The sequence below is a fragment of the Streptomyces sp. NPDC090077 genome, assembly GCF_044747545.1.
Taxonomy (GTDB): domain Bacteria; phylum Actinomycetota; class Actinomycetes; order Streptomycetales; family Streptomycetaceae; genus Streptomyces.
Window position 1 is genome coordinate 230,687 of the sequence record NZ_JBIVEG010000003.1, and the last position, 56,372, is coordinate 287,058.

Consider the following 56,372-nt stretch of genomic DNA (forward strand, 5'->3'; position numbering starts at 1 on the left):
CGGCACCCCCTTCTGGTGTGAGCATCCGTTCTGGATTCCAGAAGCTATGCGGGGGCCTTATTGGAGGGTTATCGCTCGCCGTGCGCCTCCCGGCCCGCGGTGATATCCGCAGGCCGCAGTGGTGGCGCCGGCTCACACGGGCAGGCCCGTGGGGTCCTTGACGCGCTTCATGATGATCTGGGAGTTGACCTCGGTGACCCCTTCGAGCGCCGTCAGCCGCTCGATCCACAGCCGCTCGTACGCACGCAGGTCCGCGACGGCGATGCGCAGCAGGCAGCCGGGGCTGCCGAACAGGCGGTAGGCCTCCACCACGTCGGGGATGTCCTGGAGCGCCGCCTCGAAGGCCTCGACGGCGTCCCGGTCCCGGCGCACCTCCACCGACACCAGCACTTCGAAGCCGCGGCCCACCGCCTCCGGGTCGATCACCGCGCGGTACCCCTGGATCACCCCGTCCTGCTCCAGCTGCCGCACCCGGCGCATGCAGGGGGAGGGGGTCAGGCCCACGCGCTGGGCGAGCTCCTGGTTGCTGAGCCGGCCGTCACGCTGGAGCTCGCGCAAGATTTCACGGTCGATCGCGTCCATCGCGCAATTATCACCCAGCCTTTGTTACGGCCGGGCCCGAACACGCAATCGCATTGCGCGTAGATCTCACTATCATTGCCCCCTCCAGAAAATCTGTACGAAGGAAAGGGTGACCATGGGCCGCATCGTCGTCATCAGCACCGGCGGGACGATAGCCAGCCGGTGGATGGGCTCGGGCTTCGCCGCTGAGGCGGACGGCCGCGAGGTCATGGCCACCGCACCGCTGCCCGAGGGCGTCAGCGTCGAGGTCGTCGACCTGTTCAGCGTGAACAGCCCCCGCCTCACCACCGCCCACCAGCTGACCCTGCTGCGCACCGTCCACGAGGTCCTCGCCGACCCCGGCGTCGACGGCATCGTCGTCACCCACGGCACCGACACCCTGGAGGAGTCGGCCTTCCTGGTCGACCTGCACCACCACGACCCGCGCAGCGTCGTCTTCACCGGCTCCCAGCTCCCCATGGGCTCCGCCGACGGCGACGGCCCCGGCAACCTCTACGACGCCCTCCTCACCGCCGCGACCACGCGCGGGCTGGGCGTCCTGATCACCTTCGCCGGCCGGGTGCACGCCGCCCGCGGCACCGTGAAGACCCAGGCCGTGGCCCTGGACGCGTTCGCGGACCCCTCGAAGGAACTCCTCGGCAAGATCGGCTTCGGCAAGGTCGCCGTACTCCGCCAGCCCGAGCGCCCGGCCCCGCTCGCCCTGCCCGCCATGCCGGAGCTCCCGCCGCGCGTCGACATGGTCATGCACCACTCCGACGCCGACCCGCTGCTGCTGAACGCCGCCGTCGAGGCCGGCGCCCAGGGCATCGTCCTCATCGGCACCGGCGCGGGCAACGCCACCCCCGAGATCGTCGAAGCCGTACGGGCCGCCGTCGCCCGGGGCGTCCTCGTCGCCCTGACCACCCGGGTCGCCGCCGGCCCGGTCACCGAGATCTACACGCACGGCGGCGCGGTCGACCTCGTCGCCGCCGGAGCCGTACCCACCGGCACCCTCCGCGCCGGCCAGGCCCGCATCGCCGTCCTCGCGGCCCTCCTGTCCGCCACCGACCCCGCCACCCGCACCCGGACGCTGCGCGCCGCCCTCGGCACGCCGGACCCGGTGCTGGTCGACGCGTAGTTTCCCGGCGGGCCGCGCCCCGGGCCCCATAGGATCCCCGCAACGGACAGGACGTCGCGGGGGGACGGACATGGAGCCCGGAATCATCGGCACACGGCTGGCGTCGGCGGCCATCGGCCCGCTCGTCAGGAAACTCTTCGTCAGCGAAGGCCCCGGCGCGGGCCTGGTCGACAAGCCGGTCCGCATCTCCGGGCACGTCTCCTTCACCGGCGAGAAGCGCACCCTGACCGACGCCGACCTGCGCACCCTGGCGGGCAAACTGGTCCGCCAGGCCCTGCGCACGGGCGAACGCCCCATCGCCGCCGACGAACAACAGGCCGTCACGGACGCCCTCGCCACCACGCTGCACGCCCTCGGCGACCTCACGATCACCGACGTGGACGCGGTCAGGCTCGGCGCGGCCGCCTTCGCCCGCGCGCTACGGGACGTCGCCGGCCGTCCGCAGCGCGAACTGACATCGGACGCCACCTACTTCTACGAGCGCCTGCTCGACTCCGCCTGCCTGCACATCCTGCACTTCTTCACGCAACGCTCGACCTTCGTCCCCCACGCCCTGGTGTCCCAGACCCGGGGCATCGCCGAGCTCACGGCCAAGGTCGACGAACTCATCCGCCGCGACCCCCTCCCGGGGGCGGAGGACGCCGCGTTCGAGGAGCAGTACCTCCCGTACGTGGCCCGCAGGCACGCGAAGCTCACCATCTACGGCATCGACCTGGGCAACACCCCGAACCGGTGGCCGCTGGACGCGGCGTACCTGAGTCTGGAGGCGGCCAGGCCGTGGAAGCCGGGGGAGCTGCCCGAGGGCTGGACCGTCGACGAGACGGACGACAGCGTCCGCGCCACTGGCGACAGCATCAAGGCCCTGGAGAACCTGAGGAAGTACCTGCACACCGTCGCCACGCAACCGGCCGACCAGGCCCTCGCCAACACTCCTCGGGTCCTGCTGCGCGGGGAGGCCGGTTCCGGCAAGACCACCCTCGTCCAGTGGCTGGCCGTCGCCGCCGCCCGGCAGGACCTCCCGCCGCAGATGGCGTACCTGGACGACCGCATCCCCTTCGTTCTGCCCCTGCGCACCCTGACCCGCCACGGCGAACGGCTCCCCGAGCCACGGGATTTCCTCACCGCCGCCGGCTGCCCGCTGGGCGGGAGCCAGCCCGACGGCTGGGCGCACCGGGTGCTCGCCACCGGCCGGGGCCTGGTCCTGATCGACGGCATCGACGAGGTCCCCGAACGCGAACGCGAACGCGCCCGCACCTGGCTGCGGGACCTCATGGACCTGTACGACGGCGACAACCGCTGGCTCGTCACCTCCCGCCCCTCCGCCGTCGGCATGGACTGGCTGGAGGAGGAAGGCTTCACCGAGATGACCCTCTCGGCCATGGGCCCCGCCGAGATCGCCACCTTCATCAGGCGCTGGCACGCCGCGGCCCGCCAGGGCACCGACAAGGACACTGAGCTGGAGGCGTACGAGAGCCAGCTACTCAGCGCCGTACGCCTCAAGCCCGACCTCGGCCGACTCGCCACGAACCCCCTGATGTGCGGCCTCATCTGCGCCCTCCACCGCGACCGGCGGGGCTACCTCCCCCACGGCCGCAAGGACCTCTACGAGGCGGCGCTGTCCATGCTGCTCAGCCGCCGCGACCGCGAACGGGACATGCGCCTCCCGGACCTCCGCGAGGAGCCGCAGCTCGACCTGCTCCAGCGCCTCGCGTACTGGCTGATCAAGAACGGCCGTACGGAGATGGACCGTTCACGGGCCGAGGACATCATCGCCCGGGCCCTGCCCGCCGTCCCGGAGGCGGCCGCCCTGGGCGAGGCCCCGGTGGTCTTCGAGCACTTCCTCCAGCGCAGCGGCCTGCTCCGCGAACCGGCCCCCGGCACGGTGGACTTCGTCCACCGCACCTTCCAGGACTTCCTCGGTGCACGAGCCGCCGTGGAAGACGGCGACTTCGGGCTGCTTACCGCCCACGCCGACGACGACCAGTGGGAGGACGTCATCCGGATGGCGGTCGCCCTAGCCCGCCCGGCCGAACGCGTGACGATCTTCCGCGACCTGCTCGCCCTGGGGGACGGCTCCTCCCACCGCCGCACCCAGGCACGGGTCTACCTCCTGGCGGCGGCCTGCCTGGAACAAGCGACCAGACTCGCGCCCGAGACGCGTGCGGAGGTAGAGGCCCGCACAGCGACACTCATTCCGCCGAGCGGGTACGAGGAAGCACGCGCCCTGGCAGAAGTCGGCCCGCTGATCCTGGACCTCCTCCCCGGACCTGAGGGGCTCGACGGCGACCCCGCGCACCACGTGGTGATCGCGGCCTCGCACGTTGCGTCGGAAGCTGCCGTCCCCTTCCTTGCGCGGTTTGCGAGGCACGCATCCGTTAATGTTCGCTCCCAGCTCGTTTGGGCCTGGTCACGCTTCGGCAGCGCTGCGTACGCAGACGCGGTCATTGCCGGCCTTGACCCGACGGATCTCATGTACACCGTGCAGTCCGACGAACAGCTCTCCGAACTGGAACGCCTGGGAGTGCGGCCCGACAGACTGGACGTCAGGAGCAATGTGTCCGGGGAAGCGCTGGCGGCGTTCATCGGCCGGTGCAGCCCTTCGGTCATTTTGCTCAACGGCGCCACATTGCATGACCTGGACTTCCTCAGAGGGCAGGCCGCTCTGGAATCTCTCTCCATCAGGGGCTGCCGAGAGCTGGCGAACTTCTCGGGTCTGAACGGGCTACCGCTCCGCCATCTGGTGATCGAAACCCCCAGAGCGGATCCGGACCTGCGTGCGATCTCAGGGCTGAGCAAGCTGGAATCGCTCCGGGTCGATGGTCCCGTCGCGATGACCTGGACGGCCGAGGAGCTGCCTGGAGACGCTCCGCTCGACGAACTGATCATCTCGGGTGAGCCCGGACCCACGTTCGCACTGCGGGGGCTCGGGGCGGTGCCTCATCTTCGGCGGCTGGTTCTCAACCCCCCATCCTTGCCGACTACGACAGCGGAGTGGCAGGAAATCCTTGCCTTGCCCGTGACTTCCCTCTCGGTGTCCGCTGCCTCGCTGACCACCCTCCCGGCAGATGCCGTGCTGGCGGCCGTCACCAATCTGATCCTCGAAGGCGGAGACGCAGAGGTTGATCAGGCGGCCATTCGGCGGCTTTCCGTGACCTTTCCGGGTCTGGAAGTGCTCTACTTCTTCCGTGACTTGATGACGGCGGGCGAGCTCGACATCGCGCCGCTGGTCGCGTTGCCGGCACTGCAGCAGGTCATTCTCGGGATGGACCCTCACAAGGTCCGGAACGCATTCCTGCTTCCACTGTCTGTGGAGTTGAGGTGAGGGGCAGGTGCCCCTCACCTCAGGCCGCCCCGATCAACTCCCCCCGAACGCTCCCAGGATCCGGTCCGCCGCCGACGTCGGCGTGACCGTGCCCGCCCGGACGGCCGCTTCCAGGGAAGGGGCCAGCTCCCGTACCGCCGGGTCGGAGCGGAGGCGTTCCAGGAGTTCGTCGCGGACCATCGACCAGGTCCACTCCACCTGCTGCGCAGCCCGCTTTGCCGCCAGCCGGCCGCCCGTCTCCAGGACCGTCCGGTGCTGCTCCAGGCGGTTCCAGACCTCGTCCAGGCCCGCCGACTCCCGCGCGCTGCACGTCAGCACCGGCGGGGTCCACGCCGCGTCCGCCGGGTGCATCAGGCGCAGCGCACCCGACAGCTCCCGGGCGGCGGCCTTCGCGTCGCGCTCGTGCGGGCCGTCCGCCTTGTTCACCGCGAGGACGTCCGCCAGTTCCAGGACACCCTTCTTGATGCCCTGGAGCTGGTCGCCCGTACGGGCCAGGGAGAGGAGGAGGAAGGAGTCGACCATGCCCGCGACCGTGGTCTCCGACTGGCCGACGCCCACCGTCTCGACGAGGACCACGTCGTAGCCCGCCGCCTCCATCACGATCATCGACTCGCGCGTGGCCTTCGCGACCCCGCCCAGCGTCCCCGCGGAGGGGGAGGGCCGGACGAAGGCCGCCGGGTCGACCGCGAGCCGCTCCATCCTCGTCTTGTCACCCAGGATGGAGCCGCCCGTACGGGTCGAGGACGGGTCCACCGCCAGGACGGCGACCCGGTGCCCCAGACCCGTCAGCATCGAGCCGAACGCGTCGATGAAGGTGGACTTGCCCACCCCCGGCACCCCACTGATGCCGATCCGGCGCGCCCTGCCCGTGTGCGGCAGGAGCTCCGTCAGCAGCCGCTGGGCCAGGGCGCGGTGGTCCGCCCGGGTGGACTCGACGAGGGTGATGGCGCGCGCGATGTGCGCGCGCTTCCCGTCGAGCACGCCCTTCGCGTACACGTCGATGTCGATCTTCGGGGGCATACCCGGCGCCGCCTACAGCTCGTGGCCCAGTTCCGCGGCCAGCCGCGTCACCAGGTCGTGGGCCGCGTCCGGAATGACCGTGCCCGGCGGGAACACCGCCGTCGCGCCCATCTCCAGCAGCGTCGGGACGTCGGCCGGCGGGATCACCCCGCCCACCACGATCATGATGTCCTCGCGCCCCTCCTCCGCCAGCTGCTCGCGCAGCGCCGGTACGAGGGTCAGGTGGCCGGCCGCCAGCGACGAGACGCCCACCACGTGGACGTCCGCCTCGACGGCCTGACGGGCCACCTCCGCCGGAGTCTGGAACAGCGGGCCGACGTCCACGTCGAAGCCCAGGTCGGCGAAGGCCGTCGCGATGACCTTCTGACCGCGGTCGTGGCCGTCCTGGCCCATCTTCGCGACCAGAATGCGCGGACGGCGGCCCTCCGCCTCCTCGAACCGGTCGACGAGCGCACGGGTGCGCTCCACGGACGGGGACTCGCCTGCTTCGGTGCGGTACACACCCGAGATCGTACGGATCTGGCTCGCGTGCCGCCCGTACACCTTCTCCAGTGCATCCGAGATCTCACCGACCGTGGCCTTGGCCCGCGCCGCGTCCACCGCCAGCGCCAGCAGGTTGCCCTCCAGGCCCTGGCCCGCGCCGCGCTCCGCCGCGTTCGTCAGCGCCCGCAGCGCGTCCTGCGTGCGCGCCTCGTCGCGCTCCTCGCGCAGCCGCCGCAGCTTGGCGATCTGCTGCGCGCGCACCGAGGAGTTGTCCACCACGAGGACGTCGATCTGCTCGTCGTTCTCCACCCGGTACTTGTTCACGCCGATCACCGGCTGCCGGCCCGAGTCGATCCGCGCCTGCGTACGGGCCGCGGCCTCCTCCACGCGCAGCTTCGGGATGCCCGCGTCGATGGCCTGCGCCATGCCGCCGGCCGCCTCGACCTCCTGGATGTGCTGCCAGGCCCGGCGCGCCAGGTCGTACGTCAGCTTCTCCACGTACGCGCTGCCGCCCCACGGGTCGATCGACCGGCAGGTCCCCGACTCCTGCTGGAGCAGCAGCTGGGTGTTGCGGGCGATCCGCGCCGAGAAGTCCGTCGGCAGCGCGAGGGCCTCGTCGAGGGCGTTGGTGTGCAGCGACTGGGTGTGGCCCTGGGTGGCCGCCATCGCCTCGATGCACGTGCGAGTGACGTTGTTGAAGACGTCCTGCGCCGTCAGCGACCAGCCCGAGGTCTGCGAATGCGTGCGCAGGGAAAGGGACTTCGCGTTCTTCGGGTCGAACTGCTTGACCAGCTTCGCCCACAGCAGGCGCGCCGCGCGCAGCTTCGCGACCTCCATGAAGAAGTTCATGCCGATCGCCCAGAAGAACGACAGGCGCGGCGCGAACGCGTCCACGTCCAGCCCGGCACCCCGGCCGGCCCGCAGGTACTCCACACCGTCCGCGAGGGTGTACGCCAGCTCCAGGTCGGCCGTGGCCCCCGCCTCCTGGATGTGGTACCCGGAGATCGAGATGGAGTTGTACCGCGGCATCTTCTGCGAGGTGAACGAGAAGATGTCCGAGATGATCCGCATCGAGGGCTTCGGCGGATAGATGTAGGTGTTGCGGACCATGAACTCCTTGAGGATGTCGTTCTGGATGGTCCCGGCCAGCTTGTCGGGGGAGACGCCCTGCTCCTCCGCCGCCACGATGTACAGCGCGAGGACCGGCAGCACCGCGCCGTTCATCGTCATCGACACCGACATCCGGTCCAGCGGGATCCCGTCGAACAGCTGCCGCATGTCGTAGATCGAGTCGATCGCCACGCCCGCCATGCCCACGTCGCCCGTCACGCGCGGGTGGTCACTGTCGTAGCCGCGGTGCGTCGGCAGGTCGAAGGCCACCGACAGGCCCTTCTGGCCCGACGCCAGATTGCGCCGGTAGAAGGCGTTCGACTCCTCGGCCGTGGAGAAGCCGGCGTACTGCCGGATCGTCCAGGGCTGGTTCACGTACATCGTCGGGTACGGGCCGCGCAGGTACGGGGCCACACCCGGGTAGGTCCGCAGGAAGTCCAGGCCCTCCAGGTCCCGGCCCGTGTACAGCGGCTGCACGCCGATGCCCTCGGGCGTCTCCCACAGCAGGTCGGCGGGGGTGGCGCCGGTGGACTCCTTCACCGCGGCACGCCACTGGTCCTCGGTGGCGCCCCGCGGGGCCGAGCCGAGGGCGAGCTCGGAGAAATCGGGGATGCTGCTCACTGCGCGACTCCCATCCGGTCGAGTACGGAGGACAGCACGGCGACCGCGTCGCAGCCGGCGAACACGTACGCGTCCACGGCGTCGGCACAGGTGCCGGGCTTGCCCGCGAGGAACACGGTCGTCGCACCGGCCCCGTGCAGGGCGTCGGCCACCGCCGCACCCTGCTCCTCGTACAGTGCGTCACCCGAACAGAGCACCGCGACGCCGTCCGCGCCGCTCGCCGCGTACGCCTCCGCGGCGTTCGCCGCGTCGACCGACACCGGGTCGTGCACGGGCTCGATGCCGCCCGCCTGGAAGAGGTTCGAGGCGAAGGTGGCCCGCGCGGTGTGCGCGGAGGCCGGGCCGAGGGCGGCCAGGAAGATCCGCGGCCGGCTGCCGGTGGCCTCCAGGTGCGCGTCGCTGCGGGCGCGCAGCGCCTCGTACGCCTCGTCGCGCCGCACCCGCAACAGACCGCCGGACGGGGCGGCCGGGGCCGCCTCGCGGACCAGGGGCTTCTCCGACAGCAGGGGGAACTCGCTGACCCCGGTCACCGGTTCGCGGCGGGTCGCCAGCTTCTTCGAGCGCGCCGCCCAGGTGGCCGCCAGCCGCTCCGCGACCAGACCGGAGCGCAGCGCGGCGGCCTGGCCGCCCGCACGCTCGACGGTCTGGAAGAACTCCCAGGCCGCGTGGGCGAGTTCGTCGGTGAGCTGCTCCACGTAGGAGGAGCCGCCGGCCGGGTCGATCACCCGGGCCAGGTGCGACTCCTCCAGGAGGATGGTGGAGGTGTTGCGGGCGATGCGCCGGGCGAAGGCGTCCGGCAGGCCCACTTCGGCGTCGAACGGGAGCACGGTGACGGAGTCCGCGCCGCCCACGCCGGCCGCCATGCAGGCGATGGTGGTCCGCAGCATGTTCACCCACGGGTCGCGGCGGGTCATCATCACCGGCGACGTGACGGCGTGCTGCCGCTGCGCCCCCGCCTCCGGGGTGCCGCAGGCCTCGGCGATCCGGGCCCACAGGCGCCGGGCCGCGCGCAGCTTGGCGATCGTCAGGAACTGGTCGGCGGTCGCCGCGTAGCGGAACTCCAGCTGCCCGAAGGCGGCTTCGGTGCCGAGACCGGCCTCGCCGTCGGTGAGGGCGCGCAGGTAGGCGACCCCGGTGGCCAGCGACAGGCCGAGCTCCTCGGCCGCCGAGCCGCCGGCCTCGTGGTACGGCAGGGCGTCGACGGTCAGCGCGCGCACGCCCGGCCAGGAGGCGGCCGCCTCGCGGGCGATCTCGACGGCGGGAGCGGTGTCCAGGGCCTCGCCGGTGCGGGCCTCGTGGCCCAGCGGGTCGATGCCGAGCGCGGCGCGGGCGGCCTCGGGGGCCACCTCGCGCTCCGCGTACAGGGCGAGCAACGCGCGTGCGGCGTCGGCGTATTCGGCGCCGGCGTCGAGGGTGACCGGGGCCAGGTCGAGGTAGACGTCCTGCAGGGCGCGGCCCAGGTCCCCGGCGGGGACGCCCAGCCGGCCGACGGTCAGCCAGAGGGAGGTGGTGCCGTTCTCCAGGTCGGCGAGGGCCGCCTCGTTGACCCGTACCGGATCACTGCCCGCGATGCGCTGGCGCACGTCCCAGCCCGAGGCGCTGCCGCCCTCGGGGGTGCCGCCCCGTACGAAGGGCGCGAACCCCGGGAAACCGGTGTCGGGGCCGTCCGCGTCGGGGCGCGCCGTGTACAGCGGGCGGGTGATGAGCCCGTCCTCGAGCTTGGTGGACAGTGCTGCTTCCGCTGCCTCGCCGGTGACTTCCTTGCCCGACTTGCGCAGGACGCCCTCGACGAGGCGTTGCCACTGCTCATGTGTCGCGTCAGGAAACTCGGCGGCCAGGGAGAGCCCGTCGTCAGGCAGGACCGTCATGGCTCGAATGCTAGGGGCGGCTACTCACCGGTTGCCATAACCACCGGATGTGATCTCCCCCTCTCAGATGAGCTGGGGGACCGGGGGTGGGGGCCGCCCGGGGGCGGGGCCGCCGGATCCCGGAACAGGGGGCCCAGTAGGACCGTCGCGGCGGCCTGCGGGAGGACGGCCGGGCCAGCGTGCGGGGCGACGATCCGCGCGGGGTCGTCGCACACGCGGGACCGCTCCAGGGCGGCGGCGCGGATCTCGTCCAGGTACTCGTCGTGCAGGACGCTGGAGAGCTCCGTGACGACCATGACCGCCGGGTTGAACACGTCGAGGAGGAGCGCCGCGGCCCGCCCTACGTCCCGGGCGCGCTCGCGCAGCAGCCGGTCCGCGCGCGGGTCGCCGGTCGCCGCGGCGTCGGCCAGGAGGGGGACCGAGGGGTCGGGGAGGATGCCCCGGCGCACGGCCTCGATGCCGAGCGCGGTGTCCGAGGCGGCCGCCTGGAGGCACCCCGTACGGCCGCACGCGCAGGCGGCGCCGGATCCGGGCACGGGGAGGTGGGCGACGTCGCCGGCGGCGGAGCCCGGGCCCTGGTGGACGGTGCCCTCGATGCCGAACGCGGCGTCGACGACGTTGCCGATGAACAGGTGGACGAGGCTGCGGCGGGCCGCCGGGTGCCCGAACAGGATTTCGGCGGCGGCGACCGCCCGGGCGTGGTTGTCGACCCGTACGGGGAGCCCGAGGGCGGCGCCGAGCTCGTCGGCGAGCGGGCGGTCGTGCCAGTCGAGCGCGGGATGGCGCACGACGGTCCCGGTGTCGGGGCGGACCCAGCCGCCGAGCGCCGCGCCGAGGCCGAGGAGGGGGCGGCCGGTGTCGGACTCGCGCAGGAAGGCGCGGAGTCCGGCGGCGATGTACGCGGGGTCGTTCCGCCCGGCGTGGTGGGGGAGGGCGCGGCGGGCCAGGGTCCGGCCGCGCAGGTCGACGATGCTGAAGGTGGAGGCGGGCACCCCGATGTGCAGCCCGGCGGCGACCGGCCCGCCGACCGCGCCGGTGTGCAGGTCCAGCGGCACCCGCGGCCGCCCGGACCCGCCGTGCGCCGGGGGCCCGGGCAGCTCGCGCAGCAGCCCGGCCCGCAGCAGCCCGGTGGCCTGCCGCGACACCGCGGCGGGACTGAGTCCGCACAGGGCGGAGATCCCGCTGCGGGCGACGGGCCCGTGGTCCAGCACGGTCCGCAACACGGCGGCGGCATTGGCGGCACCCCGGCTGTCGCCGGCTGTTCTCGTCATGCCCTGATGATGCCGGGGGAGCGGGGAGGTCTTCGTACGGGCCCGCCATCGCCCCCGCGAGGGGGTGGGGGCGGGTCGGCGGCTGCCCACCCGCCTCCCGGGGTGCGGGTGGGTGCGTACGTGGCACCGTGCGGCGGTGGGGTGACCTGCTGGCGGTGGTCGGCCCGGGCGGTGTCCGCCGTGGGCGGTTCGGGGTGCGGTGGGCGCGGGGCGTGGAGGCGGGGGAGTGCCGTCGGCCTTCGGGTGCGGGCGGGCTCTGGTTGTGGGGCGGGGTTGGGTGAGCGGTACCACCCTGGACCGGATCAGAGAAGGTTTGGGGGTTTCCCGGCAGTCCATCGTCCTTCCGTGTCGTGCCGGCCTGTCAAGGGCGCTCCCTTCGGTCGCGTCGCTTCGCGATGGCCTTCGGCCACCCTTGACAGACCGACCCGCCCCGGAAAGCCGAAAGACTGCCGGGAAGCCCCCAAAAGAACGGTCACGGGGAGAAGGAGCAGGGACGGGCCCGTCAGTGACGAGACGACGGGTCGGGGGCCGCCCTGCCGGGCATCGAGCCCCATGCCCAGGCCCCCGCGCCAGGGGCGCGGCCAGGACGCAGCAGATCGCTACGCGCTCCTCCTATCTCAGCGTCCAGCGACCGCCCTGGGCTGATACCTGCACCAAAAGTCGATCAGAGCAGGCCAGGGATCCGACAGGCGCGACAGATCGCTACGCGCTCCCCATTTCTCGGCGTCCGGCGGCCGTCCTGGGCTGGTCACAGCACACAGCAGGCCTGCACGCCGTCTTTTCTCGCCCGTCCCAGCCCCAGACGGCCGCCGGACGCCGAAACGGGAGAAGCGCGTAGCGATCTGACGCGCCCGCGCGCATCCTGGCCCGTTCTGATCGACTTTTGGTGCAGGTATCAGCCCCAGGCGGTCGCCGGACGCCAAGCAAGGAGGAGCGCGTAGCGATCTGTCGCGCCTGTCGGCTCCCTGGCCTGCTCTGATCGACTTTTCGTGCAGTTAGCCGCGCCCCTGGCCCCGGAAGGGGGATGTGGGGCCCGGATGACAGGCCGGCCAGGGCCCGGCCCGTCGTCTCGTCACTGACGGGCCCGTCCCTCTGTCGTCTGCCCGGTGACCGTTTCTTTGGGGGTTTCCCGGCAGTCTTTCGGCTTTCCGGTTCGTGCCGGTCGGTCAAGGGTCGCCGTAGGCGATCGCGTAGCGACGCGACGAAGGAGCGCCCTTGAGGGACCGGTGCGAACCGGAAGGACGATGGACTGACGGGAAGCCCCCTACCTTCCCTGAGGCCGCCCGGCCAGGACCCCGACCTCCCCGGCCCCGCCCGCCGTCGTCACTGCCCGCCGTCGTCACCGGCCTCCCCGGCCCCGACCCACCCCCCACCCCCGCCCCCGGGCGACATGGCGGGGGCGTTGCGGGGCCGTGAAATCCGGCCAGGGGTTTTCGGCCGTTCCGTGGGGGGAAGTTGCAGGTCAGGGGGCTTGTGGTGGGGGTTTGGCGGGGGGTGGGGCGGGGGTTGACCCCGTGCGGCGGCGCTGACAGGCTCCGAGCCATGACCGCGAACGCGTACCCCGCCCCGCGGCTCCACACCTCCGGCCCCTGTCATGCGCCGGGCCAGTGTCCGGGCCGCTGTCCGGCCCTTCCCGGGGCCTGAGACCCCGACCTTTCGGCCCCCGGCCCCCGGCCCCCGGCCGCCCCGCACCCCCGCCGCGTGATCGCCGCCGGGGCCCGGGGTGCAGCCCCGGCCGTTCCCGCCCCGTTGCTCCGTTCCGGCTCGTACCACCGGTCCCGGGACAGTGCCGCGCCCATTTCTTCCGCTGCGGAAATAAATACCGAGGAGTTCTGATGACCACTGTCACCGCCACCACCGTCACGAAGATCGGCGGCCGCATCGGCGCCGAGATCGGCGGCGTCCGCCTCGGCGGCGAGCTCGCCGCCGAGACCGTCGCCGAGGTCAGGTCCGCCCTGCTCGCCCACAAGGTCGTCTTCTTCCGCGACCAGGACCACCTCGACGAGGACTCCCACGAGGCCTTCGCCCGGCTGCTCGGGACGCCCGTCGCGCACCCCACCGTGCCCTCCGCGGACGGCCGGTACGCCCTCGGCATCGACTCCCACCACGGGGCCCGCGCCAACCAGTGGCACACCGACGTGACCTTCGTCCCGGCCTACCCCGCCTTCTCGATCCTGCGGGCCGTCACCATCCCCCCGTACGGCGGCAACACGCTCTGGGCCAACACCGCCACCGCCTACTCCCACCTGCCCGAGCCGCTGCGGGAGCTCGCCGACGGGCTGCGCGCCGTGCACTCCAACGAGTACGACTACGCGGCCCTGAAGCCGGACGCCCTCCCCGAGGCCCTCGCCCAGTACCGGGAGGTGTTCACCTCCACCAAGTTCCTCACCGAGCACCCGCTGGTCCGCGTCCACCCCGAGACCGGTGAGCGGACCCTGCTCCTCGGCAACTTCGTGCAGCGGATCCAGGGCCTGACCGGCCGGGACTCGCGCGCCCTGGTGGACCTCTTCCAGGCCCACATCGAGAGCCCCGAGAACACCGTGCGGTGGCAGTGGCGCGCCGGTGACGTCGCGATCTGGGACAACCGCGCCACTCAGCACTACGGCGTCGACGACTCCGACGACCACGAGCGCACCCTGCGCCGCGTCACCGTCGACGGCGACGTCCCCGTCGGGCCCGACGGGGAGCCCTCCCGGCTGATCAGCCCCGAGAGCGTTCCCGAGCCGTCCTTCGGCATCGCCTCCGGAGCCTCGGCCCCGACCGCCGTCTGACCGACCGCCCCAGAACGGAGTACGCCGTGCCGTCCAAGCTGCTCGCCCTCACCGGCAGCCCCTCCGCCCACTCCCGTACCGAGGTCGTCGCGGACCACGTGCTGCGGCGCCTGGCCCACGCCGGGTTCGAGACCGCGCACCTGTCCGTACGCACCCTCCCCGCCGCCGACCTGCTGTCCGCCCGGCGCGGCGAGCCGGAGATCCGCCGCGCCCTGGAGGCCGTCGCCGAAGCCGACGGCCTGGTGATCGCGACGCCGGTCTACAAGGCCTCGTACACCGGACTGCTCAAGGCCTTCCTCGACCTGCTCCCGCAGGACGGCCTGGCCGGCAAGACGATCCTGCCGCTGGCCACCGGCGGCAGCCTCGCCCACGTCCTGACCATCGACTACGCCCTGCGTCCGGTGCTCGCCGCCCTCGGGGCCCGGCACGTCACCGCCGGGCGGTTCGTCCTGGACTCCTCCGTCGAGCGCGGAGCGGGCCCGGACCGGCTGCGCCCCGAGGCGGAGCTCGACCTCTTCCAGGCCGTCGACGAGTTCGCCGACGCGCTCCCCGCCCTCACCACCGTCCCGTAACCCAAGGAACCGTCATGTCCGCAGCACCCACCACGGCCACCCGTTCCCGGCGCCAGTTCCTGACCCTGCTCGGCATCTCGGCGGCCGCGGTGAGCTGCGGGACGGCCACCGCCTCCGGAGGCGGCTCCGGCCGCTCCGGCGGCCAGGTCACCACGCTCAAGTACCAGGGCAGCGTGGGCGCCGTCACCCTCGCCGAGCTGGCCGCCGACCTCGGCTACCTGGGGAACCTGAAGCTGGAATGGGTCGGCAACACCATCAGCGGCCCGCAGGACATCCAGTCCGCCGCCACCGGCCAGATCCACTTCGGCGGCGCCTTCAACGGGGCGATCGTCAAGCTCGCCTCCAGCAAGGCCCCCATCACGTCCGTCATCTCCTACTACGGGGTCGACCAGGAGGCCTTCAGCGGCTACTACGTCCTGGAGGACAGTCCGATCCGCTCGGCCCGCGACCTGCTCGGCAAGAAGGTCGGCATGAACACCCTGGGCGCGCACTCCCAGGCCCTCCTGGACATCTACCTGAGCCGCAACGGGATATCGAAGGCGGATTCCGCCAAGGTCGAGGCCCTCGTCGTGCCGCCGGTGAACACCGAGCAGGTGCTGCGGCAGAAGCAGATCGAGGTCGGGGTGCTGGGCGGCGTACTGCGGGACAAGGCGCTCGCCGCCGGCGGGATCAGACCGCTGTTCAGCGACTTCGAGCTGCTCGGCAAGTTCAGCGCCGGCTCGTACGTGATGACGAAGCAGTTCGTGAAGGACAACCCGGACACCGTCCGCACCTTCGTCTCCGGGGTCGGCAAGGCCATCGAGTGGTCGCGCACCACCCCGCGCGAGGAGGTCATCGCCCGCCAGACCGAGATCGTCAAGAAGCGCGGCCGCAACGAGGACACCGCCACCCTCCAGTACTGGCGCTCCTACGGGGTCGCCGGGCAGTACGGGCGGATCGAGGACAAGGAGTTCCAGCTGTGGCTGGACTGGCTCGGCGAGCGGGGCGAGATCAAGCCCGGTCAGCTGAAGGCCGCCGACCTGTACACGAACGAGTTCAACGTCCAGGGGAAGGGCTGAACCGGCATGGCGAAGATCGTGTTCGAGTCCGTCACCAAGACCTTCCCGGTCAAGGGGGGAGGGGGCGAGTTCACCGCGCTCGACGGCATCGACCTGGAGATCGCGGCGGGTGAGTTCCTGGTCGTCGTCGGTCCCAGCGGCTGCGGCAAGTCCACCCTCCTGGACCTCCTCGGCGGCCTGACCCGGCCCACGTCCGGCCGCATCCTGCTCGACGGCGAGCCCGTCACCGGGCCGGGGCTGGACCGGGGCATCGTCTTCCAGCAGTACGCACTCCTGCCCTGGCGCACCGCGCTCGGCAACGTCGAGTTCGGCCTGGAGGCCACCGGCGTACCGCGCCGGCAGCGGGCGGCGAAGGCCCGCGAGTTCCTGGAACTGGTGGGGCTCGGCGGGTTCGAGGACCGGCACCCGCACGAGCTCTCCGGCGGGATGCGCCAGCGGGTCGCGATCGCCCGCTCGCTGGCGTACGACCCGGACGTGCTGCTGATGGACGAGCCCTTCGCCGCACTGGACGCGCAGACCCGCGAGTCCCTCCAGGACGAGCTGCGGCGCATCTGGCAGCGGACCGGCAAGACGGTCGTCTTCATCACGCACGGCATCGAGGAGGCCGTGTACCTCGGACAGCGGGTGGCGGTGATCACCTCCCGGCCGGGCCGGGTCAAGGAGGTGGTCCCGGTCTCGCTCGGGGACCGGCTCACCGGGGCCACCGGCGAGGACCTGCGCTCCAGCCCGGAGTTCGCCCGCTACCGCCACGAGATCTGGAGCCTGCTCCACGACGAGGTGGCCCGCGCCCAGCAACTGGAGAAGGAAGAGGCCGCCGCATGAGCACCGACGCACCCGCACCCGCCACCGCCACCGCCCTCGCCGGGTCCGAAGAGCGGGCGACGGTACCGCGCGGCCGGACCGGCACCCTCGATCCCGCCGGGCCGGCCCCGGTACGGGACGCGCCGCGGAAGGCGGCGGCCCCCGCCGCGCCGGCCGTCCGCCGGCCGGGCCGGGGGGTCCCCGTACTGCGGTGGCTGCGGGCCGGGCTGCTGCGGTCGGCGGCGATTCTCGCGCTGCTCGCGCTGTGGGAGACCGCACCCCGGCTCGGGCTGGTCGACGCCACCTTCCTGCCCCCGGTCAGCGAGGTGGCCCGGGCCTGGTGGGAGCTGCTCGGCGACGGCCAGCTCGGCGAGCACGTCGGGGCCAGCCTCACCCGGTCCTTCGGCGGCTTCGCCATCGCCGTCGCGGTGGCGGTCCCGCTCGGGCTCCTGATCGGCTGGTACCGGCCCGTCGCGGCGTTCCTCGGCCCGCTGCTGGAGCTGTTCCGCAACACGGCGGCCCTCGCGCTGCTCCCCGTCTTCGTCCTGCTCCTCGGCATCGGGGAGACCTCGAAGGTGTCGATCGTCGTCTACGCCTGCGTCTGGCCGATCCTGCTGAACACGATCAGCGCCGTCGGCAACGCCGATCCCACGCTGGTCCGGCTGGCCCGGTCGATGGACCTGTCCACGCCCAGGCTCTTCCAGAAGGTGATCCTGCCGGCCTCCGTCCCGGCCATCTTCACGGGCATCCGGCTGGCCGGGGCCGTGTCGATCCTGGTCCTGGTGGCCGCCGAGATGATCGGCGCCAAGGCGGGCCTCGGCTACCTGATCAACGCCTCGCAGTTCAACTTCGCCATTCCGCAGATGTACGCGGGGATCGTCACGATCTCGGCGATCGGCGTGGCCTTCAACCAGGTCCTCGTGGCGATCGAACGCCGCCTCAGCCTCTGGCGCGTCCCCGCCTGACCCCCGGGCCCCGCGCCCCTTCCCCGCCCGCCCGACCCAGGGAACCGACATGCCCGCACCCCGTACGCTCCACCTCAACGCCTTCCTGATGAACGCAGGCCACCACGACGCCGCCTGGCGGCACCCGGCCAGCAGCCCCGAGCGCGTCACCGACGTGCGCTACTTCCAGGAGCTGGCCCGCACCGCCGAGCGCGGACGGCTGGACTCGATCTTCTTCGCGGACGGCGTGGCCCTGTGGGGCAAGGCCCGGTACAACGCCCTCGGCGGCTTCGAGCCGCTCACCCTGCTCGCGGCGATCGCCGCCGTCACCGAGCACATCGGCCTGATCGCCACCGTCTCCACCACCTTCAACGAGCCCTACAACCTGGCCCGCAAGTTCGCCTCGCTCGACCACATCAGCGGCGGCCGCGCCGGCTGGAACATCGTCACCTCCGGCACCCTCGACGAGGCCCGCAACTTCAACCGCGAGGAGCACCTGGAGCACGGGCTCCGCTACGACCGGGCCCGCGAGTTCCTCGACGTCGCCACCAAGCTCTGGGACAGCTGGGAGGACGACGCGATCGTCCTCGACAAGGAGCGCGGCGTCTACGCCGACATCGACAAGCTCCACCCCGCCGCGCACCGGGGCGAGTACTTCGGTGTCGCGGGACCGCTCAACGTGCCCCGTTCCCCGCAGGGGTACCCGCTGCTCGTGCAGGCCGGTTCGTCCGAGTCCGGCAAGGAGTTCGCGGCCCAGTACGCGGAGGCGGTCTTCACCGCGCAGCAGACCCTCGCCGACGGCCAGACCTTCTACAAGGACCTCAAGTCCCGGCTCGCCCGGTACGGCCGCACCGAGGACGAGCTGCTCGTCCTGCCCGGGATCGCCCCCGTCATCGGCTCGACCGAGGCCGAGGCGAAGGCCCTGGAGCGGGAGCTCACCGAGCTCCAGGTCCCGGAGTACGGGCTCGCCCAGCTGTCCGGGATGCTGGGGACCGACCTGACCGGTGCCGATCTCGACGGCCCGCTGCCGGAGCTCCCCGAGGAGCGGGACATCAACGGCAACAAGAGCCGGTTCACGCTCGTCGCCGAGCTCGCCCGCCGCGACGGGCTCACCCTGCGGGAGCTGATCGCCCGCCTCGGAGCCGGCCGCGGCCACCGCGTCTTCGCCGGGACCCCCGAGCAGATCGCGGACCAGCTGGAGGAGTGGTTCACCCGGGGCGCCGCCGACGGCTTCAACATCATGGCGCCCGTCCTGCCCACCGGCCTGACCGACTTCGTCGACCAGGTCGTGCCGATCCTCCAGGACCGCGGCCTGTTCCGCACCGAGTACACGGGGCGCACCCTGCGCGAGAACTACGGGCTCGCCCGTCCGGTGAACCGGTACGCGCAGGCCCGCGCCTGAGGGGCCCCGACAGCCGGGCCCGCGGCCGCCGGAGTTCCGTACTCCGGCGGCCGCCGCACGCCCTCGGAGGGCGAGGGCCGGGGCGAGGACCCGTCAGAGGGTGAGGACGATCTTGCCGCGGGTGCGGCCCGCGGCGCTGAGCTCCCAGGCCTTCGCGGCCTCGGCGAGCGGCAGCGCGTGCTCGACGTTGACCGTGAGGCCGCCCGCGTCGGCGAGTTCCGCCAGGAACGTCAGGTCGGCGGTGTCCGGGCGCACCCACAGCTGGTGCGCGCCCTTGGCGGCGGCCTCGTAGTCGGCGATGGAGACCACCCGGCCGCGCTCCTTGACGAGCGACTGGAGGATCTCCACGGCGCCGTCGCCGAAGAAGTCCAGCCCGGCGTCGACGCCTTCGGGGGCGAGCGCGCGGATCCGGTCCGCGAGGCCGTCCCCGTACAGCACGGGCTCGGCGCCCAGCGAGCGCAGGTAGTCGTGGTTGTGCGCGCCGGCCGTGCCGATGACGCGCAGGCCGAGCGCGACGGCGATCTGCACGCCGAAGGAGCCGGTGCCGCCCGCCGCGGAGTGGATGACGACGGTCTCGCCGGCCTTGAGGCCCACGCGGGTGAGGGACTGGTACGCGGTGAGGCCGGCCAGCGGGATGCCCGCGGCCTGCTCGAAGCTCAGGGAGCGCGGCTTGCGGGCCAGCGTCCGGACGGGGGCCGAGACGAGTTCGGCGTAGGTGCCGAGCTCGACCCACTCCTTGCGGACGTACCCGTACACCTCGTCGCCGACGGCGAAGTCGAAGGTGTCGGGGCCGACGGCCTCGACGACTCCGGCCACGTCCCAGCCGGGTATGACGGGGTGGCGGACTTCGAGGATCGGGTCGAGGTATCCGGCGGCGAGCTTCCAGTCCACGGGGTTGACCCCGGCGGCCCTGACCCGGATCAGGACCTCCCCCGGCCCGACCTTGGGCTCGGGTGCCTCAACGAGCTCGAGCCGGGAGGGGGTTCCGTAGCTGCTGTACGTGATTGCCTTCATGTACGCCACAACGGATCAGGTCGGGGCGGGAATTCCGGGTGGGAAACCCGGTTCGAGCGGTTCTCAAGCGGGGAGCGAGTTGCGGTGGGAGCGCCGCCGGGCCGCGCTGAGCAGCGCCTGGATCTGGACGCCCGCCTGGTCGACGTCGTCGATGACGGAGGGGAAGGGCAGCCGTACGTCGCGGTGGCCGGTGCGCTCCTCCAGCCGCAGGGTGATCCCGTAGCGGTCCATGGCGAGCGGCAGCGCGCGGACGACGGCGGCTGAGGGCCGCGGCCGCACCAGCCGCAGCAGCAGGGTGACCAGCTCGGGGTGGTCGTCGAGGAGGTGGGTGAGCATGCCGGCCTCGTAAGGGGCCAGCGGGTCGGGCCAGGCCTCGTCCAGTTCGTCCAGCCCGATGTACGAGGTGCCGCGCGCGGTCTCCAGGACCGCCTGGCCGTACTCCACGCAGGTGGTGGTCCCGGGGGCGGAGGCCTCGTCGGCCCAGGGGGTGAGCAGGTGGCCGAGGACGGTGACGCGGGCGCGCACCCGGTCGCGTACGGGGGTCGGGGCGATGTCGGTGAACTCCAGCCGGATGGCGGGCAGTCCGTCGTTCAGCACCGCGGCGGGGTGCCCGGCCAGGGGGGCGGCGGGGTGCAGGTGCAGCCGGCCGAGCACGTCCCCGCCGTCCAGGTTGCGGACCTCGTGGCGCACGCCGTCGATGACGACCGTCATCGAGTGGGCGGCGGCGAGGACGGAGCGGACCAGTTCGGCCTCGGTGGGCCGGGCGGCGGGCGTGGCGGCGGGGGCACCGGGCAGGCGCATGCGGATCTCTCCCTCATCGGAGATTGACTTAGGTATGCCTAACCTAACCTATCTGTGGGTCGGGTAGTACCCCGCGCGCCAGCCGGCCGAGCGTCCCGGCGATCCGCGCGGGCTCGAAGCCCAGGGTGTGCCGCTGGAACTGGTAGACCTCCGGGGAGAGCGGGCTGAGCAGGGCGTCCACGCTGACGTCGGGATCGACGGCGCCGGCCTCCACGAGCAGGGCCCGCACGTGTGCGCGCCAGTGCCGGTACGTGCCCCCCGCGAACCGGGCCGGGCCCGGACCGATGCCCAGGGCCAGCGGCAGGTGCCGCTCCAGGTGCTCCAGGGCCGCCGCGTAGAAGGCGGCCAGCCGCTGCGCCGGCGGAGCGCCCGGCCCCAGCGGCGGCGGGCCGAACGCGAGGCGCGCCCGCAGGGCCCGCTCGTGCTCGTCCAGGAGCGCGGCGGCCACGGAGGCCGGATCCGGGAACCGGCGGTAGAGCGTGGCCCGGCCGACGCCCGCCGCCTTGGCTATGTGGTCCATCGTCACGCTGCGCGGATCCCGCTCGGTGAACAACTGCTCCGCGGCGGCGAGGATCTGCGCCCGGTTGCGGATCGCGTCCTCGCGCCGCAGCGGCCGCACGGTCCGCCCGCCGCTCCCCGCGGCGCCGTGCCGGGCGGGCCCCGGGCCCGCGATGTCGCTCAACGTGCGGACCTCGTCGCCATTGGTCATGGCGGCGACCCTACGTCCTTCGTGTCGGTGTTGGGCTGAACGGGTGAAACGCGAGAGGATGGGGGGATGCACATGAAGCGCACGGCCGAGGGGGCCCGGTGAGCAGGTACGACGTCACCGACGAGCAGTGGGAGGGACTCGCGCAGGTGGTGCCGCTGCGCAGTCGCAACGAATGGCCCTCCCGGGTGGACCACCGCACCATCCCCAAGGCCCCCGGACAGGCCGCGGCGGAACAGCGGCGCTTCGTGGTGATCCGGGTTCAGATCTTCGCCGACGCGCGGGAGGTGGCGGAGTACCTGATCGCGCAGATCCCCGTGCTGCTGGACCTCACCGGCGCCGACAGCGAAGTGGCCAAGCGGATCCTCGACTTCAGCAGCGGCGTGGTGTTCGGCCTGGGCAGCGGCATGCACCGGGTCGACCGCAACGTCTTCCTGCTGGCCCCCGTGGGGACCGAGGTGGAGGGGATCGCGGCGGCGGCCGTCCCCCGATCGTAGGAAGGTCGCGGCGGCGGAACGGTTCGGCGGGCACCCCGGCACCCGGGCGGGCCGTAGCGTCCGGCCATGGACGCCACCCTGGACGCGGTGGGGCGCGGCGGGCCCGCCGCCGCCCCGACCGGTACACCGCCGTGCGCAGCAGCCGCGGCTGACAGCCCGTTACGCGGACACCCCCGGGGCGAGCCCGGCCCCGCCGATGCCGGCCGCGCCTCCGGTACGCCGCCGCCCGCTGCCGGAGCCGCCGCTTCCGGCGGTGCGCCCGCCGATCCGGGCCCGACCCGGCCCACCGTCACCGAGCTGCGGCTCTCCGCCTTCGGGCCGCACCGGGCGGCCGCCTTCCCGCTGGGCCCCGTGACCCTCCTCACCGGCCCCAGCGGCAGCGGCAAGTCCCAGGCCCTGGACGCCTACCGGGCGCTGGCCGCCCTCGCCTCCGGGGCCACCCTGCGCGAGGCCTTCCCCGACCCGGGCGCCCGGGTGCCCGAACGGGCCCTGCCCGACGGCGGCGGGCGGCGCGGCTTCCGCCTCGGCTGCACGGTCGACGGCCCCTGCGGCCCCGTCCGCCTCGACCTCGCGGTCCAGGCCGAGCCCGTGCTGCGCATCGCCGGCGAACGGCTCTCCCAGGACGGCCGGATCCTGCTCACCACCGCCCTGCGCGACCCGCGCCGGCGCACCGTCGAGGCCGCCTGGTTCACCGGCGGCACCGTGGGGGTGACCCGGGCCCCGATGCCCGACGACCGCCTCGGCACCGGACTGCTGCCGCTGCGCGTCGCCGGGTCCACGGCGGGCCAGCGCCGGGTGCTGGCCGCCGCCGAACAGGTGGTGGTGGCCCTGCGCTCGGTGTTCGCCTGCGACCCGGAACCCGGCCGGATGCGGGCGCCCGTCCCGGCCGGCGAGGGCCGGCTGCGGACCGACTGCGGGAACCTGGCCGACGTGCTGCGCCGGACCCGCCACGAATGCGGCACCCGCCACGCGCTGCTGGCCCGGGCGGCGCGGGCAGGCTGCGCCGGGCCGGTGGCGGGGCTGGACGTACGGGCGGCCCCCGGCGGCCCCGGGCTGGTGGCCGCCGTGCTCGACCGCGGCCCCGGCCGTCCCGCGACCGGCCTGGACCGGCTCGGCGCCGGCGAACTGCGCTTCCTGGCGCTGGCCCTGGTCCTGCTCACCGGACCCGGGGTGCTGGAGGTGGACCCGGCCGCCGAACTGCTCTCCGCCCGCCAGGCCCTCACGGTGCTCGCCGACGGCCTCGACCGGGGGCTCGACCGGCGGCAGGCCGCCGAACTGCTGCGGCTCGCCGTGCTGTGCGGCGGGCGCGGGCACATCGGGCTGGTGGCGGCGGTCGGCGAGGACACCGCGGGAACCGGTCGGGGGGTCCCCGGCGTCTCAGTGGTAGACCTGTCCCCATGAACGACGCAGCACCCACGGGTGACGGGCCCGCTCTCCCGCAAGGCGAACGCCTGTACCAACTCCAGCGACGGCTGGCCGATTTCGCGGCCGCCCGGGACTGGGCCCCGTACCACACGCCCAAGAACCTGGCCGTGGCCCTGAGCGTGGAGGCCGCCGAACTGGTCGAGATCTTCCAGTGGCTGACTCCGGAACAGTCGGCCGCGGTCATGGAGAAGCCCGAAAGCGCACACAGAGTGGCCGACGAGGTGGCCGACGTGATGGCGTATCTGCTGCAGTTCTGTGAGGTTCTCGGGGTTGATGTGCTGGATGCGCTGGCCGCGAAGATCGAGAGGAACGAGCACCGCTTCCCGGTTGCCGGTACTTCGACACCAGATCGTCACTCTTCGGAGTGATGGCGTCGTCCACAACCATGTTTGTGTCCACAGATTTCCGAATACCCCTGGCTTTACTGGCTCGTTGCCTTCACTCTGGGTAGTGGAGAACGGCGGGATGTCGTGCGGACGGGGGACGGCATATGGATGCGGTACGGCTCATCGCGGCCGGCCGGCACGCGCTGGCGCGGAGCGGGGAGGCATGGGACATCGTGGGCGAGGCCTGGCAGGCACAGGCGCTCGCCCAGGGCATCGGGAGCTGGCTGGCGGTCACCGGACCGCCGGAGCTGAGGGCGGAGGCACGGGGGCTGGGCGAAGCCGGCGGGAGAGGCTGCGGGGTCATCGACCGCGCGGCCCTGCGGGGTGAGGGAAGACCGCCCGAACAGCCGCCGAGGGCGGCGCAGCTGGCCGGGACGGCCGACGTGCGGCAGGCGCTGCTCGGGCTCCAGGAGCTGCTCGGCGAGGTCGGCATAGCCCTCGTCGGAGTGGCCTGCGCGACGGACGACGAGGGACTGTACTGGCAGTGCATAGAGTCGATCGACGCGGCGGACGAGTCGAGCGACCGGGTGCGGGCACTGCTGCGCCGGATGGCGGCCGTCCGCGAGCGGGGCTCGGCGTCGGGCGTGAGCTGAACCGGGAGCGGGTCGGGCAAGATCCGGAAGGGACGGCCCGGAGGGTCCCGCCGCGCACGGCGGGACCCCCGCGGTCAGAAGGACCGGTCGGAGTGGCGGTCGGAGCGGAGCTCGCCCTCGTACGCGCGTCCGCCGGAGGCCGCCGGCGCGGCAGGCAGGGTGCGGTCCGCGGAGTGCTGGAGGTCGGCGTCGAGCTGGGAGAGGTCGGCGTTCAGCGCCGCCATCAGCTCCTCCATCTGCTGCAGCAGGCCCTTCGGCGCGCCGCCCTGGGCGGGAGCCGCGGACTCCTGGCGTGCGTGGTCGTGTGCTGCCTGTCCGGTCTGTCCGGGATGCTCGGGCACGGACTCGTGGGACATGGCGGCCTCCTCGGCCCTGGCCCTTCCGGTGCGGAAGGGGGCGGTGGACGCATCGGCGGGAGGCCGCCGGCGCGCGGGCCGGGCGGTCCGGCTCCGTCCGAGCCAACGATCCCCATCCGCGCTGGTCACTGGCGGGGCGGGGGGTGGACCTTCCGGTTGACGAAGATTCACCCGGCAGGGGTGGGACGGGCAGGATGGGGAGCATGGATCTCCGCATTTTCACCGAACCGCAGCAGGGTGCGAGCTACGACACCCTCCTGACCGTCGCCAAGGCCACCGAGGACCTGGGCTTCGACGCGTTCTTCCGCTCGGACCACTACCTGCGGATGGGCTCCGTCGACGGCCTGCCGGGCCCCACGGACGCCTGGATCACCCTCGCCGGCCTGGCCCGCGAGACGAAGCGGATCCGCCTGGGCACGCTGATGACGGCCGGCACGTTCCGGCTGCCCGGCGTCCTCGCCATCCAGGTGGCGCAGGTCGACCAGATGTCCGGCGGGCGGGTGGAACTCGGCCTGGGGGCGGGCTGGTTCGAGGAGGAGCACAAGGCGTACGGGATCCCCTTCCCGGCGGAGCGGATGGCCCGGCTGGAGGAGCAGCTCGCCATCGTCACCGGGCTGTGGGCCACCGCCCCCGGCGAGACCTTCGACCACCGGGGCGTCCACTACCAGGTGGAGAACTCCCCGGCGCTCCCCAAGCCGGCCCAGGCCAAGGTGCCCGTCCTCATCGGCGGGCACGGTGCGCGGCGCACCCCGCGCCTCGCCGCCCGGTACGCGGACGAGTTCAACATGCCCTTCGCCTCGGTCGAGGACAGCCGGCGGCAGTTCGCCCGGGTGCGGGAGGCCGCCGCCGAGGCCGGGCGCGCGGCGGACGAGCTCGTCTACTCCAACGCCCTGGTGGTGTGCGTGGGCAAGGACGACGCCGAGGTCGCCCGCCGGGCCGCCGCCATCGGCCGCGAGGTCGACGAGCTGAAGGCCAACGGCCTGGCCGGCTCCCCGGACGAGGTCGTGGAGAAGCTCGGCACCTACGCCGCCATCGGTTCCTCGCGGGTCTACCTCCAGCTCCTCGACCTCGACGACCTGGACCACCTGGAGCTGGTCTCCTCCCGCGTCCTGTCCCAGCTCGGCCGGTAGGGAAGCGGACCGTGCCCCGTGCGACCGGCCCGCTCGCCGAAGCCCTGGCCCGCAGGACCCTGCTGCTGGACGGCGGGATGGGCAACCAGCTCGCCGACCAGGGCTGCGACCTGTCCGGGGGAATGTGGACGGGCCGGGTGCTCGCCGAGCGCCCCGGCCAGGTGGAGGCGGCCCACGCCGCGTACGTCCGGGCCGGCGCCGAGGTGCTGATCACCGCGAGCTACCAGGTCGGCCACGACCCGGCCCTGCTGGAGCGGAGCGTGCGGGTGGCGGGCCGTGCCGCCCGGGCCGCCGCGCACGAGGTGTGGGTGGCCGCCTCGGTGGGCCCGTACGGGGCGGTCCTGGCGGACGGTTCCGAGTACCGCGGCCGGTACGGGCTCACCGTGGCGGAGCTGGCCGCCTTCCACCGGCCCCGGATCGGGGCGCTGCTGGCGGCGGGCCCCGACGTCCTGGCGCTGGAGACCGTCCCGGACGTCCTGGAGGCGGAGGCCCTGCTGCGGGTGCTGGCCGGTACGGGGGCCCGCGCCTGGCTCACGTACACGGTCGGGGGCGGCCGCACCCGGGCCGGCCAGCCCCTCGCCGAGGCGTTCGCCCTGGCGGCCGCCGCCCCCGAGGTGGTCGCGGTCGGCGTCAACTGCTGCGACCCCGCCGACGTGCTGCCCGCCCTGGAGGCCGCCGCCTCCGTCACCGCCAAGCCGCTGGTGGCCTACCCGAACGACGGCTCCGTCTGGGACGCCGCCACTGGGAGCTGGAACGCCCCCGCCGCTCCCGCCCCCTGGCCGGTGGGGTCCTGGCGGGCGGCCGGGGCCCGGCTGGTCGGCGGCTGCTGCCGGATCGGCCCGGACCGCATCGCCGCCCTGGGGCCGCGCCTGGCCTGACGCGGGGTAAGGCAAGGGTCCGCGGCCGACTATCACTCGATCGGGTGAAGGGCCTTTCTGGTCGGCTCCTGCTGGGATAGGCAGGAGAGATGAAGCGCACCAGCAGGACGGGCGCCGCCGCCAGGCGCCGCATCACCCGCTCCAGGGCGTGCGGGGAGAAGAAGCAGTTCGCCAACGAGGCCGCGGCGGAGCACGCCGCGAGCGAGATGAACCGGATCCAGCCGTGGCAGCACGAACGGATCGCCTACCTCTGTCCGTACAGCGGCACCGAACCCCACTGGCACATCGGCCGCCCGCTCAACATCCCCAAACAGCGCTGACACCGGAAATCCGTTCGCCCCGACGGTGGTGCCCGGGTCATGCTGGAACGCATGTTCCTGACGATCAGCACCACCGGCACGACGGAGAATCCGGCCACCGACCTGGGATTTCTGCTGCACAAGCATCCCGGCAGGGCGCAGGCGTTCTCCACCTCGCACGGCACCGCCCACGTGTTCTACCCCGAGGCGACGGCCGAGCGGTGCACGGTGGCGCTGCTGCTCGAGGTGGACCCCGTCGCGCTGGTCCGGCGCGGCCAGGGCAAGGGGCGGGGCGGGGCGCCCGACGCCGCCCTCGCCCAGTACGTCAACGACCGCCCGTACGCGGCCTCCTCGCTGCTCGCCGTCGCACTCAGCGGGGTCTTCCGCACCGCCCTCAAGGGCCAGTGCGCGCTGCGCCCCGAACTGCCGGGCCGGCCGCGCCCGCTGCGGATCGAGATCCCGGTGCTACCCGCCCGCGGCGGCCCGGAGCTGGTGCGCCGCCTGTTCGGCCCGCTGGGCTGGGACCGGGTGGAGTGCGTGCCGATCGCGCTCGACGAGCGGTTCCCGGAGTGGGGCGACAGCCGCTACGTGCGGCTCGTGCTGGAGGGCGGGCTGCGGCTGGAGGACGCCCTGCGCCAGCTGTACGTCCTGCTGCCCGTGCTCGACGACGCCAAGCACTACTGGGTCGCCCCCGACGAGGTCGACAAGCTGCTGCGCGCCGGGGACGGCTGGCTGGCCGCGCACCCCGAGCACGCGCTGATCACCGCCCGCTACCTGGCCCGCCACAAGCGGCTCACCCAGAACGCCATGGAGCGCCTGGAACTGGCCCGGCTGGCCGAGGCCGACGGGAGCGAGGCCGAGGAACTCGACAACGCCGTGGACCAGACCGTCCCCGAAGGCTCCGACGAGTCCCCGGGCACCCCGGAGCGGTCCGTGCCGCTCGCCGTGCGCCGGCGCGACGCGATCCTCGACGCCCTGCGCGGGGCCGGCGCCCAGCGGGTGCTGGACCTCGGCTGCGGCGAGGGGCACCTCGTACAGGCCCTGCTCAAGGACCCGGCGTACACCGAGGTCGTCGGCGTCGACGTGTCCGTCCGGGCGCTGACCACGGCCGCCCGGCGGCTGCGGCTGGAACGGATGGGGGAGCGCCAGAGCTCCCGCGTCCGGCTGTTCCAGGGCTCGCTCGCCTACACCGACAAGCGGCTGGCCGGCTACGACGCGGCCGTCCTGAGCGAGGTGATCGAGCACCTCGACCCGCCCCGGCTGCCCGCGCTGGAGTACGCCGTCTTCGCCGCGGCCCGCCCCCGCACGGTCCTCGTGACCACCCCGAACGTCGAGTACAACGTCCGCTGGGAGTCCCTGCCCGCCGGGCACGTCCGCCACCGCGACCACCGCTTCGAGTGGACCCGCGAGGAGTTCCGCGCCTGGGCCGCCCGCGTGGCCGCCCGGCACGGCTACACCGTCGCCCACGTACCGGTGGGCGACGAGGACCCCGAGGTCGGAGCGCCGACCCAGATGGCCGTCTTCACCACCGTCACCGAGAGCCCGAAGGAGGGCGAGGCAGCATGACCACCCCCACCACCGACGCCGCCACCACCGACGCCCGCACGGCCGGCGGCCGCCCGGCCCACCGGGTGCTCCCCGTCCCCGACCTGTCCCTCGTCGTCCTCGTCGGCGCCACCGGATCGGGCAAGTCCACCTTCGCCCGCAAGCACTTCAAGCCCACCGAGGTCCTCTCCTCCGACTTCTGCCGGGGCCTGGTCGCCGACGACGAGAACGACCAGAGCGCCAGCAAGGACGCCTTCGAGGTCCTCCACTACGTCGCCGGCAAGCGGCTCGCCGCCGGACGGCTCACCGTCGTGGACGCCACCAGCGTCCAGCAGGAGGCCCGCCGCGAGCTCGTACGCCTCGCCCGCGAGCACGACGTCCTGCCCGTCGCGATCGTCCTCGACATGCCCGAGTCGGTCTGCGCCGAGCGCAACGCCGCCCGCCCCGACCGGGCCGGACTGCCCCGCCGGGTCATCCAGCGGCACCGCTCCGAGCTGCGCCGCTCCCTGCGCGGCCTGGAGCGCGAGGGCTTCCGCAAGGTGCACGTCCTGCGCACGGTCGAGGAGGCCGACACCGCCGAAGTGGTGCTGGAGAAGCGGTTCAACGACCTCGCCCACCTCACCGGCCCCTTCGACATCGTCGGCGACATCCACGGCTGCTCCTCCGAGCTGGAGACCCTCCTTGCCAAGCTCGGCTACGAGGACGGGGCCCACCCCGCCGGCCGCACCGCCGTCTTCGTCGGCGACCTCGTCGACCGCGGCCCGGACAGCCCCGGCGTGCTGCGCCGGGTGATGGGCATGGTCAAGTCCGGCAACGCCCTGTGCGTGCCCGGGAACCACGAGAACAAGCTGGGGCGTTACCTCAAGGGGTCCAAGGTCCAGCAGACGCACGGCCTCGCCGAGACCGTCGAGCAGCTCTCCCGCGAGAGCGAGGAGTTCGTCAAGGAGGTCAGGGAGTTCATCGCCGGCCTGGTCAGCCACTACGTCCTCGACGGCGGCAAGCTGGTCGTCTGCCACGCCGGACTGCCCGAGAAGTACCACGGCCGCACCTCCGGCCGGGTCCGCTCGCACGCCCTGTACGGCGAGACCACCGGCGAGACCGACGAGTTCGGCCTGCCCGTGCGCTACCCGTGGGCCGAGGACTACCGCGGCAAGGCGGTCGTGGTCTACGGCCACACCCCCGTCCCGGACACCACCTGGATCAACAACACCATCTGCCTCGACACCGGTGCCGTCTTCGGCGGCCGGATGACCGCCCTGCGCTGGCCCGAGCGCGAACTGGTCGACGTACCGGCCGAGAAGGTCTGGTACGAGCCGGTGAAGCCGCTCGCCGCCGAGGTGCCGGGAGGCCACGAGGGGCGCCCGCTCGACCTGGCCGACGTCCACGGACGACGGGTCGTGGAGACCCGCCACCTGGGGAACGTCGGCGTCCGCGAGGAGAACGCGGCCGCCGCCCTGGAGGTCATGAGCCGCTTCGCGGTGGACCCCCGGCTGGTGCCGTACCTGCCGCCGACCATGGCGCCGACGGCCACCTCGCAGCAGGAGGGCCACCTGGAGCACCCCGCCGAGGCCTTCGCCCAGTACCGGGCCGACGGCATCGGACGGGTGGTGTGCGAGGAGAAGCACATGGGCTCCCGCGCCACCGTCCTGCTGTGCCGGGACGCGGCCGCCGCCCGCGAGCGGTTCGGCGTCGAGGACGGCCCCACCGGCTCCCTCTACACCCGCACCGGCCGGCCCTTCTTCCCGGACCCGCAGGTCACCGAGGAGTTCCTCGCCCGGCTGCGCACGGCGGTCGACCGCGCGGGGCTGTGGGAGGAACTCGGCACGGACTGGCTGCTGTTCGACGGGGAGCTGCTGCCCTGGTCCCTGAAGTCCACGGGCCTGCTCCGCAACCAGTACGCGGCCGTGGGCGCCGCCTCCCGCGCCGTCCTCCCGGACGCCGTCGCCGCCCTGGAGGCGGCCGCGGCCAGGGGAGTGGACACCGGCGCGCTGCTGGAGCGCCAGCGCGGGCGGGCCGACGACGCCGCCGCCTTCACCGAGGCGTACCGGCGCTACTGCTGGAGCACCGACGGGCTGGACGGCGTACGTTTCGCGCCGTTCCAGCTGCTCGCGGCAGCCGGCCGGTCCCTGGCCGCCGTACCGCACGACGAGCAGCTCGCCTGGCTGGACCGGCTCGCCGACGCGGACGAGGGCACGGACGCCCCGTTGCTGCGCCGCACCCGCAGGGTGTACGTGGACACCGGCGACGAGGAGTCGGTGCGCGCGGGCACCGAGTGGTGGCTGGAGCTGACCGCCGCCGGGGGCGAGGGCATGGTGGTCAAGCCGCTCCAGGCGTACGCCCGGGACGGCAGGGGACGGCTGGTCCAGCCCGGGGTGAAGGTCCGCGGACGCGAGTACCTGAGGATCGTCTACGGGCCGGAGTACGCGCGTCCGGAGCAGCTGGAGCGGCTGCGCCAGAGGTTCCTGGGGCACAAGCGCTCGCTCGCCCTGCGCGAGTACGCGCTCGGCCTGGAGGCGCTGGACCGGCTGGCGGAGGGAGAGCCGCTGTGGCGGGTCCACGAGCCGGTGTTCGCCGTGCTCGCCCTCGAGTCGGAGCCGGTCGACCCGCGCCTGTGAGGGCGCCGCACCGGTAAAGGCGCGGCGTAAAGCGGCAGCCCCCGTACGGCCCCGAATTAGGTCGTATGGGGGAACTTTCCCGCGGAAGCCCCGGGAAACCGGCGGCGGGATCGTTCATCCAGGGCAGCGGAGTGTCCGCGACCCAGGAAGGACGGAACGTCACCTATGAAGATGACCGCGCGCGGAAGCATTGCGGCGCTCATGACCTGTATGGCCGCGGCCGGCGCGGCCTCCCCGGCCGTGGCCGACTCGGTCCCGGTGGGTGTCCCGCTGGAGGCGGTGGAGACCACGCTGGGCGTTCCGGCGCCGAAGCTGGCCACCGGGGTCCCGGTGCCGCTCGTCGGTTCCCCGGAGGCGCCCCGGTTCCACCAGGGCGACCTGCTGCCGACCCCACTGCTCCCGGTGGTACCGATCGCCGCCGACCTGGGGGCCACCCGCCTCACCTCGGCGGTGCCCAACCTGCTGGGCGAGCAGGCGACGGACGGCGAGGGCTCCCTGGAGTCCCCGGCCACCACGCTGATCACCCGCACCCCCGGTGCGGTCGTCGGTGCCCCGCTGACGATGCCGGACGCGAGCAACAACGGCGTCCCGAACCTGACCGTCCCCAAGCTGGGCCTGACCGCCCCGGACGTCATCGGCACCCCGACGGCACTTCTCGGCCTGCGCTGACCGGGGTCGCCCGACGCGAGGTCAGAAAGCCGCCCGTTCTGGGAATGTGTACGGCATGGGATTCCATGTCGACTCCGAGACCGGGCGGCTGCGCCGCGTCATCCTCCACCGGCCCGACCTGGAGCTGAAGCGGCTCACACCAAGCAACAAGGACGCCCTGCTCTTCGACGACGTGCTGTGGGTGCGCCGGGCCCGCCAGGAGCACGACGGGTTCGCGGACGTGCTCCGCGACCGCGGTGTCGCCGTCCACCTCTTCGGCGACCTGCTCCGCGAGGTCCTCGACGTCCCCGAGGCGCGCCTCCTGGTGCTGGACCGGGTCTTCGACGAGAAGGAGTACGGTCCGCTCGCCACCGACCACCTGCGGGCGGTCTTCGACGGGCTGCCCTCCGCCGAACTCGCGGAGGCCCTGGTCGGCGGCATGACCAAGCGGGAGTTCCTGGAGCGGCACACCGAACCGGTCTCGGTGCGGTTCCACGCCCTCGACCTGGACGGCTTCCTGCTGGGGCCGCTGCCCAACCACCTCTTCACCCGCGACACCTCCGCCTGGATCTACGACGGGGTGTCCGTCAACGCCATGCGCTGGCCCGCCCGGCAGCGCGAGACCGTGCACTTCGAGGCGATCTACCGGCACCACCCGCTGTTCACCGGTGCGGGCCCCTTCCCCTACTGGTCGCAGGGCCAGGCGGACTACCCCTCGACCATCGAGGGCGGCGACGTCCTGGTCATCGGCAACGGCGCCGTGCTCATCGGGATGAGCGAGCGGACCACTCCGCAGGCGGTGGAGATGCTCGCCCGGGGCCTGTTCGCGGCCGGGTCGGCCTCCGTCATCGTGGCCCTGGACCTGCCCAAGCGGCGGGCCTTCATGCACCTGGACACGGTGATGACGATGGTCGATGCAGATACGTTCACTCAGTACGCCGGGCTCGGCATGCTGCGCTCCTACACGATCCGGCCGGGCGAGGGGGCGGGCGAGCTGAGGGTGAGCGACCACCCGCCGGAGCACATGCACCGGACGATCGCCGAGGCGCTCGGCCTGGACAAGGTGCGGGTGCTCACCGCCACGCAGGACGTGCACGCGGCGGAGCGCGAGCAGTGGGACGACGGGTGCAACGTGCTGGCCGTCGAGCCCGGGGTGGTCGTCGCCTACGAGCGGAACGTCACCACCAACACGCACCTGCGCAAGGAGGGCATCGAGGTGATCGAGATCCCCGGCAGCGAGCTGGGCCGGGGCCGGGGCGGTCCGCGCTGCATGAGCTGCCCCGTGGAGCGGGACGCGGTGTGAGGGCCGGCGCACGGTCGGCACACGCCCGGCCCGAGGGGACGGCTGCCGTGCGATGTGATCCACCACTCTGTATATCAATACAGAGCGTCGTATAGACTTCCAGCGTCCCCGTCAGCGCCACACTGGAGCGTCCCCCATGGCCACCGACCTCTTCGGCCGCAGTTTCCTCAAGGAGCTCGACTTCACCGCCGCCGAGTTCCGCGGCCTGGTCGAGCTCGCAGCCGAACTCAAGGCGGCCAAGAAGGCCGGGGCCGAGCAGCGCCGGCTCCAGGGGAAGAACCTCGCGCTGATCTTCGAGAAGACCTCCACGCGCACCCGCTGCGCGTTCGAGGTCGCCGCCGCCGACCAGGGCGCCCACACGGTCTACCTCGACCCCTCCGGCTCCCAGATGGGACACAAGGAGTCGATCCGGGACACCGCGCGGGTGCTCGGCCGGATGTTCGACGGCATCGAGTACCGGGGCGACAGCCAGCAGGCCGTCGAGGACCTGGCCGCCCACTCCGGCGTGCCCGTCTTCAACGGCCTCACCGACGACTGGCACCCCACCCAGATGCTGGCCGACCTGCTGACCATGACCGAGCACTGCGCCAAGCCGCTGGAGCGGATCTCCTTCGCCTACCTGGGCGACGCCCGCTTCAACATGGGCAACTCGTACCTGGTGACCGGCGCCCTGCTGGGCATGGACGTGCGCATCGTCGCGCCGGAGGCGTACTGGCCGGACGCGGCCGTGGTGGCGCGGGCCCGCGAGCTCGCCGCGGCCAGCGGGGCCCGGATCACCCTGACGGAGGAGGTCACGGAGGGCGTGGCGCAGGCCGACTTCGTGGCCACGGACGTCTGGGTCTCGATGGGCGAGCCCAAGGAGGTCTGGGACGAGCGGATCGCGGCCCTGGCCCCGTACGCCGTCACCATGGACGTGCTGCGCGCGACCGGGAACCCGGACGTGAAGTTCCTGCACTGCCTGCCCGCCTTCCACGACCTGGGCACCAAGGTGGCCCGGGAGGTCCACGAGCGGCACGGACTGGACTCGCTGGAGGTCACGGACGAGGTGTTCGAGTCCGCACACTCCGTCGTCTTCGACGAGGCGGAGAACCGGCTGCACACCATCAAGGCCGTCCTCGTCGCGACGCTCGCCGGGCCCGCCGTGTAACCGGCCGGATACGCGGCCGCATAGTCATGCGGGCTCCTGCGGCGAGGGGCCGGGCGTTCGGCGGCCGGGCGCTCAGGCGGTCGCCGTCACCCGGCCCGGCAGGGTGAACCAGACGGCCTTGCCGTGCGGGGTCGGCCGGTGGCCGCAGGCGGAGCTGAGGGCCCGGATCAGCAGCAGTCCGCGTCCGCCCTCCTGCCACGGGTCGGGGTGGTGCCCGGGACGGCCGGCGGTGAGGTCGCCGGGCGGCTGCGGATCCCCGTCGTGCACCTCCACCTGGCAGCCGTTCGCGCGCAGCTCCACGACCAGCTCGATCGGGGCGCCCCCCGGAGTGTGCTCGACGGCGTTCGCCACCAGCTCGGCGGTCAGCAGCTCGGCCGTGTCGCTGTCGGGACACCGTTCCGGGTCGGTGAACGCGGTGCGGATCAGGGCGCGGGCCATCGGGACGGCGGCGGTCGTGTGCGGAAGGGCGATCCGCCAGGCGGAGGTGTCGTGCACGGCTGGTCCGTCCTTCCGTGAGGTCCGTGAGGTCCGTGAGGTCCGTGAGATGCGTGTGGTCCGTGAGGTGCGTGAGGCCCCTGAGGGTGGGGCGCGGGGAAGTCCTCCGTTCAACGATAGGGGCACGGCCCGCACTCCCGTAGGGCACCCCGGCCGGGCGGCGGGGGACCGGGGCGGGCGCGGCCGGGGACCTTCGGCCCTGTCGCCGCCTCCGCGTACCGCCATCGGGGGGACCACTTGTCGCGTTTCTCTGACGGCAGTCACGATTCGGTGATAGCTTCGACGGTGTGAGCCCCTTCACCGGTTCCACACCAGAGACCGAACGGTGGCGCCACCTGCGGGTGACCCGGCAGGACGGCGTGGCCACCGTCACCCTCGACCGCCCCGAGAAGCTGAACGCGCTCACCTTCGGCGCCTACGCCGACCTGCGCGATCTGCTCGCCGAACTGTCCCGCACCCGCTCCGTGCGCGCCCTCGTCCTCGCCGGCGAGGGCCGCGGCTTCTGCTCCGGCGGGGACGTGGACGAGATCATCGGCGCCACCCTCGCCATGGACACCGCCCAGCTCCTCGACTTCAACCGGATGACCGGCCAGGTGGTCCGCGCCCTCCGCGAGTGCCCCTTCCCGGTGATCGCCGCCGTGCACGGGGTGGCCGCCGGAGCCGGGGCCGTGCTCGCCCTCGCCGCCGACTTCCGGATCGCCGACCCCTCCGCCCGCTTCGCCTTCCTCTTCACCCGCGTCGGCCTGTCCGGCGGCGACATGGGCGCCGCGTACCTGCTGCCCCGGGTCGTCGGCCTCGGCCACGCCACCCGGCTGCTGATGCTCGGAGAGCCCGTACGCGCCGCCGAGGCCGAGCGGATCGGCCTGCTCAGCGAACTCGTCGACGAGGGCAAGGCCGACGCCCGCGCCGCCGAACTCGCCGCCCGCCTCGCCGCCGGACCGGCCCTCGCCCACGCCCAGACCAAGGCCCTGCTCACCGCCGAGCTGGACATGCCCCTGGCCGCCTCGGTGGAACTGGACGCCAACACCCAGGCCCTGCTGATGAACGGCCGGGACTACGCCGAGTTCCACGCCGCGTTCACCGCGAAGCGGCCCCCGGAGTGGAAGGGCAGGTAACCGCATGTCCGCGAGCGCCATGAGGGTGGCCGTCGTCGGCGGCGGACCGGGCGGGCTCTACACCGCCGCGCTGCTGGCCCGCCAGGGGCACACGGTGGAGTTGTGGGAGCGCAACGCCCCCGAGGACACCTTCGGCTTCGGCGTGGTGCTCTCGGACGAGACCCTCGGCGGCATCGAACGCGCCGACACCGTCGTCCACGCCGCCCTCGCCGCCGAGTTCGTCCGCTGGGACGACGTGGACGTCGTCCACCGGGGCCGGCTGCTGACCTCCGGCGGCCACGGCTTCGCCGCCCTCGGCCGCCGCCGGCTCCTGGAGATCCTCCACGAACGCTGCGCCGGCCTCGGCGTGCGCCTGCGCTTCCGCGCCGAGGCCCCCGACGCCTTCGCCCTGGCCGGGTCGTACGACCTGGTGGTCGCCGCCGACGGGGTGCACAGCGCGACCCGGGCCCGCGGAGCCGACCGCTTCCGGCCCACCGAGACCCCCGGACGCTGCCGGTACGTCTGGCTCGCCGCCGACTTCGCCTTCGACTCGTTCCGCTTCGAGATCGCCGAGACCGAGCACGGGGTCATGCAGCTGCACGGCTACCCGTACGCGCCCGACTCCTCCACCGTCATTGTGGAGATGCGGGAGGAGGTGTGGCGGGCGGCCGGCCTCGACCTGTGCGACGAGGCCGAATCGGCCTCCCGCTGCGCCAAGACCTTCACCGAGGCCCTGCAGGGCCGGCCGCTGCGCGGGAACCGCTCGGCGTGGACCCGCTTCCGCACCGTCGTCAACGCGCACTGGTCGCACGGCAACGTGGTGCTGCTCGGCGACGCGGCGCACACCGCCCACTTCTCCATCGGCTCCGGCACCAAGCTCGCCGTCGAGGACGCCCTCACCCTCGCCGAGGCCCTCGACCGGCTGCCCGACGTCCCCTCCGCCCTCGCCGCCTACGAGGAGGAGCGCCGCCCGGCCGTGGCCAGCACCCAGCGCGCCGCCGCCGCCAGCATGCGCTGGTTCGAGGACCTCGCCGGGTACGTGGACCAGCCCGCCCGGCAGTTCGCCTTCAACCTGCTCACCCGCAGCCGCCGCGTCACCCACGACAACCTCCGGCTGCGCGACGAACGGTTCACCCGGGCGGTGGAACGCGACTTCGGCTGCCCGGAGGACGCCGACGGCGCGGGAACCCCGCCCATGTTCACCCCGTTCACCCTCCGCGGGCTCACCCTGCGCAACCGCGTCGTGGTCTCGCCGATGGACACGTACTCGGCCGAGGACGGAGTCCCCGGCGACTTCCACCTCGTGCACCTGGGCGGCCGGGCCCTCGGCGGAGCCGGGCTGGTCATGACGGAGATGGTGTGCGTCAGCGCCGAAGGCCGCATCACCCCCGGCTGCGCCGGCCTGTGGACCGCGGAGCAGGCGGCCGCCTGGAAGCGGATCGCCGAATTCGTCCACGCCTCCGCGCCCGGTACGGCCCTCGGAGTCCAGCTCGGCCACTCCGGCCGCAAGGGCTCCACCCGGCTGATGTGGGAGGGCATGGACGAACCGCTCCCGGACGGCAACTGGCCCCTGGTCGCCGCCTCCGCGCTGCCCTACCGGGCCGGGGTCTCCGCCGTCCCGCGCGCCCTGGCGGCCGCCGACCTGGCCGCGATCCGCTCCGACTTCGCGGCCGCCGCCGTCCGGGCCGCCGACTGCGGCTTCGACCTGCTGGAACTGCACTGCGCGCACGGCTACCTGCTGTCCGGGTTCCTCTCCCCGCTCACCAACCACCGCGAGGACGCCTACGGCGGCCCCCTGGAGAACCGGCTCCGCTTCCCCCTGGAGGTCTTCGACGCCGTCCGCGAGGTCTGGCCCGCCGACCGCCCGATGACGGTCCGCCTCTCGGCCACCGACTGGGCACCCGGCGGCACCACGCCCGAGGAGGCCGAACGGATCGCCGCCGCCTTCGCCGCCCACGGCGCCGACGCCGTCGACGTCTCCACCGGCCAGGTGGTCTCCGACGAGGCCCCCGAGTACGGCCGCTCCTACCAGACCCCCTACGCCGACCGCATCCGCAACGCCCTCGGCATCCCCGTCATCGCCGTCGGCGCGATCTCCTCCTGGGACGACGTCAACTCGCTGCTGCTGGCCGGCCGCGCCGACCTCTGCGCCCTCGGCCGCCCCCACCTGTACGACCCGCACTGGACCCTGCACGCGGCCGCCGACCAGGCCTACACGGGCCCCGGCGCCCCCTGGCCGGCCCCCTACCGCGCCGGCAGCCGCAAACCCCCGACCGGCAAGGGGTAGCTCAGACCGCCTCCAGCACGACCCGGTCCTCCACCGGGGCGTAGCCCAGGCGCTGGTAGACCCCGTTGCTGGTGGGGTTGGCCAGGTTGGTGAAGAGCAGCACCTCGGCCGCCCCGGCGGCGTACGCGGCCCGGCTCGCCGCGTGCGTCACCCCGGCGGCATGGCCGTGGCCCCGGTGGGCGAGCGGGGTGTAGACGGGCCCGACGCGGGAGGCACCGCCGATCGGGCGGGAGAAGCCGGCCAGCGACACCGGCCGGCCGTCGAGCTCCCACAGCAGCAGCCCGCCGTAGGAGATGCGGTCGCGCAGCCGGGCCTCGGACGGGCCGGCGGGGATGCCGCACTCCCGGTCGAAGGCCTCGATCCACTCCCGCAGCAGGGGCAGGTCCGCCTCGCCGGCGGTCCGTACCCGGCCCTCCGGGGTGGGGTCGGGCGGGGCCAGGGTGGCCAGCCGGTACAGGCGCAGCTCCTCGACGACGCGGGTCGGCGTGCCCCGGGCCGCCGCCAGCACCTGCGCGTCGGCGCGGCGGGCGTTGAACCCGCCGGTGCGGCCGCGCAGCGGCTCGGCGCCGAGCGCGCCGGCCAGGGCCCGGACCGCCTCGGGGGGTGCGGCGCCGAGCAGCAGTGGGAACGGCGGGGTGTGCAGCAGGGCCCCGTCGACGGCCCCGTCCGCGCCGGTCCACCAGCCGAAGAGGGGGTCGGCGTCACCGAAGGCCCGCGGGCCCCGCCGCTCCAAGGCGTCGGCGACGGTCAGCAGGCCGGTGTTGACGACGGGCTGCGCGGCCACGGCCGGGCGCGCGGCAGCCAGATAGGCCGCCAGATCAGTGCTGAAGGTCCATGTCATGCCCCATGCTGGCGCCCTCCGGGGTCGGCCCGCACCGCAATTTCCGCCCCGGCGCGCCCGCCGCCACGGACGCCGCGTTCCGCGCTAGGGCCGCTGCCGGACGAAGAGGGCGCCCGGGGTGTGGAGGCGGGTGTGGAGTTCCTGGAAGACGGCTGCGGAGCGGTCGCCCGGCCAGTCCTCGGGGAGGAGGTCGCGGGGGAGGCCGGGGTCGGAGTAGGGGAGCCGGCGCCAGGTGTCCAGGGCTGCCAGGTAGGACCGGTAGGCGTCCTCGGGGGTGGGCTCGGGGCCCGACCGGAGGGCGCGCAGGACCGGTTCGTGCCGGTCGAGGAAGTCCTCGTGCTGCTTGGCCAGCGCCGCCAGGTCCCACCAGCGGGCGACCGTCTCGGCGGTGGGGGCGAAACCGGCGTGGGCGCCGCGGAAGAGCTCCACGTACCCGGTCAGGTGCAGCCGTTCCAGGGTGTGCCCGGTCTCCTCGGCCAGCTGGGCGGGGGCGATCCACACGCCCGGCGCCACCGCCCCGAAGCCCAGCCGGGCCAGCCGGGAGCGCAGCAGGTGCCGCTTGTGCCGCTCCTGCTCGGGGACGGAGAAGACCGCGACCAGCCACTCCGGGGACACCGGCACGGCCCCGTAGATCCGCCGGTCCCCGTCCTCCAGCAGCAGCCGGGCCTCCTCGGAGGGTTCGTACCCGGCCGACCCGTCGGCGGCCTTCGCGGGCACGAGGAAGCCGCGCCGCTTCAGCCGGGACACCGAGGAACGGACGGAGGGCGCGTCGACCCCGGCCGCGCCCAGCAGGCGGACCAGGGCGGACACCGGGACGGCGCCCTCGAAGGACCGCCCGTAGGCGCCGTAGAAGGTGACGATCAGGGATCGCGGAGTGTGCTGCTCGACCACGGGTTCACTCTAGATCGCGCAGCCGGAACCGCTGGAGTTTGCCGGTGGGGGTGCGCGGCAGCGCGGGCAGGAAGACGAAGGAGCGCGGGCACTTGTGCGGGGCCAGCTCCCCCTTCATGAAGGTCCGCAGGGCCTCCTCCGTCAGCACCGCCCCGTCGCGCGGCACGGTGTACGCGACCACGATCTGCCCGCGCCGCTCGTCGGGGCGGCCGACGACGGCGGCCTCCGCCACGTCCGGATGGCGCAGCAGGGCCTCCTCGACCTCGGGGCCCGCGATGTTGTAACCCGAAGAGACGATCATGTCGTCGGCGCGGGCGACGTAGCGGAAGTAGCCGTCGGGGTCGCGGACGTAGGTGTCGCCGGTCAGGTTCCAGCCGTCCCGGACGTACTCGCCCTGCCGGGGGTCGGCGAGGTAGCGGCAGCCCACCGGCCCGCGCACGGCCAGCAGTCCGGGCTCGCCGTCGGGGACGGGCCGCCCGGACGGGTCCACCACCCGTGCCTCCCAGCCGGGCACCACCCGGCCGGTGGTACCGGGGCGGACGTCCTCGTCGGCGGCGGAGATGAAGATGTGCAGCAGCTCGGTGGCCCCGATGCCGTTGATGATCCGCAGCCCGGTGCGCGCGTGCCAGGCCCGCCAGGTCGCGGCGGGCAGGTTCTCGCCGGCGGAGACGCAGCGGCGCAGCGCCGACAGGTCGTAGGCCCCCGTGTCGTACGGGCCCAGGGTGTCCAGCATCGACCGGTAGGCGGTGGGCGCCGTGAACAGCACGGTGACCCGGTGCTCGGCGAGGGCCGGCAGCAGCACCCGGGGCGTGGCCTGCTCCAGCAGCAGCGCGCTGGCGCCGGCCCGCAGCGGGAAGACGACCAGCCCGCCGAGCCCGAAGGTGAACCCGAGCGGCGGACTGCCCGCGAACACGTCGTCGGGGCGGGGCCGCAGGACGTGGCGGGAGAAGGTGTCGGCGACGGCGAGGAGGTCGCGGTGGAAGTGCATGCAGCCCTTGGGGCGGCCCGTGGTCCCGGAGGTGAAGGCGATCAGCGCGACGTCGTCGGCGGAGGTCGGGACGGCCGGGTAGGGCGCGGAGTACGCCTCGGCGAGCCGCAGCAGGTCGTCCCCGGAGCCGCCGCCGTAGGGGGTGATCCGCAGTCCGGGCACCTCGGCCTTGGCCAGGTCGTCGATGACGTCGGCGTGGCACAGCGCGTGCCGCACCCCGGCCATGGCGCACACCGTGGCCAGCTCCTGGGCGCGCTGCTGGGCCAGTACGGTGACGGCCACCGCGCCCGCCTTCATCACCGCCAGCCAGCAGGCCGCGAGCCAGGGGCCGGTGGGCCCGCGCAGCAGCACCCGGTTGCCGGGGACGACGCCGAGATCGATGGTGAGGACGTGGGCGAGGGCGTCGACGCGTGCGCGGAGCTCCCCGTAGGACCACACCCCGCCGGCGCCGTCGCGGAAGGCGGGCCGGTCCGGGCCGAAGCGCTCGATGGTGGCGTCGAGCAGTTCGGTGCCGCAGTTCAGCCGGTCCGGGTAGGCCAGTTCGGGCAGCTCGAAGAGGAGCTGCGGCCAGGCGTGGGCGGGCGGCAGGTGGTCGCGGGCAAAGGTGTCGGCGTGAGCGGATGGCTTGAGCTCCAAGGCGGGTTCGCCCCCTTGCAACGTCCGGATTTTGTGGTGGAGCCGGCCGTGCCAGTACGTTCCGAGCGTATCGTGATGGTGACGGCAGTCAACAGGACGCGATAAGAGTGTCGACAGGACTTGGGGGCATTCGGATGGCCGGATTCGCGCTCGGGGCGGAACAAGAGGAATGGTGCGGCCGGTTGCGCGCCCTCGCACGTGAGCGGCTGCGGCCGCTCGCCGAGAAGGGCGAGCCCGGACGGGTGAACCGGCCCCTGCTCGCGGAGCTGGGGGAACTGGGCCTGCTGGAGCGGGTCTTCGACTCGGGGGCGCTGGAGCTGTGCCTGCTGCGCGAGTCCCTGGCCTACGGGTGCACCGAGGCGGAGACGGCCCTGGCCCTCCAGGGGCTCGGGGCGCATCCGGTGCTCCGGTCGGGCAGCGCGGCCCAGCGGGAGCGGTGGCTGCCGGGGGTCCGGGCGGGCCGGCACGTGGCGGCGTTCGCGCTGAGCGAGCCCGGCGCGGGCTCCGACGCCGCGGCCCTCGCCCTGACGGCGGCCCCGGACGGGCCCGGCTGGCGGCTGGAGGGCGCCAAGTGCTGGATCTCCAACGCCCCCGAGGCCGACTTCTACACCGTCTTCGCCCGTACGGGTGAGGCCCCGGGGGCGAAGGGCATCACGGCCTTCCTGGTCCCCGCGGACCGCCCGGGGCTGACCGGCGAGGCCCTGGAGATGCTCTCCCCGCACCCGATCGGCTCGCTCGCCTTCGAGGGGGTGCCCGTCGGCCGCGAGGACGTACTGGGCGGGCCCGGACAGGGGTTCCGCGTCGCGATGGAGACCCTGAACCTCTTCCGGCCGAGCGTGGGCGCCTTCGCGGTCGGCATGGCGCGGGCCGCGCTCGACGCGACCCTGGCCCACACGGCCGGCCGGACCGCCTTCGGCGGGGTGCTCGCCGACCTCCAGGCGGTCGCGCACCGCGTCGCGGACATGGCCACCCGCACCGAGGCCGCCCGGCTGCTGGTGTACGCGGCGGCCGGCGCCTACGACGGCGGCGCTCCCGACGTCCCGGGACGCGTCGCCATGGCCAAGCTCCTCGCCACGGAGACGGCCCAGTACGTGGTGGACCACGCCGTCCAGCTGCACGGCGCGGCCGCCCTGCGCCGGGGCCACCTGCTGGAGCACCTCTACCGGGAGGTGCGGGCGCCCAGGATCTACGAGGGGGCGAGCGAGGTGCAGCGCGGCATCATCGCCAAGGAGCTCTACCGGGGGGTGGCGGCGCGATGAGCCCCGAACGCATCAACCCCCCGGAGCTGTCCCCGGCCACCGGCTTCTCCCACGCGGTGTCGGCCACCGGCTCGCGGATCGTCTTCCTGGCCGGCCAGACCGCGCTGGACGGCTCCGGGAAGGTGGTCGGCGACAGCCTGCCGGAGCAGTTCGAGCGGGCCCTGGCCAATCTGCTGGCCGCACTCGCCGCGGCCGGCGGCCACCCCTCGGACCTGGCCCGGGTGACGGTGTACGCGGTGGACGTGGAGGCCTACCGGGTGCACGCCGCCGAACTGGGCCGCATCTGGCACCGCCTCGCCGGCCGCGACTACCCGGCGATGGCGGTGGTCGGCGTGGTCCGGCTGTGGGACGTCGAGGCCCAGCTCGAACTGGACGGCGTCGCGGTGCTCCCGTAGTCCTGCCGGCCACCCCTGCACCGCCCGGCGGCGGTGCGCGCCGGTCGTGACCCCGCCCACGCCCCGGTCCTCCGGGGCGACTTCGTCGATGGGGACGGAGGCGGTGGCGGGGTCAGGGGCGGCCGGTGACGTGACCGCCGTCCACGCGCAGCGCGTGGCCGGTGACGAAAGAGGCTCCTGCCAGGTACAGCACCGCCTCGGAGACCTCCGAGACCTCGCCGACCCGGTCCAGCAGGGCGAGTCCGCCGAAGGAGTCCACGTCGGCGCCGGAGTGCAGCGGCGTGCGCACGATCCCCGGGGACACCAGGTTCACGCGGATGCCGTCCGCCGCGAGCTCGGCGGCCAGGGTGGTCGTCAGCGCGTGCACCCCGGCCTTGCTGACCACCGGGGCGGAGGCCGGGAAGCCGGCGATCGCGTGGTCCACCAGGGTGGTGCCGATGTTGACGACGCTGCCGCCCCGGCCCTGGGCGCGCAGGGCCCGTACGACGGCCTGCGTAGTGAGGTAGGTGCCCTTGAGGTTGCCGGTGAGGAAGCCGTCGAGCTCCTCCTCGGTCACCTCGGTGAAGGGCTTGGAGGCGAACGTACCGGCGTTGTTGACCAGTACGTCGATGCGGCCGAAGCGCTCCAGCGCGGTGCGCACGAGCAGCTCGCCGGTCTCCGGCGCCGCGATGGAGCCGGCCGCCCACGCGGTGCGCCCGGGGTGCCCGAGGGACGCGGCGGCCTTGGCGAGGCGGTCCGCGTCGCGGCCGTTCAGGACGACGTTGGCGCCGTCGGCCAGGAAGGCCCGTGCGATGTCCAGCCCGATGCCGCTGGAGGAGCCGGTGATCAGGGCGGTGCGGCGGGTGGTGGTGTCGGTCATGTCCGGTGCCTTTCGGGAGTTCCGTGGGTGACACCGGAAACGTATGAGCTCCCAACCGATAAGACCACGACGGAAATTGGAGCATGTGATAATCCCAGGTTATGGATGTGGACCTGCGGGACCTGGAGCTCCTCGACGCCACCGCCGAGACGGGCTCCCTGACCGCCGCCGCCGAGCGGCTCTACGTCAGCCAGCCCGCCCTCAGCCAGCGGCTGACCCGGCTGGAGGACCGTCTGGGGACGCGGCTCTTCGACCGCAAGGGCCGCCGCCTGGTGCCCAACGCGGCCGGCCGCCGGATGCTCGTCGCCGCCCGCCGCGTCCTCGGCGAGCTGGAGTCGGCCGGCCGGGACCTGCGCGACCTCCGCGACGGCCGTGACCGGCGGGTGCGCTTCGCCGCCCAGTGCAGCACCACCTTCCCGTGGCTGCCGCCCGTGCTGCGCGCCTACCGCGAGCGGGAGCCGGACATCGAGGTGCGGATCGAGACCGTCCCCGACGACGCCCCGATCCCGGCGCTGCTCGCCGACAGGATCGACGTCGCCCTCGTCACCAAGTCGGACGCGCAGATGGACCGGGTGACCCTGACCCGGCTCTTCGAGGACGAGATGGTGGCGGTGGTGCCCGCGGGCCACCCCTGGGCGGCGCTCCCGCACGTGACCGCCCGCCACTTCGACGGCGTGGACCTGGTCCTCTACGACTTCTACGACCAGCGGCGCATCCCCGCGGAGCCGCTGCCGATCCCCGCGGGCGCCCGGCCCGGCCGGATCACCACGATGCCGGTGGTGACCGACCTGGTGGTCGAGATGGTGGCGGGCGGCCAGGGGGTGGCGGTGCTGCCCAACTGGACGGCCGCCCCGTACGCGGCCTCGCACGGCCTGGCGCTGGTGCGGATGGGCGAACAGCCGCTGACCCGGACCTGGTTCTGTGCCACCCGGCCCGGCCCCCACCCGCCCCACCTGGAGGGCTTCGTCGAGGAGCTCCTGACCCGCCTCAAGACCTAGCCGCAGCAGGGTTCGTCCCGGTTCAGAGGGAAACCTCCTCGAGAACCGCTGAACTGGTGTGCGCACAGGTCTTGTCAGTGCAATTTCACATTACTATGTTACAGCTCACACCGCGGCACGTTAATCCCCGTCAAACGCCGCGTGACGCAGGGCAGTTCGCACCTTTCCCCCACCTCCCTCCCAACAGGAGTCATCGGTGTTCCAGCACAGAGCTGTGCGTACGTCTCTCCTCGCCACCGCCGTCACGGTCACCCTCCTCGCCACCGCCGGCCAGGCCCCGGCGCAGACCGCGGAACGGGCCGCCCCGGCGGGTGCCTTCTCCGCCGGGGCCCAGGGCCCGGCCGCCTCGGCGCCCAACCCCTTCGACGAGGTCGACCGCCTGGCCGACGCGAAGCCGCTGGTCCCGGCGCCCGCGCCCGCGCCCGGCGGCGGGGCCGTCACCGACGGCCGGATACCCGGCGCCGCCCCGGTCGTGGAAGCCCCGGGCTCCACCGCGACCGCCGAACGCGCCGAGAAGAGCCGCAGGTCCGCGCAGGCCGCGCCCACCGCGAAGAGCACCGCCGCCGGCGTCCCCTGCACCCTCGACGGGATCAAGAACCTCACCCCGGAGCAGTTCGCCGACTTCCTCGGCGACCAGGCCGTCACCGCCGACGGCTGTCTGCGCGGACTGATCTGGACCTGGGACGCCCGCCTGGCCCCCGTCATGTCCGACGCCCACGTCCAGGCCGTGTCCCGCCGGATATCCGGCCTGGCCGCCGCCCACGACGGCCGCAACTCCTCACACCTGGAGGAGATGTTCACCTACCTGCACGCCGTCGCCTACCACGACTTCTCGCGCGACGAGATCGACGTCACCGACGCCCCCACCACCGCCGCGATACGCCAGGCCATCGACGACTTCGGCAACGCCGCGCGGACCTTCGACGTCACCCCGTCCAACGCCCGCACCCTGCGCGAGGCCCTCTACGCCGCCGGTCCCGGCCTGCGCCACCACCAGCTCGGCCTGATCAAGAAGGTCCTGGCCACCATGGACCCGGCCCACCCGGCCACCCACCTCGACGCCGGCTGGGCGGGCGCCGCCCTCGCCGCGCTCTCCACCAACTACCTGGGCGTCTACCCGGGCAACCAGGACGCGGCCTTCCACGCGGCGGTCGCGGGGGACGCCTCGTACCCCGCCGCCTTCAAGGCCTTCGCCGGGTACACCCACCTCAAGGGCAGCGGGAACGCCTGGGTGGTGCGCGACGCCCTCAGCGAGTACGCCCGGTTCGGCCAGGTGGAGGGCCTGAAGGACCAGGTCGTCGCCGACCTCGGCGCCATGCTCGGGCGCGTCAAGGCCGACTTCGGCACCGAACCCTGGGCGAAGATCGTCTCCTGGCTCAACTTCTACGGCGCCTGCAAGCAGTACGGGGTGTGCAAGGAGGACATCGAGAAGCAGCTCTTCCCGAACACCTACAGCTACGACAACGGCGCCATCAAGGTCCGCACCGCCCTCGACAAGGCGACCGTCGACCAGCTCTACTACGCCAGCAAGCAGGTCAAGACGCAGTTCCACCGCGTGATAGGCACCGACCAGCCGCTCGCCGGGGACCCCAACACCACCCTCAACATCGTGCTGTACGCCTCCCGCGCCGACTACGAGAACTACCACCCGGTCCTGACCGGCTACGGCACCAACAACGGCGGCATCTACATCGAGAACGGCGCCACCTTCTACACCTACCAGCGCCGCGTCCCGCAGGACTCCTCCCTCACCCTGGAAGAGCTCTTCCGCCACGAGTACACGCACTACCTCAACGGCCGTTTCGCCGTACCCGGCTTCTTCGGCCAGGGCCCCTGGTACGAGAGCGACCGCACGACCGCCATGGACGAGGGCACCGCCGAGTTCTTCGACGGCGCCACCCGCGACAACGGCATCGCCGTCCGCAAGTCCCTGGTGAAGAGCATCATCAACGACACCGCCGGCGGCGGCCCCCGGATGACCGTCGAGCAGCTGCTCAACGCCACCTACGACGGCGACGGCTTCCGCTTCTACAGCTACGCGGGCACCTTCTTCGAGTTCCTGTGGACCGAGAAGCCCTCGCTGCTGCGCGAGATGTACGGGTACCTGCGCGCCAACGACGTCGCCGGGTACGACGCGTGGCGCCACCGCACGGGCGCGGACACCTACCTCCAGCGGGACTACAACCGCTTCCTGGACGCCCAGATCGCCAAGGTGGACCAGCTCTACGTGCCGAACACCACCTTCACCCCGAACGAGCAGCTGCGCGACGCGGCGCTCGCCTCGGTGAAGTCCTCCTTCGCGTCGGCCACGTACAACACGCCGGACTGCGTGGAGAACGGCGACCCCGGCAAGCGCCGCTTCACCTGTACCGGCCGGATCACCGCGAACCTGAAGAACTGGCGCAGCGACGACCAGAACTTCAAGGACATGTCGGAGACGGTGGACTACTTCATCCTCGACCGGGCGGGGGCCGCCTCCAACAACCTGGCCGACATGAACTGCTCCTTCGGCCCGGTGCAGATCTGGGACAACAAGGCGGCGGGCACCTCCTCCTACAGCTGCGAAGGACCGCTCCGCAGCTGACCGCACGCCCGGCCGGCCCCGTATCCGCACGGGGGGCGGGGCCGGCCGGGCCACCCTAGGCACTCACTAAAGAATGTGACATATTACTGACCATGGACGTCGTGATCATTGGCGCCGGCGTCGTCGGAGCCGCGTGCGCGTACTACGCGAGCCGCTCCGGGCTCTCCGTGGCGGTGGTCGACCGCGGCCCCGTCGCGGGCGGCACGACCGGCGCGGGCGAGGGCAACCTGCTCGTCTCCGACAAGGAGGCGGGCCCCGAACTCGACCTGGCGCTCCTGTCGACGCAGCTCTGGCGGGACCTCTCCGCCGAACTCCCGCGGGCCGTCGAGTACGAACCCAAGGGCGGCCTGGTCGTCGCCCCCGACGACACCACCCTCAAGGCCCTGCGCCACTTCGCCGACGGCCAGCGCGCCGCCGGGGTCGTCACCGCCGAGGTGGGCCCGGACGGCCTGCACGACCTCGAACCCCACCTGGCCCCGGGCCTGGCGGGCGGCTTCCACTACCCCCAGGACGCCCAGGTCCAGCCGGCCCAGGCGGCGGCCCACCTCTTGGAGGCGTCGGGAGCCGATCTGCACCTCGGTGAGGAGGTCACCGGGTTCCTGCTGGAGCCGGGCGGGGTCGGGGGAGTCCGCACCACCCGGCGCACTCTCCGCGCCCCGAACGTGGTCAACGCGGCGGGCACCTGGGCCGGGGCCGTCGCCGCCCTAGCCGGTACCACCCTCCCCGTCCTGCCCCGCAGGGGCTTCGTCCTGGTCACCGAACCCCTGCCCCGCGTGGTCCGGCACAAGGTCTACGCCGCCGACTACATCGCCGACGTGGCCAGCGGCTCCGCGGCCCTGCAGTCCTCGGCCGTGGTGGAGGGCACCCCCTCCGGCCCGGTCCTCATCGGCGCCACCCGCGAACGCGTCGGCTTCGACCGCACCCTGTCCACCGAAGCCCTCCGCCGCCTGGCCGGCCAGGCCGCGGCCCTCTTCCCGGTGCTCGCGGACGCCAAGGCGATCCGCGCCTACCACGGCTTCCGCCCCTACCTCCCGGACCACCTCCCGGCGATCGGCCCGGACCCCCGGGTGCCGGGCCTGTTCCACGCCTGCGGCCACGAGGGGGCGGGCATCGGCCTGGCCCCCGCGACGGGAGCCCTCATCGCCGCCGCCCTGACCGGAGCCGAACCCCCGACGCCCCTGCACCCGTTCCGCCCGGACCGGTTCCAGGAGGGGGCGGGGACGGGGTGGGGTGTCGTCCGGGACTAAAACGAGATGACTTCGGCGCGCGGTACCTCGTACAACCGGATCCGGAACGGGCGCCGAACATCGAAGCCCGTCCCGGACGACACCCCACCCCGGCCCCGACCCCGGCCCATCGCACCCCCGCCCGGCCAGGGCAGGGGCCCCGACCCCGGCCCACCGCACCCCGCCCGGCCAGAGCGGACCAACCCCGAGGAGACACTGATGCGCAGCCCGCGCGACCTGGTGGGCGGCAGCCCGGAGGCGACGTTCCCCCTCACCTTCGACGGCCGTGAACTCCCGGCCGAACAGGGCCAGTCCATCGCCGCCGTCCTCTGGTCGGCCGGCATCCTCGCCTGGCGCACCACCCGCGAGGGCGGCACCCCCCGCGGGGCCTTCTGCGGCATCGGCGCCTGCTACGACTGCCTCGTCACCGTCAACGGCCGCCCCAACCAGCGGGCCTGTCTCGTCCCGGCCCGCCCCGGAGACTCCGTCACCACCCAGGAGGGCACCGGCCATGCCGACCTCGCCGTCTGACAGCAACGAGCCCACCGACCTGGCGGTCATCGGCGCCGGCCCCGCCGGGCTGGCCGCGGCCGTGACCGCCGCCCGCCTCGGCCTGCGCGTCACCCTCCTCGACGCCGCCGACCGCCCCGGCGGCCAGTACTACCGCCACCCCGCCCCGGGCCTGGGGGCAGCCCGCCCCGAGGCCCTGCACCACGGCTGGCGCGCCTTCGCCTCCCGCGAAGCCGCCCTCCGCGCCCACCGGGCGGCGGGCCGCATCACGTACCTCCCGGCCCACCACGTGTGGACGGTGGCCGGCGGGGAGGCCGGGTGGACCCTCCACGCGGTGGCCGGCCACGGCCCGGAGGAGGCCCCCGCGACCCTCCGCGCCCGCCACGTCCTCCTCGCCACCGGCGCCTTCGAACGCCAGCTGCCCTTCCCCGGCTGGACCCTGCCCGGCGTGGTCGGCGCGGGCGGAGCCCAGGCCATGCTGAAGAACAACCTCGTCCTGCCCGGCCGCCGCGTCGTCGTCGCCGGCTCGGGCCCCCTCCTCCTCGCCGTCGCCGGCTCCCTCGCCGCCGCCGGGGCCACCGTCCCCGCGGTCGTCGAGGCCGCCTCGTACACCGCGTACGCCCCCCAGGCACCCGCCCTGCTGCGCAACCCCGCCAAGCTCGCCGAAGGCGCCGCGTACGGGAGCGCCCTGCTGCGCCACGGCATCCGCCTGCTCACCCGGCACGCCGTCACCGAGGCGCACGGCACCACCCGCGTCGAGGCCGTCACCGTCACCCGCCTCGACGGCGACTGGCGCCCCCTGCCCGGCACCGCCCGCCGGATCCCCTGCGACGCCCTCGCGGTGGGCCACGGGCTGGTGCCCCAGCTGGAGCTGGCCACCGGCCTCGGCTGCGCCACCCGCCCGGCCGCCGACGGCACGGCCGCCCTGGAGGTGGACGCGGAGCAGCGCACCTCCGTCCCCGGCATCTGGTCCGCCGGCGAGACGGGCGGCATCGGCGGTGCCGATCTCGCCCTCACGGAGGGGGAGATCGCCGCGCACGCGGTGGCGGGACGGCCCGCCCCCGCCGCCCTCGTCCGCCGCCGCGCCCGGCTGCGCGCCTTCGCCGACGCCATGGCCGCCGCCCACCGCCCGGGCCCCGGCTGGACCGGCTGGCTGCGGGAGGAGACGGACGTGTGCCGCTGCGAGGAGGTCCCGGCGGGCCGGATCCGCGAGGCGGTGCAGGACCTGGGGGCGCGGGACGCCCGTACGGTCAAACTGCTCACCCGGGCCGGAATGGGCTGGTGCCAGGGCCGGATGTGCGGTCCGGCCGTGGCGGCCCTGGCCGGCGGCGACGGGGCCGCCGCCCCCGACCGCCGCCCCCTGTCCTGCCCGGTCCCGCTGCGCCACCTCGCGGCGCTGGAGCCGGCGGGCCCGCAACAGGCGCCCCCGGACGCCGAACTTCCGGCCCCCGGCCGCTGATCGGGTCCGCCCGGACCCTTGTGGCCGCTTCACACCCACTAGTAAAATGTCACACACCACACTAGGGAGTCCCTTCATGAACCACGCGCCCACCCCCGCGCCCAGCACCGACACCCGCACCCGCCCCTGGCACGGCATCATGGTCGCCACCGCCCTCCCCCTGCGCGCGGACCTGAGCGTCGACTACGACGCCTACGCCGAACACGTCGCCTGGCTCATCGCGGGCGGCTGCGACGGCGTCGTCCCCAACGGCTCCCTCGGCGAGTACCAGACCCTCACCGACGAGGAGCGGGCCCGCGTGGTCCGCACCGCCGTCGAGGCCGCCGGCGACGGCGCCCGCGTGATGCCCGGCGTGGCCGCGTACGGCAGCGCCGAGGCCCGCCGCTGGGCCGACCAGGCCGCCGAGGCCGGCGCGGGCTCCGTCCTGCTGCTCCCGCCCAACGCCTTCCGTGCCGACGAGCAGACGGTGCGCGCCCACTACGCGGAGGTCGCCCGCTCGGGCCTGCCCGTGGTCGCCTACAACAACCCGTACGACACCAAGGTGGACCTGACCCCCGACCTCCTCGCCCGGCTGCACGCCGACGGCAGCATCGTCGCCGTCAAGGAGTTCAGCGGCGACGTCCGCCGCGCCTACGAGATCGCCGAACTCGCCCCCGGCCTCGACCTGCTCATCGGCGCCGACGACGTCCTGCTCGAACTCGCCCTGGCCGGCGCCGTCGGCTGGATCGCCGGCTACCCCAACGCCCTGCCGCAGTCCTGCGCCACCCTCTACCGGGCCGCCGTCGCCGGCGACCTCGCCACCGCCCTGCCGCTCTACAAGTCCCTGCACTCCCTGCTGCGCTGGGACTCCAAGACCGAGTTCGTCCAGGCCATCAAGCTGTCGATGGACCTCGCCGGACGCCCCGGCGGCGCCACCCGCCCCCCGCGCTTCCCGCTCACCGGGGAGACCGAGGCCGCCGTGCGCGCCGCCACCGAGAAGGCCCTGGCCGAAGGCCTCAACTAGGTTCCCCGGAGGGGACGAACGAGGGGAACGCAATGCGCACGCGCCACATCTACCACGCCGTGGACTCCCACACGGAGGGCATGCCCACCCGGGTGATCACCGGGGGAGTCGGGGTGGTCCCCGGCGCCACCATGGCCGACAAGCGGCTCCACTTCATGGAGCACATGGACCACGTCCGCACCCTGCTCATGTACGAGCCGCGCGGCCACGCGGCGATGAGCGGTGCGATCCTCCAGCCCCCCACCCGGCCCGACGCCGACTTCGGCGTCCTGTACATCGAGGTGTCGGGCCTGCTGCCGATGTGCGGGCACGGCACGATCGGGGTGGCCACCGTCCTGGTCGAGACCGGCATGGTCCCGGCCGTCGAGCCGGTCACCACGGTCCGGCTCGACACCCCGGCCGGACTGGTGAGCGTCGACGTCCGCGTCGAGGACGGCGCGGCCACCGCCGTCACCCTCACCAACGTCCCGTCCTTCTGCGTGGGCCTCGACCTGAAGGCCGAGGTGCCCGGCTTCGGCACGGTCACCTACGACCTCGCCTACGGCGGGAACTTCTACGCCTTCGTCGAACTCGACGCCCTCGGGCTCCCCTTCGACCGGGCCCGCAAGGAGGACCTGATCGCCGCCGGACTCGCGGTCATGGACGCGGTCAACGGGGGGCCCGACCGGCCCGTCCACCCGGAGAACCCCTCCATCGCCGGGGTCAAGCACGTCTACCTCGCCGCCCCCGGCTCCGACGCCCACCGCTCCCGGCACGCCATGGCCATCCACCCCGGCTGGTTCGACCGCTCGCCCTGCGGTACGGGGACCAGCGCGCGCATGGCCCAGCTGCACGCCCGGGGGCTGCTGCCGCTCGGCACGGACTTCGTCAACGAGTCCTTCATCGGCACCGAGTTCACCGGCCGGCTCGTCGGGGAGACCACGGTCGGCGGGCTCCCGGCGGTGGTGCCCACCGTCACCGGCCGGGCCTGGATCACCGGCACCGCCCAGTACTTCCTCGACCCGACCGACCCCTTCCCCGGAGGGTTCCTGCTGTGACCACCGTCCGCACCACCGACTACCACACGGCGGGGGAGCCCTTCCGCATCGTCGACACCACCACCGGCGGGCTGCCCCCCGTCCCCGGCGACACCGTCGCCGAGCGCTGCGCCACCGCCATCGGTCCCGGGGGCTCCGGGACCATGCCGCGCCGCAGCGCCCTGGACGACGTACGCCGGCTGCTGGTGCAGGAGCCGCGCGGGCACGCCGGGATGTACGGGGGGTTCGTGGTGCCCCCGGACGACGACGGGGCCCACCTCGGGGTGCTGTTCTGGCACAAGGACGGCTACTCCACCGCCTGCGGCCACGGCACCATGGCGCTCGGCGCCTGGGCCGTGGACACCGGCCGCGTCCCGGCGCCCGACGACGGGGACGCACAGGTGCGCATCGACGTGCCCTCGGGCCGGGTCACCGCCACCGTCCACCGGTCCGGGGGCCGCACCACCGGGGTCACCTTCCGCAACGTCCCGGCCCGGGTGGCGGCCCGCAAGGTCCCGGTGGCCACCACGCTCGGCCTCGCGGAGGTGGACATCGCCCACGCCGGGGCCTGCTACGCCTCCGTGGCCGCCCGGGACCTCGGCCTCCAGGTCACCCCGGCCGCGCTGCCCGAACTCGTGCGCGCCGGGCGGGAGGTCCGGGCCGCCCTCGCCACCCACCCGGCGACCTGGCACCCGGGCGGCCCGCTCCTCTCGGGGGTCTACGGGGTGGTGCTGTACGAGGAGCTGCCCGACACCCCCTTCGGGCCGCACCAGCGCAACGTCACCGTCTTCGCCGACGGGCAGACCGACCGCTCGCCCTGCGGCTCCGGGACCTCCGCCCGGCTCGCGCTGCTGGCCGAGGACGGCCGGCTCGGGGCGGGGGAGGACCTGCTGCACGAGTCGGTGACCGGCACCGTCTTCACCGGGCGGATGCTCGCGGACGGGGTCACCGAGGTCACCGGGACCGCCTACCGCACCGGCGAGCACGCCTTCATCGCCGACCCGCACGACGCCCTCGGCACGGGCTTCCTGCTGTGACGGGCCTCCTGCGGCTGGACGCCCGCGGGACGGCGGGCGCGCTCACCCCCGGGCGGGCAGCCGACGCCCTGGAGGCGGCCCTGCGCACCGGCCTGGACCCGGAGACCTGCCCGCAGCGCACCAGCGTGCCGACGCCTGGCGGCGAGCTGCTGCTCATGCCGGCCGCGTCGGGTGCGTACGCCGGGGTGAAGATCGCCGGGGTGGCCCCCGGCAACCCGGCGCGCGGACTGCCCCGGATCACCGGCAGCTACCTCCTGCTGGACGGTCCGACCCTGCGCCCGCTGGCCCTCCTGGACGGCGCCGCCCTGACCGCCCTGCGCACCCCGGCGGTCTCCGTGCTCGCCCTGCGGTACCTGACCGCGCCCGGGCGCCCGCTGCGGCTGGTGCTGTTCGGCTCGGGGCCGCAGGCGTACGGGCACCTCGAAGCGGTGCTGGAACTGCGGGACCTGGCCGGGGCGGTGGTCGTGGCCCGCGACCCGGGGCGTGCGGAGCGGCTGGCCGCGCACGCCCGGGCCCTGGGCGTCCCCGCCCGCACGGGCACGCCCGCCGACGTGGCCGGCGCCGATCTGGTCCTGTGCTGCACCACCGCCCGCGAGCCGCTGTTCGACGGGCGCCTGGTCGACCCGGGGGCGGTGGTCGTGGCGGTCGGCTCGCACGAGCCGGACGCCCGGGAGACCGACACCGCCCTCGTGCGACGCGCGGCGGTGTACGTGGAGTCGCGGGCGGCCGCGCTGCGGGAGGCGGGGGACCTGCTGGTGCCGGAGGCCGAGGGCGCGATCGGGCCCGGTCATATCACCGGCACCCTCGCCGACCTGGTCGCGGGACGCAATTCCGCGGGAGGGAGGGCGAGTTGTCCACAGCTCTTCAAGAGCGTGGGCATGGCCTGGGAAGATCTTGCCGTCGCGGTGGCGATCTACCACGCGACCGGAGCGAACAGCGAAACGTGACATTGTACGCTGTTCCTCCGCACGTCGGTGGTGTGCGGGGTCTCGGAGGAAGAGCAATGGGTGACCTGAAGCAGCACAGTCTCATCAAGGCCCAGGAGCGGCTGCGCGACCAGGTCGGCCACGCCCTGCGCGCCGCGCTGATAGCGGGCGAGCTGCGCCCCGGAAGCGTCTACTCGGCCCCGGGCCTCGCCGCCGAACTCGGCGTCTCGGCCACCCCGGTCCGCGAGGCCATGCTGGACCTCGCCCGCGAGGGCCTGGTGGAGCCGGTCCGCAACAAGGGCTTCCGGATCACCGAGGTCAGTGAGCGCGACCTCGACCAGTACACCGAACTCCGCACGATGATCGAGGTCCCGACCGTCGGCCGGGTCACCCGGATGGCCACGGCGGAGCAGCTGGAGGCGCTGCGCCCGGTCGCCGAGGAGATCGTCAGCAGCGCCCGCGAGCACAACCTCATCGGCTACCTGGAGGCCGACCGCCGCTTCCACCTCGGCCTGCTCGCCCTCGCGGGCAACGAGCGCCTGGTCGAGACCGTCGGCGACCTGCGCAAGCGCTCCCGGCTGTACGGCCTCACGGGCCTGGACGAGGCCGGCAAGCTGGTCTCCTCCGCCGAGGAGCACATCGAGCTGCTCGACCTGATGATCGCCGGCGACGCCGAGGCGGCCGAGGCCTGCATGACCCGCCACCTCGGCCACGTCCGCTCCCTCTGGGCCCAGGGCCGCAACGAACCGGTGGGCCGCCCCACGGGCCGCCTCGGCTCCGGCCTGTAACGGCCTACCGGCAGCCCCCGTCGCAGGGGGCCGCCGGGGGTGGCGGCCCGGCTGCCGTGTCGGCCTGCCCGAGGACCGCCCGCATCACCTCCGGCGGCAGTCCGGGCGCGGCAGCGGCCGCCTCGGCGACGCTCTCCTCCGCGTCCCCGAGCAGCCGCACCAGCGCCTCCACCGGCAGACGGGGATGCCTGGCGCAGGCGCGCCGCACGGACTCCGCCTCGTCGGCCGCGAGCCGTTCGAGCAGCACGGACGGCAACTCCGGGTCGCGCAGCGCGAGTACGCGTATCCAGGCGTCGGGGTCGCCCGCGAACCGCCGCAGCGTCTCGGGCGGGAAGGCGGCGTAATCCGCCGGCCTGTCGCGGAATTTGGTCTGCCGGTGGTGGCGCCGGTCGAGGTCCTCGGCGACGGCGGGGTCCACCTCCGGAAGCCGGGCCAGGGCCACGAGGCGGACGGCCGCGTCCTCGTCGGCCAGCATGGCCCTCCGCGCGTCGAGGGGCAGCCGTTCGCTGCACGCGGCGGCCAGGCGCAGGCCGGGGTACGGCGAGGAGGTGTGGGGGAGGGGGTCGGCCTGGACCCAGGGGTAGGCACCCGTGCTCACTCCGGCCATGGCGAGTTTGCACCCGAGGTCCGTCTCGTCGAGGTCCCACCCCTCGCCCCCGACCGGTCCGGGCGGGGGCAGCCCCTCGTCGAAGCGCCGGGCGCCGGCGGTCAGCCAGGCGTGGATCCGGGCCCGCTGGTCCGGCGGGGTGTCGGCGCGCCGGAAGACCTCGGCGCGGACGTACGGGGAGGCGTCCC

General features: G+C 73.7%; 49 protein-coding genes (1 of these 49 cut by a window edge). 34 read left to right on the forward strand and 15 right to left on the reverse strand.

From position 1 onward, the window contains the following. Positions 1-132: 132 nt before the first annotated feature. Positions 133-582 (reverse strand): Lrp/AsnC family transcriptional regulator, encoded by a 450-nt coding sequence (locus ACIPW5_RS07940; RefSeq protein ID WP_042802011.1) that lies wholly within the window; start codon positions 580-582, stop codon positions 133-135. A gap of 115 nt (positions 583-697) precedes the next feature. Here ACIPW5_RS07940 and ACIPW5_RS07945 point away from each other — a divergent pair, with 115 nt between their 5' ends. Together ACIPW5_RS07945 and ACIPW5_RS07950 are read left to right on the forward strand one after the other, a co-directional pair. Continuing rightward, on the forward strand, positions 698-1,699 hold the full coding sequence (locus tag ACIPW5_RS07945) for an asparaginase (protein WP_401241863.1): 1,002 nt from the start codon (positions 698-700) through the stop codon (positions 1,697-1,699). A 70-nt stretch (positions 1,700-1,769) separates the two neighbouring features. Further along, positions 1,770-5,021, forward strand: a complete 3,252-nt coding sequence (locus tag ACIPW5_RS07950; RefSeq protein ID WP_401241864.1) for an NACHT domain-containing protein — start codon at positions 1,770-1,772, stop codon at positions 5,019-5,021. 33 nt (positions 5,022-5,054) lie between these two features. Here the strand turns inward: ACIPW5_RS07950 and meaB are convergent, their stop codons facing one another. Genes meaB through ACIPW5_RS07970 form a run of 4 tightly spaced genes read right to left on the reverse strand, consistent with a single transcriptional unit; the run spans position 5,055 to position 11,394 of the window. Further along, positions 5,055-6,041 carry a methylmalonyl Co-A mutase-associated GTPase MeaB gene (meaB, locus tag ACIPW5_RS07955; RefSeq protein ID WP_401241867.1) on the reverse strand — a complete coding sequence of 329 codons (987 nt, stop codon included), beginning with the start codon at positions 6,039-6,041 and terminating at the stop codon, positions 5,055-5,057. Between the two features lie 12 nt (positions 6,042-6,053). After that, positions 6,054-8,255 (reverse strand): methylmalonyl-CoA mutase, encoded by a 2,202-nt coding sequence (scpA, locus tag ACIPW5_RS07960; protein WP_401241868.1) that lies wholly within the window; start codon positions 8,253-8,255, stop codon positions 6,054-6,056. Next, positions 8,252-10,123 (reverse strand): methylmalonyl-CoA mutase family protein, encoded by a 1,872-nt coding sequence (locus ACIPW5_RS07965; protein WP_401241871.1) that lies wholly within the window; start codon positions 10,121-10,123, stop codon positions 8,252-8,254. Before ACIPW5_RS07965 ends, scpA begins: the two co-directional genes overlap by 4 nt. A gap of 20 nt (positions 10,124-10,143) precedes the next feature. After that, positions 10,144-11,394, reverse strand: a complete 1,251-nt coding sequence (locus ACIPW5_RS07970) for an ROK family protein (RefSeq protein WP_401241873.1) — start codon at positions 11,392-11,394, stop codon at positions 10,144-10,146. A 1,835-nt stretch (positions 11,395-13,229) separates the two neighbouring features. On the opposite strand from ACIPW5_RS07970, the gene ACIPW5_RS07975 reads away from it, so the two are divergent. Genes ACIPW5_RS07975 through ACIPW5_RS08000 form a run of 6 tightly spaced genes read left to right on the forward strand, consistent with a single transcriptional unit; the run spans position 13,230 to position 18,942 of the window. After that, complete coding sequence (locus ACIPW5_RS07975; protein WP_401241874.1) at positions 13,230-14,165, forward strand: TauD/TfdA dioxygenase family protein; 936 nt, start codon at positions 13,230-13,232, stop codon at positions 14,163-14,165. Between the two features lie 26 nt (positions 14,166-14,191). Beyond that, entirely contained in the window at positions 14,192-14,737 is a 546-nt protein-coding gene (gene ssuE, locus ACIPW5_RS07980) for an NADPH-dependent FMN reductase (protein WP_401241876.1), read from the forward strand. A 14-nt stretch (positions 14,738-14,751) separates the two neighbouring features. Beyond that, on the forward strand, positions 14,752-15,795 hold the full coding sequence (locus tag ACIPW5_RS07985; RefSeq protein ID WP_401241878.1) for an ABC transporter substrate-binding protein: 1,044 nt from the start codon (positions 14,752-14,754) through the stop codon (positions 15,793-15,795). A gap of 6 nt (positions 15,796-15,801) precedes the next feature. Continuing rightward, entirely contained in the window at positions 15,802-16,617 is an 816-nt protein-coding gene (locus ACIPW5_RS07990; protein ID WP_401241880.1) for an ABC transporter ATP-binding protein, read from the forward strand. After that, complete coding sequence (locus ACIPW5_RS07995) at positions 16,614-17,561, forward strand: ABC transporter permease (RefSeq protein WP_401241883.1); 948 nt, start codon at positions 16,614-16,616, stop codon at positions 17,559-17,561. Before ACIPW5_RS07990 ends, ACIPW5_RS07995 begins: the two co-directional genes overlap by 4 nt. 49 nt (positions 17,562-17,610) lie before the next feature. Then, positions 17,611-18,942 (forward strand): LLM class flavin-dependent oxidoreductase, encoded by a 1,332-nt coding sequence (locus tag ACIPW5_RS08000; protein WP_401241886.1) that lies wholly within the window; start codon positions 17,611-17,613, stop codon positions 18,940-18,942. A 93-nt stretch (positions 18,943-19,035) separates the two neighbouring features. On the opposite strand, the gene ACIPW5_RS08005 is transcribed toward ACIPW5_RS08000, so the two are convergent. The 3 genes from ACIPW5_RS08005 to ACIPW5_RS08015 form a co-directional block, all read right to left on the reverse strand. Further along, on the reverse strand, positions 19,036-19,956 hold the full coding sequence (locus ACIPW5_RS08005; RefSeq protein ID WP_401241888.1) for an NADP-dependent oxidoreductase: 921 nt from the start codon (positions 19,954-19,956) through the stop codon (positions 19,036-19,038). A gap of 63 nt (positions 19,957-20,019) precedes the next feature. After that, positions 20,020-20,757, reverse strand: coding sequence for a DUF2470 domain-containing protein (locus tag ACIPW5_RS08010; RefSeq protein ID WP_401241891.1), 738 nt, complete (start codon positions 20,755-20,757; stop codon positions 20,020-20,022). Positions 20,758-20,800: 43 nt separating this feature from the next. After that, positions 20,801-21,466: a TetR/AcrR family transcriptional regulator gene (locus ACIPW5_RS08015; protein WP_401241893.1), complete on the reverse strand. Its 666-nt coding sequence runs from the start codon at positions 21,464-21,466 to the stop codon at positions 20,801-20,803. 98 nt (positions 21,467-21,564) lie between these two features. Here ACIPW5_RS08015 and ACIPW5_RS08020 point away from each other — a divergent pair, with 98 nt between their 5' ends. From ACIPW5_RS08020 to ACIPW5_RS08035, 4 genes are all read left to right on the forward strand, one after another. Further along, positions 21,565-21,960: a cell division protein SepF gene (locus tag ACIPW5_RS08020; protein ID WP_401241896.1), complete on the forward strand. Its 396-nt coding sequence runs from the start codon at positions 21,565-21,567 to the stop codon at positions 21,958-21,960. Positions 21,961-22,026: 66 nt separating this feature from the next. Continuing rightward, positions 22,027-23,361, forward strand: a complete 1,335-nt coding sequence (locus tag ACIPW5_RS08025; protein ID WP_401241899.1) for an ATP-binding protein — start codon at positions 22,027-22,029, stop codon at positions 23,359-23,361. After that, positions 23,358-23,753 carry a nucleotide pyrophosphohydrolase gene (locus ACIPW5_RS08030; protein WP_401241901.1) on the forward strand — a complete coding sequence of 132 codons (396 nt, stop codon included), beginning with the start codon at positions 23,358-23,360 and terminating at the stop codon, positions 23,751-23,753. Before ACIPW5_RS08025 ends, ACIPW5_RS08030 begins: the two co-directional genes overlap by 4 nt. A 122-nt stretch (positions 23,754-23,875) precedes the next feature. After that, on the forward strand, positions 23,876-24,364 hold the full coding sequence (locus tag ACIPW5_RS08035) for a DUF6099 family protein (protein ID WP_401241903.1): 489 nt from the start codon (positions 23,876-23,878) through the stop codon (positions 24,362-24,364). A gap of 74 nt (positions 24,365-24,438) precedes the next feature. On the opposite strand, the gene ACIPW5_RS08040 is transcribed toward ACIPW5_RS08035, so the two are convergent. Continuing rightward, positions 24,439-24,720 carry a hypothetical protein gene (locus ACIPW5_RS08040; RefSeq protein WP_401241906.1) on the reverse strand — a complete coding sequence of 94 codons (282 nt, stop codon included), beginning with the start codon at positions 24,718-24,720 and terminating at the stop codon, positions 24,439-24,441. A gap of 203 nt (positions 24,721-24,923) precedes the next feature. Here ACIPW5_RS08040 and ACIPW5_RS08045 point away from each other — a divergent pair, with 203 nt between their 5' ends. The 8 genes from ACIPW5_RS08045 (at position 24,924) to argF (ending at position 34,285) form a co-directional block, all read left to right on the forward strand. Then, positions 24,924-25,850, forward strand: a complete 927-nt coding sequence (locus tag ACIPW5_RS08045) for an LLM class F420-dependent oxidoreductase (protein ID WP_401241907.1) — start codon at positions 24,924-24,926, stop codon at positions 25,848-25,850. Between the two features lie 11 nt (positions 25,851-25,861). Further along, positions 25,862-26,728 carry a homocysteine S-methyltransferase gene (gene mmuM, locus ACIPW5_RS08050; RefSeq protein WP_401241910.1) on the forward strand — a complete coding sequence of 289 codons (867 nt, stop codon included), beginning with the start codon at positions 25,862-25,864 and terminating at the stop codon, positions 26,726-26,728. A gap of 89 nt (positions 26,729-26,817) precedes the next feature. Further along, positions 26,818-27,048 carry a hypothetical protein gene (locus tag ACIPW5_RS08055; protein ID WP_401241913.1) on the forward strand — a complete coding sequence of 77 codons (231 nt, stop codon included), beginning with the start codon at positions 26,818-26,820 and terminating at the stop codon, positions 27,046-27,048. 51 nt (positions 27,049-27,099) lie between these two features. Further along, entirely contained in the window at positions 27,100-28,593 is a 1,494-nt protein-coding gene (locus ACIPW5_RS08060) for a 3' terminal RNA ribose 2'-O-methyltransferase Hen1 (RefSeq protein ID WP_401242238.1), read from the forward strand. Next, positions 28,590-31,187 carry a polynucleotide kinase-phosphatase gene (locus tag ACIPW5_RS08065; protein ID WP_401241916.1) on the forward strand — a complete coding sequence of 866 codons (2,598 nt, stop codon included), beginning with the start codon at positions 28,590-28,592 and terminating at the stop codon, positions 31,185-31,187. Before ACIPW5_RS08060 ends, ACIPW5_RS08065 begins: the two co-directional genes overlap by 4 nt. Positions 31,188-31,388: 201 nt before the next feature. Continuing rightward, positions 31,389-31,856 carry a hypothetical protein gene (locus ACIPW5_RS08070; RefSeq protein WP_401241919.1) on the forward strand — a complete coding sequence of 156 codons (468 nt, stop codon included), beginning with the start codon at positions 31,389-31,391 and terminating at the stop codon, positions 31,854-31,856. Positions 31,857-31,911: 55 nt separating this feature from the next. Next, positions 31,912-33,138 carry an arginine deiminase gene (locus tag ACIPW5_RS08075; RefSeq protein WP_401241922.1) on the forward strand — a complete coding sequence of 409 codons (1,227 nt, stop codon included), beginning with the start codon at positions 31,912-31,914 and terminating at the stop codon, positions 33,136-33,138. 136 nt (positions 33,139-33,274) lie between these two features. After that, a complete protein-coding gene (argF, locus tag ACIPW5_RS08080) occupies positions 33,275-34,285 on the forward strand; it encodes an ornithine carbamoyltransferase (protein ID WP_401241924.1) in 1,011 nt (336 codons plus the stop codon). Positions 34,286-34,357: 72 nt separating this feature from the next. On the opposite strand, the gene ACIPW5_RS08085 is transcribed toward argF, so the two are convergent. After that, positions 34,358-34,723, reverse strand: coding sequence for an ATP-binding protein (locus ACIPW5_RS08085; protein WP_401242241.1), 366 nt, complete (start codon positions 34,721-34,723; stop codon positions 34,358-34,360). Positions 34,724-35,067: 344 nt separating this feature from the next. Between ACIPW5_RS08085 and ACIPW5_RS08090 the strand changes: the two genes are divergently transcribed. Then, the gene (locus ACIPW5_RS08090) at positions 35,068-35,895 is read left to right on the forward strand and encodes an enoyl-CoA hydratase family protein (protein WP_401241926.1); all 828 of its coding nucleotides are present in this window, start codon (positions 35,068-35,070) and stop codon (positions 35,893-35,895) included. A 4-nt stretch (positions 35,896-35,899) separates the two neighbouring features. Continuing rightward, the gene (locus ACIPW5_RS08095; protein WP_401241929.1) at positions 35,900-38,161 is read left to right on the forward strand and encodes a bifunctional salicylyl-CoA 5-hydroxylase/oxidoreductase; all 2,262 of its coding nucleotides are present in this window, start codon (positions 35,900-35,902) and stop codon (positions 38,159-38,161) included. Between the two features lies 1 nt (position 38,162). Here ACIPW5_RS08095 and ACIPW5_RS08100 read toward each other — a convergent pair whose 3' ends face one another. From ACIPW5_RS08100 to ACIPW5_RS08110, 3 genes are all read right to left on the reverse strand, one after another. After that, complete coding sequence (locus ACIPW5_RS08100; protein ID WP_401241931.1) at positions 38,163-39,002, reverse strand: GNAT family N-acetyltransferase; 840 nt, start codon at positions 39,000-39,002, stop codon at positions 38,163-38,165. 84 nt (positions 39,003-39,086) lie between these two features. Continuing rightward, positions 39,087-39,893 (reverse strand): PaaX family transcriptional regulator C-terminal domain-containing protein, encoded by an 807-nt coding sequence (locus ACIPW5_RS08105; protein WP_401241934.1) that lies wholly within the window; start codon positions 39,891-39,893, stop codon positions 39,087-39,089. Between the two features lie 4 nt (positions 39,894-39,897). Then, a complete protein-coding gene (locus ACIPW5_RS08110) occupies positions 39,898-41,517 on the reverse strand; it encodes an AMP-binding protein (RefSeq protein ID WP_401241937.1) in 1,620 nt (539 codons plus the stop codon). A gap of 134 nt (positions 41,518-41,651) precedes the next feature. On the opposite strand from ACIPW5_RS08110, the gene ACIPW5_RS08115 reads away from it, so the two are divergent. Both ACIPW5_RS08115 and ACIPW5_RS08120 read left to right on the forward strand, forming a co-directional pair. Continuing rightward, the gene (locus ACIPW5_RS08115; protein ID WP_401241940.1) at positions 41,652-42,776 is read left to right on the forward strand and encodes an acyl-CoA dehydrogenase family protein; all 1,125 of its coding nucleotides are present in this window, start codon (positions 41,652-41,654) and stop codon (positions 42,774-42,776) included. After that, positions 42,773-43,171, forward strand: coding sequence for a RidA family protein (locus tag ACIPW5_RS08120; protein WP_401241943.1), 399 nt, complete (start codon positions 42,773-42,775; stop codon positions 43,169-43,171). Before ACIPW5_RS08115 ends, ACIPW5_RS08120 begins: the two co-directional genes overlap by 4 nt. A gap of 112 nt (positions 43,172-43,283) precedes the next feature. Here the strand turns inward: ACIPW5_RS08120 and ACIPW5_RS08125 are convergent, their stop codons facing one another. Next, a complete protein-coding gene (locus ACIPW5_RS08125) occupies positions 43,284-44,030 on the reverse strand; it encodes an SDR family NAD(P)-dependent oxidoreductase (protein WP_401241946.1) in 747 nt (248 codons plus the stop codon). Positions 44,031-44,131: 101 nt separating this feature from the next. Here ACIPW5_RS08125 and ACIPW5_RS08130 point away from each other — a divergent pair, with 101 nt between their 5' ends. The 10 genes from ACIPW5_RS08130 (at position 44,132) to ACIPW5_RS08175 (ending at position 55,577) form a co-directional block, all read left to right on the forward strand. Then, positions 44,132-45,028, forward strand: a complete 897-nt coding sequence (locus tag ACIPW5_RS08130; protein ID WP_401241949.1) for a LysR family transcriptional regulator — start codon at positions 44,132-44,134, stop codon at positions 45,026-45,028. 196 nt (positions 45,029-45,224) lie between these two features. Continuing rightward, positions 45,225-47,612, forward strand: coding sequence for a collagenase (locus tag ACIPW5_RS08135; RefSeq protein ID WP_401241951.1), 2,388 nt, complete (start codon positions 45,225-45,227; stop codon positions 47,610-47,612). 92 nt (positions 47,613-47,704) lie between these two features. Next, complete coding sequence (locus ACIPW5_RS08140; RefSeq protein WP_401241954.1) at positions 47,705-48,859, forward strand: NAD(P)/FAD-dependent oxidoreductase; 1,155 nt, start codon at positions 47,705-47,707, stop codon at positions 48,857-48,859. Between the two features lie 198 nt (positions 48,860-49,057). After that, entirely contained in the window at positions 49,058-49,369 is a 312-nt protein-coding gene (locus ACIPW5_RS08145; protein WP_401241955.1) for a (2Fe-2S)-binding protein, read from the forward strand. After that, a complete protein-coding gene (locus ACIPW5_RS08150) occupies positions 49,350-50,807 on the forward strand; it encodes an NAD(P)/FAD-dependent oxidoreductase (protein WP_401241958.1) in 1,458 nt (485 codons plus the stop codon). The genes ACIPW5_RS08145 and ACIPW5_RS08150 overlap by 20 nt, the downstream gene beginning before the upstream one ends. A 76-nt stretch (positions 50,808-50,883) precedes the next feature. After that, positions 50,884-51,810 carry a dihydrodipicolinate synthase family protein gene (locus ACIPW5_RS08155; RefSeq protein ID WP_401241961.1) on the forward strand — a complete coding sequence of 309 codons (927 nt, stop codon included), beginning with the start codon at positions 50,884-50,886 and terminating at the stop codon, positions 51,808-51,810. Between the two features lie 32 nt (positions 51,811-51,842). Then, positions 51,843-52,847, forward strand: coding sequence for a proline racemase family protein (locus ACIPW5_RS08160; RefSeq protein WP_401241963.1), 1,005 nt, complete (start codon positions 51,843-51,845; stop codon positions 52,845-52,847). After that, complete coding sequence (locus ACIPW5_RS08165; RefSeq protein ID WP_401241966.1) at positions 52,844-53,863, forward strand: proline racemase family protein; 1,020 nt, start codon at positions 52,844-52,846, stop codon at positions 53,861-53,863. The genes ACIPW5_RS08160 and ACIPW5_RS08165 overlap by 4 nt, the downstream gene beginning before the upstream one ends. After that, positions 53,860-54,810 carry an ornithine cyclodeaminase family protein gene (locus ACIPW5_RS08170; protein WP_401241967.1) on the forward strand — a complete coding sequence of 317 codons (951 nt, stop codon included), beginning with the start codon at positions 53,860-53,862 and terminating at the stop codon, positions 54,808-54,810. Before ACIPW5_RS08165 ends, ACIPW5_RS08170 begins: the two co-directional genes overlap by 4 nt. A gap of 56 nt (positions 54,811-54,866) precedes the next feature. Continuing rightward, a complete protein-coding gene (locus ACIPW5_RS08175; RefSeq protein ID WP_401241970.1) occupies positions 54,867-55,577 on the forward strand; it encodes a GntR family transcriptional regulator in 711 nt (236 codons plus the stop codon). Positions 55,578-55,581: 4 nt separating this feature from the next. On the opposite strand, the gene ACIPW5_RS08180 is transcribed toward ACIPW5_RS08175, so the two are convergent. Beyond that, positions 55,582-56,372 carry the 3' portion of a hypothetical protein gene (locus ACIPW5_RS08180; RefSeq protein WP_401241972.1) on the reverse strand. The gene runs 715 nt beyond the window's last position, so the window shows 791 of its 1,506 coding nt (coding positions 716-1,506); its start codon lies off the right edge, out of view — the gene reads right to left on this strand; the stop codon is at positions 55,582-55,584.

Excerpts from the sequence above, each read along its gene's own strand:
- ACIPW5_RS07940 (WP_042802011.1), bottom strand. The coding sequence starts at position 582 with ATGGACGCGATCGACCGTGAAATCTTGCGCGAGCTCCAGCGTGACGGC.
- ACIPW5_RS07945 (WP_401241863.1), top strand. The coding sequence starts at position 698 with ATGGGCCGCATCGTCGTCATCAGCACCGGCGGGACGATAGCCAGCCGG.
- ACIPW5_RS07950 (WP_401241864.1), top strand. The coding sequence starts at position 1,770 with ATGGAGCCCGGAATCATCGGCACACGGCTGGCGTCGGCGGCCATCGGC.
- meaB (WP_401241867.1), bottom strand. The coding sequence starts at position 6,041 with ATGCCCCCGAAGATCGACATCGACGTGTACGCGAAGGGCGTGCTCGAC.
- ACIPW5_RS07965 (WP_401241871.1), bottom strand. The coding sequence starts at position 10,123 with ATGACGGTCCTGCCTGACGACGGGCTCTCCCTGGCCGCCGAGTTTCCT.
- ACIPW5_RS07970 (WP_401241873.1), bottom strand. The coding sequence starts at position 11,394 with ATGACGAGAACAGCCGGCGACAGCCGGGGTGCCGCCAATGCCGCCGCC.
- ACIPW5_RS07975 (WP_401241874.1), top strand. The coding sequence starts at position 13,230 with ATGACCACTGTCACCGCCACCACCGTCACGAAGATCGGCGGCCGCATC.
- ACIPW5_RS07985 (WP_401241878.1), top strand. The coding sequence starts at position 14,752 with ATGTCCGCAGCACCCACCACGGCCACCCGTTCCCGGCGCCAGTTCCTG.
- ACIPW5_RS07990 (WP_401241880.1), top strand. The coding sequence starts at position 15,802 with ATGGCGAAGATCGTGTTCGAGTCCGTCACCAAGACCTTCCCGGTCAAG.
- ACIPW5_RS07995 (WP_401241883.1), top strand. The coding sequence starts at position 16,614 with ATGAGCACCGACGCACCCGCACCCGCCACCGCCACCGCCCTCGCCGGG.
- ACIPW5_RS08000 (WP_401241886.1), top strand. The coding sequence starts at position 17,611 with ATGCCCGCACCCCGTACGCTCCACCTCAACGCCTTCCTGATGAACGCA.
- ACIPW5_RS08005 (WP_401241888.1), bottom strand. The coding sequence starts at position 19,956 with ATGAAGGCAATCACGTACAGCAGCTACGGAACCCCCTCCCGGCTCGAG.
- ACIPW5_RS08010 (WP_401241891.1), bottom strand. The coding sequence starts at position 20,757 with ATGCGCCTGCCCGGTGCCCCCGCCGCCACGCCCGCCGCCCGGCCCACC.
- ACIPW5_RS08015 (WP_401241893.1), bottom strand. The coding sequence starts at position 21,466 with ATGACCAATGGCGACGAGGTCCGCACGTTGAGCGACATCGCGGGCCCG.
- ACIPW5_RS08025 (WP_401241899.1), top strand. The coding sequence starts at position 22,027 with ATGGACGCCACCCTGGACGCGGTGGGGCGCGGCGGGCCCGCCGCCGCC.
- ACIPW5_RS08030 (WP_401241901.1), top strand. The coding sequence starts at position 23,358 with ATGAACGACGCAGCACCCACGGGTGACGGGCCCGCTCTCCCGCAAGGC.
- ACIPW5_RS08035 (WP_401241903.1), top strand. The coding sequence starts at position 23,876 with ATGGATGCGGTACGGCTCATCGCGGCCGGCCGGCACGCGCTGGCGCGG.
- ACIPW5_RS08040 (WP_401241906.1), bottom strand. The coding sequence starts at position 24,720 with ATGTCCCACGAGTCCGTGCCCGAGCATCCCGGACAGACCGGACAGGCA.
- ACIPW5_RS08045 (WP_401241907.1), top strand. The coding sequence starts at position 24,924 with ATGGATCTCCGCATTTTCACCGAACCGCAGCAGGGTGCGAGCTACGAC.
- ACIPW5_RS08055 (WP_401241913.1), top strand. The coding sequence starts at position 26,818 with ATGAAGCGCACCAGCAGGACGGGCGCCGCCGCCAGGCGCCGCATCACC.
- ACIPW5_RS08060 (WP_401242238.1), top strand. The coding sequence starts at position 27,100 with ATGTTCCTGACGATCAGCACCACCGGCACGACGGAGAATCCGGCCACC.
- ACIPW5_RS08065 (WP_401241916.1), top strand. The coding sequence starts at position 28,590 with ATGACCACCCCCACCACCGACGCCGCCACCACCGACGCCCGCACGGCC.
- ACIPW5_RS08070 (WP_401241919.1), top strand. The coding sequence starts at position 31,389 with ATGACCTGTATGGCCGCGGCCGGCGCGGCCTCCCCGGCCGTGGCCGAC.
- ACIPW5_RS08075 (WP_401241922.1), top strand. The coding sequence starts at position 31,912 with ATGGGATTCCATGTCGACTCCGAGACCGGGCGGCTGCGCCGCGTCATC.
- argF (WP_401241924.1), top strand. The coding sequence starts at position 33,275 with ATGGCCACCGACCTCTTCGGCCGCAGTTTCCTCAAGGAGCTCGACTTC.
- ACIPW5_RS08085 (WP_401242241.1), bottom strand. The coding sequence starts at position 34,723 with ATGGCCCGCGCCCTGATCCGCACCGCGTTCACCGACCCGGAACGGTGT.
- ACIPW5_RS08095 (WP_401241929.1), top strand. The coding sequence starts at position 35,900 with ATGTCCGCGAGCGCCATGAGGGTGGCCGTCGTCGGCGGCGGACCGGGC.
- ACIPW5_RS08100 (WP_401241931.1), bottom strand. The coding sequence starts at position 39,002 with ATGACATGGACCTTCAGCACTGATCTGGCGGCCTATCTGGCTGCCGCG.
- ACIPW5_RS08115 (WP_401241940.1), top strand. The coding sequence starts at position 41,652 with ATGGCCGGATTCGCGCTCGGGGCGGAACAAGAGGAATGGTGCGGCCGG.
- ACIPW5_RS08120 (WP_401241943.1), top strand. The coding sequence starts at position 42,773 with ATGAGCCCCGAACGCATCAACCCCCCGGAGCTGTCCCCGGCCACCGGC.
- ACIPW5_RS08125 (WP_401241946.1), bottom strand. The coding sequence starts at position 44,030 with ATGACCGACACCACCACCCGCCGCACCGCCCTGATCACCGGCTCCTCC.
- ACIPW5_RS08130 (WP_401241949.1), top strand. The coding sequence starts at position 44,132 with ATGGATGTGGACCTGCGGGACCTGGAGCTCCTCGACGCCACCGCCGAG.
- ACIPW5_RS08140 (WP_401241954.1), top strand. The coding sequence starts at position 47,705 with ATGGACGTCGTGATCATTGGCGCCGGCGTCGTCGGAGCCGCGTGCGCG.
- ACIPW5_RS08145 (WP_401241955.1), top strand. The coding sequence starts at position 49,058 with ATGCGCAGCCCGCGCGACCTGGTGGGCGGCAGCCCGGAGGCGACGTTC.
- ACIPW5_RS08150 (WP_401241958.1), top strand. The coding sequence starts at position 49,350 with ATGCCGACCTCGCCGTCTGACAGCAACGAGCCCACCGACCTGGCGGTC.
- ACIPW5_RS08155 (WP_401241961.1), top strand. The coding sequence starts at position 50,884 with ATGAACCACGCGCCCACCCCCGCGCCCAGCACCGACACCCGCACCCGC.
- ACIPW5_RS08160 (WP_401241963.1), top strand. The coding sequence starts at position 51,843 with ATGCGCACGCGCCACATCTACCACGCCGTGGACTCCCACACGGAGGGC.
- ACIPW5_RS08175 (WP_401241970.1), top strand. The coding sequence starts at position 54,867 with ATGGGTGACCTGAAGCAGCACAGTCTCATCAAGGCCCAGGAGCGGCTG.